The organism is Bacillota bacterium, from assembly GCA_012837335.1.
Classification (GTDB): domain Bacteria; phylum Bacillota; class Limnochordia; order Darwinibacteriales; family DTU012; genus DTU012.
This window is the reverse complement of the sequence record DURM01000015.1, coordinates 1-55900: the sequence shown is the minus strand read 5'-3', so window position 1 is coordinate 55900 and position 55900 is coordinate 1. Positions and strand designations below refer to the sequence as shown.

The window sequence follows — 55900 nt, the reverse complement described above, 5'->3', positions numbered from 1 at the left end:
TTTTGATAAATATAATTATGTAGTATTAATAAAATGAAAATCTAAAACCCAGGCAGACACTTGATTTGGCTAGCTGCCTGGGTTTTTTTGGATTTGCACCATTACAGAGCTTGCTGTTATAATATATTTGTTATAAATAGTAATCATTATAAATTGGGAGGGTTACCAGTGTTGAAGCAAAAAGGTTATCTTGGTGGCTTAGTCACCCTTGTTGCTATCGCACTTTTAGTTGTCTTTGTTTGGGTAAGCACTGTTAAAGGACAGGCGGACACTCAGATTGGTATCGTTAATACTCAAGCGGTGTTCACTCAGTATTTGGCAGGACCTTTATTCGAAGCTCGCGATCAACTTCAAGCAGAGTATGATGATAAAGCTGCTGATTTAGCTGATGAAGAAGCAGCTAAGCTGTTTATGGAGTATCAGGCAAAGCTGGAGACATTGGAGCTGGAATACAGCAACAAAGTAGATGAAGCGGTTGAGAAAACTGCAAAGGCCAAGGGTTTAAAAGTGGTCTTGGATGCATCAGCGGTGCTTCACGGCGGTATTGACATTACCGAAGATGTTTTAGCAGCTTTAAAATAATTAAGGAGCATGCGCAGTGAGAAAAACATGGCTGTTAATTGGTCTCGCATGCGTGTTGAGTATAAGTTCTGCTGTAGTTTGGATTTACAATTTATCAAAACAGTCCGGTGAGGGAGCCAAGGAGCAAACTGCTTATACAGAGCAGGTTTATGAGGCCTATACTGTGGAACTGCAGAAGCTGATTGAAGATTATGAGCTGCAGCTGGAGCAGTACCATCTCATCTTGAGGCAGCAGGCTGAAAGTGATTTTGAAGAGCAGCTTGCTGCCTCGGAAGCAGAGTTTGCAGTTAATGTGGAAGCCTACCTGGCACAGCTAGAATCCGAGTCTGCGGAACTTGCTGATAAACTGCGCCAAAGATATGAGCTGCCCATTCTCAATGCTCAGCTGCGGTTAGCAATTGTCAATTTGAGTGAGTCTGAGCGCGTTCAGCTTGAAGAACAGCTGAGCGAAATGCGGGCAGAGTACGCGGTCATGCGTTCTGAATATGAGCAGGAACTGAATCAAAAGCTGGAAGTCTTTAAGGAGTCTGAAGAAAAACGACAGAAGGAAAAACTACTTGCTTTTGAAGAAAGTAATGCAGAAAAGCTGGGCAGGATGTTTGAGCAGTACAAACAGAGATTGGATGCCGAACTGGCAGCCAAAAAGCAGAAGCTAGAAGCGGATATGCGTAGAGCAGCTGCGGTCAGGGAATAATAGTCACTGAAAACATAAGGCGGTGACTGCGATGAGAAGATATATTCCCTGGCTGTTGGCTGCTCTCTGCGCATTGGCACTGATTTGGGTTTTGTACGGCCAGAACGCTTCCCTTGAACAGATTGGACTGATTGACATGGGTAAGATCTTAAGCGAAAGTGAATATGCCCAGAGGTTAAATGAGCAGTTAGCTGAAAAATACGATCAGTTGATTACTCAGCTGCAGAGCAGTGATACGGAAGGAATTGATGAGGAAACAAGGGCTGATCAGGAGCGAGCGGTTTATGCCGAGTACCTGCGGTTTAGACAGGAGCTGGAAACGGAATTCCAGGCAGCCTTAGCTAAGGCCATATCGGAAGCTGCTGAAGAAGCAGATCTGCAGCTGGTTCTGGATGTGGATTTAGTGAGGTATGGCGGGAAAGATATCAGCAGTGAAGTCATAAAACGCCTGCGCTGAGAGAACTAGTATAGATGGGACAGTACCGGTTCCATCTATTTTTTGATCCAGCAAATACCGATCTGGTAAAGGAGGTAAAAACTTTTATAAAATAGAATACTTATCCTAATTAGGAAAAGGGAAGGAATGAGTTTATGCACGCTAAATCACACAAATTACTGCTTGTATTGATCTGTGTACTTATAATCGGGCTCAGCAGTATCACTGCTTCAGCTCACAATATCTATGGTTCGACCGGCCTAATCAACATACCTACTGCTTCAATCATGCCCAGTGGTTCGGTAGGTGCTGCTTTTCATCAGCTGCGCGGCGGCGGCCATTTCTCAGTTGTCCTAGGCGCTTTTCCAGGTGTTGAAGTTGGCTTAGCTTCACATTTTAAGCAGCACTCCCAAACCTTTTCTGGCAGCGTGAAAGTGCAGATCCTGCAGGAGCAGGATTATCCTGCTGTGGCGGTAGGATTAACCACGGATGGCAGCCAAGCCAGTTACTATCTTGTGGGAAGCATGCAGCTTGGTATTCCGGGAGTGAGGGGACATTTAGGCTTCGGTTCTGGTCGCTACAGCCGAGGTTTTGCCGGAATCAGCAGTGTCTTAAATCCAGTCTCTATTGTCAGCAGCGATCGTAAGTTCACAGTTCCAGTTACGTCCCTGCTGGTCGAGCTGGATGGCACGGGCTTAAACGCAGGTGTTTCCTTGAAGTTTAATCAAACATTGGATGCAAGGCTGATGCTGATGAATTTTGATAGTCTCGGACTGGGTATCAGTTATTCTCACCGCTTCTAAGAAGGTATTTCACTAGCTATGGAGGGGTTTCAGTGAAATCAAAGATCGGTTTGTTAGCACTTATGGTCGGGATGCTGATAGTAGTGGGAAGCAGCTGCATGGTAGTTGAGGCAGGAATCGCTGTCAGTGGTGACTTAACCTACAGCGTACAGAATCCGGCTGGTTTGTCCGGATTGGTTACCCCAGAATTTGCCATGAAATTGCGAATAATGTCAGAGAACTCTCAGCAGTACTTGTTCAGCTACGCAGAACCTGATTACGGAACCGGCGCTGGACTGATTCATTTCATCTGGCAGGATGCTGAGCGGCAGTTCACATATGCAGTGGCAAAGGAATTGGTAGAATCAGCTGATATAGGCATCGCCTTACACTATATCAGTTATCCTGAAGTTGAAGATAAGTATATCAGCACCGATCTGGGTCTGCAGCTGAATTTTGATGAGCTCAGCTGGCTGCGCTTTGGTCTCTTGGCAGAAAACTTTGTCCATCTCAAGCTGGGAGAAACTGAAGCTGATCTGCCGACCAACATTACGGTAGGAGTGGCTGTTGATCTTGCCGGCTGGGGAGTTGTGACTGCGGATCTGTATGACGCTTGGGATACTAATTCTGCTCGCAATCTGAAGGTGGGAGCCGAGTTTTATCCCATTGACAGCTTGACTCTGCGTGCCCGCTGGAGCGGTGATCTAGGTTTGGGTATCGGGTACAAGCATCAGCAGCTGCGTATTGATTATGATTGGTCTGCCGGAGACCATCAATTGGGTTTCGGATGGCAGTTCTAAAATAGTATCAAAAGGCAGGAGAGAAAAGGGGATTAGAGGATGATTCAAACAAAGCAGTACCGAGCCTTAACGCTGCGCGGCTCAGCTATTTTGGATCGGTATACTCTGAGGGAGTTTTTCTGGCCCTTTGTATTTTGTGTAATCGGCTTTACAGTAATCCTCTTAAGCGGAGTGCTGTTTGAATTGATCGATCTGTTCTTAGTCAAGAAAGTGCCGATTCGAACTGTAACCAGAATGCTGATTTATTATCTGCCTGGGATTGTTGTGATGACTCTGCCCGTAGCCGCGCTTTTCTCAACGCTTTTAAGTCTAGGCCGCCTCAATCAGGACAGTGAGATGATTGTCATGCGCAGCAGCGGTCTGCCGTACTGGCGGATTATGATCCCGGTGGTTGCTGCCGCTTTGCTTATCAGCGGCGCGACCTATCTGCTTAATGAGGAAGTCGTACCCTGGACAAACCATGAGTTTCAGAAGCTGTTTCGGGAACTTATTTATCAGGAAGACTCACCGTTGATCGAAGAGAATGTTTTCTTTTTAGGGGGAGAAAACCGTTATTTTTATATCAATGAGGTCAACAAACAGCACCGAATCCTCAGGAATATCTTGGTTTACGAAACTGAACCCGATGGCTTTCCCCGTCTTATTACAGCAAATTCCGGAACTTATCGGGATAATTTCTGGTATCTCGAGGATGGACTGGTGCAGAACCTCGATGAGGATGGATACGTAAGCTACCAGACCCGCTTTGAAACGATGCAGATTGTTACTCCTGATTCATCCGATTTATATTTTGGCAACCAAAAAACCAGTGATGAAATGAGCCGCAAAGAGCTGAAAGAGCATATTGACAGATTCCAGCGGAGCGGCTTAAAAGTGCTGTCGTTTGTAGTGGACTATCATTTGAAGCTGGCGCTGCCGATGGCGTCGTTCATCTTTGTTCTGTTCGCTGCCCCGTTAAGTCTTTTCAGCAAGAGCAGCAAATCATTCGGTATTGCAGTCAGCCTTGTTGTTACTCTGCTGTATTACGTTGCAACACCTGTCTGCCGCTCGCTTGCGATTAATGAGGTAATTCCGCCTCTAGCGGCTGCTTGGCTGACCAACAGCATCTTTGCGCTGACTGGCATTGTTTTGTTGATTCGTGCTGATCGACTGCATTGAGATGAAGGTGGTATATTTGCGCAGAAAAATTGTACCAGTACTGCTGATTTTGTTTGCTGCGCTGATCAGCACAGCCGCAGCAGCTGAAAACCAGCCGATTACGATCGAGGGCGCTGATACAGCGCGGTGGGATATGAAACAGCAGCTGCTTTATGCATCCGGCAGTGTGGTTATTAGCGTCGATGGTCTGGTGCTGAAGGGAGAACAGCTGGTCTGGGATTTAAACAACCAAGAGCTGTATCTGGAGGGCAGCGTCCTAATGGAGCAGGGCGAAGCCTATCTTGAAGGTGAAAGCCTGGTTTATAATGTTGTTGACGCTAAAGGAGAGTTTGTCAGCCCACGGACACAGTTGGTTTCAGAAAAAGTGAAAGGTCCGATTTTTGTCTTTGGAGATCGGGTTCACATTGACTCGGAAACCTACTTTATGCATGATGGTGTGCTGTCTACCTGTGATATGAGTGAACCTCACTATCATCTGGCAGTCAGCGAGCTGGAAATCTATCCCGGTGACAAAATGGTTATCCGCGGGGTGCGCTTTTATGAAGGAAAGCTGCCGCTTTTCTATTGGCCTTATCTTGTCATTCCTCTTGATGATGAAGAATTCGATTTTACGCTGCCGGAAATTGGCTACAACAGCAGCGATGGATATTATATCAAGAACCGCTACAATTACTATATCAGTGAAAACGCCAGCGGTTCCCTGCTTTATGATTACTACACCCGCAAAGGCTTGGGTTTAGGTGTTAACCACAATTACCGCCATGATCTTCTGGGAGATGGTACCGCAGCATTTTATGCTCTGCCTTTTGCTGCCAGCAAGTATCTGATGGCGCAGGTTCAGCATAAGTATTCAGGTGATAATTTCACGCTCAGTACCAGTAATGCATATCTGCGGGAGTATCAAAACGCTGTACTGAAGCAGGACAGCTCCAGCTCCACCAGTTTTTCGTATCAAACTGAAGCTATGCGGTTAAACGGCAGTTTTAACTACCGTTTAGATCAAAAAGGAGAGGAAAAATCCTCCACCTGGACTGCTTCAGGCAGTTGGCGGTACCAGCTGAATCCCAGCTGGGATATCAATGCCAATTCTAACATAACAGCAAAAGACGATACGAAAACCCGGAATCACCTAGTGGAGACCAGCTATCGATATCAGAACCACCGCTTCAACCTGGCAGTGGAGCAGAAATACAATCCGGATCTGTTGGATGAGCTCAAAAAACCAGCGTGGAGCAGCATCAACCGCATGCCCGAGTTTACCTGGCAGTGGTACAACCCGTCTTTAGCCGGTGCAGCATGGCCGGGTCAGTTCCAGGTTTCACAGGGCAGGTTCAGCGAATATCCTGCTGATGTAACCGCTTGGCGGATTGCGCCTGCAGTGGAACTGTTCACCCAGAGCTGGCGCTCTGATTTCGGAACTACACTTACGTACGGTGGTAATCTAACAGGTTATTTTTATGATACTAATCAGAGCCAGCAGTCTGTGTATGGCCGTTTCGGTTTGACTCAGCAGCTGACGGATACCACCAGAGTAACCGCTAATTATCAGAAGCGCTTGGTATGGGGCGAAACTCCGTTTAAATTTGATAAGTTAAATGAACAGGACCAGTTGACTGGTACCTTTAGGTATTCTAAGCAGCCGATTACTCTCACTGTCAGCAGTGGCTATAATTTTCTCAACCAGCGTTTCAACAATCTGCGAACCCAATTAAATTACAGCGGTTCCGGACAGCCTGTTACAGCCAGTTTGGCAGTCAACTACGATCTAAACAACCGCCGATTCGGTGAGTTAAGCGGAAGCATCAACTATCGGCCTCAGACTGACTGGGTTTTCAATGTTGGAGCGGTGTACAATATTCACAGTCAATCGCTGAAGCGGGTTAATGGGAAAATTGTCTTTGATTTAACTGAAACCCTTAAGCTCAGCTATGATGTGGTTTATGAGCCGGAAAAAACGCAGAAATTGAGTACCGGGAAACTAGTGTTGACCCTCGATTTGCACTGCCGCGAGCTGGTGATGAGCTACGATCAGGTGAGGGAGGAATTTAAAGTTCAGTATTCTATTAAAGCCTTCCCGAAACTGCCGATTGAGATCAGTTCAAAGGAAGGAATCAGCTTCTTTGAGCTTGAGGATTTGAAAGATACGTTCGGAAGCAATTAGCCTGTCGGATAGAGGCGAGGTGAGTTCATGACCCCACGACATAAAACTGCAGTCATTGCAGTGATCGTTATTACAACTATCGTCGGAGTTATTCTTGTGGTCCGCCCGGAAAGTGATGGTCATGAGATAGAGACAGCGGATCCCGGCGTGATTTTGGAAAGAGTTTCCCTGGTGGGTAACGACAAAGGCGTTCGTCAATGGGAACTGACTGCCGAATCACTGCGGCAGGAAAACAGCTTAGTTTATTTAGATCACCTCGATCAGATGATCATCTTTGCAGCAGAGGAGCCGCGATACTACCTTTCTGCGGATCAGGGGATATGGTCCCCGAAACAGAATGAACTGCACTTGAGCAGCAATGTCACCGTTGAGGATCAGTCAGGATTCTATCTGGCTACCAACCAGCTGGTTTGGTATGGTGCCAGTGAGTATATTGAATTTATGGGGGATACGTCTGTAACCATACATCAAGGAGGAAAAGGCGATGAATAGGGTAACTGCTCTGATAGTGATATTTACAGTGGTGGCACTGGCGCTTGTCAGTGCAGGCGCGGCAGCCCAAGAAGGTTCGGGAGAAATAGAGGTCGGCATAGTCGGTGTACCCGAAGGTGTGCGAGCGGGTGGCTTTGATTTAAAAACAGAGATTTTTACAGCCGACGTATCCCAAATTGAAGGGGCGTATGTGCAGATTAAATATGAGGGTATTATTGTAATTGGTCAGATTGTTGAATTTCGCCGCAAGGACAATTACCTGGTTGTGACCGGTAATGTCCAGGTTGAGCAGGATGATCTGTTTTTAACTGGTGATAAAGTTGAATATTATACGGAGCAGGAGAAGATGATCGGCACCGGCAACCTCAAAGTAACAACTAAGGATGCGGTTGTTTGGGCTGATCAGATGGTGTTCTTGAGGAATGAGGACAAGGTAGACTTCCTCCAGAATGTAATTGTGGAAGTTACGGATGCGGAGATGTTTGGAGAGCATTTTGTTATGCTGAGAGCTGAAGAACAGATGGAGTTTATCGGACCATTCCGCGGTGAATTTCGGCGAAATCAGGCTGAATAGGTACTAGTTACCTCTGCTAGCTGTTATTACCGCTTAAAACCCCTCCAGCTGGTGTGTTATAATGAAAACACCAGGTGAGGAGGGGTTTTTTATGTTCAAGTTCTTTCGTGATGGCTTTTTTCGCGATTATATAATATTAATTTTGGTGACGATCATTGTTGGAGCCGCAGTCTCCTCAGGAGCAGCCTGGGCAGTGGATTCGTATTTTGGTGATACAATCCAGGATGTGATTGGCGACAATGGAGAATATGATCTGATCCTCCATGTCCGTGAAGCGTCTAAGGAAGCGGCACTGCGCGAATTGGAAAGGATAGCAGACCAGCAGTTTAAGGGAGCGGTAATCAATCAAACGATCTCTGTTGCAGGTCAGGCTAATTTTCTGTTCGGATTTCCACAGGAAGCAAAAACTGAAGACACCTTCTCCCGTCTGCCGTCGATTTTCAACGGTGTGCCTGGATTAAGCAGTTATACAGTTATTGTAGAACCAAGTGTATTGGTTCGCGGTGTGCATCCTAGTGTGGCCCAAACACTGCAGCAGCGCTTTAATCAGCTGGATGGTGTTGATTTTGCCTTTAAAGATGGAAAGAATATGCTAGTTGTATTAGAGTCCGCTGAACATTCGAAAGCGGTAATGAATGAAATAAAAAAAATACTCAAAGAGTATCAAGTATTAGAAGTCCGATTTCCGATTGGATTTGAAGTCGATGTGCAGAAAACCGCTGATCAAATAGTCAAGGTGCTGAAGGAACAGTATCAGTCCGCCGATTTAGCTAATGTCTCATCAGCAGAATATGGGGAAGAACTAGATGCCCTGATGAAGACTTTGGTTGAGATGCGCCACTTTTTGTTGAGCTATGCTTCGAAAGTCAGGATTGATCTTAAGCCTAATTCAAATCTGGTTGTCGGTGAGCAGATTATCGTGCAGGGCATGAGTGCAGATGCGCCTGAGGTTGGTAAACCGATTGAACCAGATCATGTGTTAATTGAAGTGCTGGAGGTTCAGGGCAGTCAAGCCCAGGGAATGATTGTATCCGGATCTATTGCTGATGCTGGAGAAGCACTCACTCAAAACGGGTACAAATACCGCAGTGATAATATCGTTGGTGAACAGATTGGTGAGGTACGCCTGGAAAACGAGCGCTATCGGTTGAATTATGCTATCGATGAAAGTCTGCGGCTGTTGGAAGAGCTGGATGAGCTTTCAGTAGAGGCAGCAGTGGCAGTTGATAGGGCTGATGCTGTTTTGACTACATTTCAAGAAGCGCTGATGCAGCTTGAAGTGCTTCAGGTGCAGATGCGGCAGTTGAATGAAGGTTTAGCCGAAAACGGTGTGCAGTCTACAAGCGAGCAGTTGATTATCTCGCTGTTTTTAAATGGCCTGCTGAAGAATATTGCTAAAAGCGGTTCTGAAAGCGCAGAAGAATATGGTCTGGATACGCTGGAAAATCTGGATGTGGCTTCGATGCGCTCCAGCCTCAGCAGTATCGCTGATCAAATCAGCAATGTACAGGACATCGATGTGCAGGCGATTATCGATCAAATAGCTGACATCCGCGATAGTCTGCCGGAGCTTGATGATGAGGAGATCGGAAAATCAGTGCGCCTAGTTGACAACTATATCGGCGGGCAGGTAATACCCGGTGAGCGCATTCAGATTCTGGTCGAAAATGCTCAAATCGATGAGGAAAAGGTTGAGCCTGTGATCCGCGATCATCTAGACAATCAATATCTCAACACTTACTCCATCTCGGTTGGTACTGTAAATCCAGATACGCGAACAGAAGTATTCCGCATCCTCAAAGAGGTGCGTGCTACTATTGCTGGTATGCTGTCAATTGTGTTCGTTGGGATCTTTTTGATGCTGGATCACGCAGCAGTTTTCAGTACTCTCAAGTGGTTCAGAGTAAACAAGAAAGCTTCCCAGAGCCGCTTGGGCCGCTGTTTTAACCCGATTGTAATTCTTGGAGCAGCAGTGGGAATGATGATGCTGGCAGCCACATACACTTTGGCCCGCGGGGATATTCCTTATGTTTCTGGGAGTGCAGTCGTCATTACTGGGGCAGTGCTGGGCGGTTTGATTGGCGTGTTTTCGGAGAAATTCAGTCCGGTTCACAAAGATGAAATCATGGCAGGATTGTCCTTAGGCTTAAGCAATGTTCAGATCATGCATGAAATTGTGATTCCTGCCGGTAGACCGGGGCTGCTGAACTTGCTGAACCGCACAAAACAAAGATTTTAGGAGGGATCCAAATGCTGAAGATTAAAGGTTTGAAAAAACAGTATGGTAAACAAGTTGCTGTTGACGGCGTAGACTTGGAAGTCCAGCGCGGTGAAACAGTCGTGATCATGGGTCCCAGCGGGTGCGGTAAATCAACAACAATCCGCTGCATCAATCGTTTGACAGAACCGGATGAGGGTGAGATTTTGTTTGACAGCAGATCCGTACTGAATTTAGACGGCGAGGAACTGCGCAGCTTCCGCAGATCAGTTGGTTTTGTGTTTCAGCAGTTCAATCTAATTGCCAGACTAACTGTGCTGGAAAACGTCATGTTTCACCTGGTTTTAGCCGGTGTTCCCCGGGTGCAGGCCGAAGCTAGAGCGCAGCAGGCCCTAGCTAAAGTAGGCTTGAACGGGATGGAAGCTAAACGTCCAGCCGCGCTCAGCGGTGGTGAACAGCAGCGGGTGGGTATAGCCAGAGCCTTGGCTTCAAACCCGCAGCTGATGCTCTGGGATGAACCGACGGCTTCCCTTGATCCGATTTTAGTTGGTGAGGTATTAGAGGTGATGGAGGAGTTGGTGCGGACAACCAATACAACATCAATCATAGTCACTCATGAAGTCAGCTTCGCTTTAAAAGTTGCGGATCGCATTGTCTTAATGGATCGAGGTAAAATAGTTGAGACGGGTGCACCTCAGGATATCTTCACTTCTCCCCAGTCTGAAATCGGCCGAAAATACCAGCGGTTGATTGCCGGCTGAGCCCTGGCAGGAAAAAACTTTTTAGTGCCGAACTATTAAAACAAGCCGAGGGAATCTCGGCTTATTTTCTAAATTTGTTAAGCAAGAAGGTGGATACCTGGTGAATATTGATCAGATCCTACATCAGCTCCCTCACCGCTATCCGTTTCTGATGGTGGACAGGGTGCTGGAATGGGAAAGAGGAAAAAGGTTAGTCGCAGTTAAAAATGTAACTATAAACGAGCCCTTTTTTCAGGGACATTATCCCCATTTTCCTGTCATGCCGGGCGTATTGATCATTGAAGCCATGGCTCAAGCAGGAGGGCTGGCGGTAGCAGCCGATCCTGATTCAGATGATCCAGATGAAACTTTGGTTCCGCTTTTAGCCGCTGTCAATCAGGCGAAGTTTCGAAAAATGGTGCGGCCCGGAGATCAGCTGGTGATTGAGATTGAGGTGCTGCGGGCCAGAAGCCGGATTGTAAAGGTCGCCGCAAAAGCTGAAGTTGACGGTGAAACTGCAGCGGAAAGCGAGCTGACTTTTGTGCTTACAAAGAGAGGAGCCAATCAATAACAATGGCACAGAAACGCATCATGATCATTGGCAGTGATAACTCTAGTGATCTTTATGGAGCTCAATTAGCACAAGCATTAAAGGGGGTTATACCGGATCTGGCGCTGCTGGGAGTTGGCGGAGCGCTGATGGATGAAAATGGTGTGGAACTCATCTATAACATTTCGGAATTAGAGAACCTGGGTGGATTCGAGGCGCTCAGGGCTTCTCATGTTGTTAAACGCTTGGTTCAGCGAATCTCAGAAGCGATGGATAAATTCCAGCCCGGCTTAGTAATTCAAATCGGGCTGCCGGTATTCAGCTTAAAATTAGTTGAATTGGCAAAGACCAAGGAAATTCCGGTTGTATATTATAATTCCCCTTTAAATTGGGACACTGAAGATGTTAAGATATCCCGTCTCGCAGAGGTGGTGGATAAGGTAATTGCGGTTTCGCGCTATGAGTCTGAGCTGTGTCAAAAGCACGGCATCGATGTAGAATTTGCGGGCCATCCATTAGTCGATATCGCTGCTGTAAAGCCCAGGCCTGAAATGATTGACGAACTGAACTTAAGCAGTGATAAGCCAATTGTGGCACTTGTACCGGGACTGCGGGAAACTGAGGTAAAAGTCTATCTCCCCACATTATTCAAAGCAGTTAACCGAATCAATGTTGAGGAGCGCGCAGTGCAGACCGTAGTAGCTGTTCCCCAGTCAATCAATCAGGGATGCTGCGACAAACTGATTGAAAAATGGGATGTAGATGCGGTGACATTCACTGATGATGTATATGGGATTCTTAACTATGCGGATGTGGCTGTCGTTACCAGTGGATCAGCAAGCATACTAGCAGCTTTAACCCATGTGCCTGCAGTAGCAGTACATAAAGTAGCTACTACAACTTACTTTTTAAATAAAATGCTGCTGCGCAAATCTCCATTTGCAATGATCAATTTTTTGATGCAGGACAGTGTAGTTCCGGAATTAGTCCAGAATGATTTTACTGAAGCTAAGGTTGCTGAGACAGTAGTTGCTTTATTGGAAGACCAGGATGGCAAAGCTGAATATCTTAAAAAACTGAAGCGTCTGCCGGCTGAATTTGGAACCAGCGGAGCTGTGGCACGAGCTGCGCAGATCATTGCAAAAATGCTGAACATCGGTTAGAAGGAGCGGTCGAGCCCGTGAGTATTGTCGCCACAGATTTAGTTAAGCGCTATGGGAAGCGGACAGTAGTAAACGAAGTAAGCATCCAGGTTAAACGCGGTGAAATCGTTGGCCTGCTCGGTTCTAATGGCGCAGGCAAGACCACAACTTTTGCGATGATTGTCGGTTTAGAGCGGGCAGATGCCGGTGCAATTATTCTTGATAACCATAATATTACCCGCATGCCAATGTACCGACGCGGACGGATGGGAATTGCCTATCTGCCGCAGGAGCCGTCAGTGTTCAGGAAGTTAACGGTTGCTGAGAATATAATGGCAGTGCTATCTTTGAACCAATTAACCCATGAAGAGCGCCTGGATAGACTGGAGAGTCTGCTCAAGGAATTCCGCTTAGAACATGTGCGGGATCAGAAGGGGTACCAGCTGTCCGGGGGTGAGCGCAGAAGAACAGAGATTGCTAGGGCTTTAGCAGGCAATCCTTCGTTTTTGCTTCTGGATGAGCCTTTTGCGGGAGTGGATCCCATCGCTGTTAGTGATATTCAGCAGATTATTGCTTCCCTAAGAGCGAGAAATCTGGGTATATTGGTCACCGATCACAATGTTCGGGAAACCCTAAGAATTACTGATCGGGCTTACATTATGCACGAAGGCAGGATTCTGGTTTCAGGCGGGGTGGCCGATGTGGCAGAAGATCAGTTGGCGCGGCAGTACTACTTGGGCAGTGAATTTCGATTGTAGTGCAGAAGCTGGAAAGTAACTAAAAGGGGTGAGCTGCGGATGTATGGATTTACATTAATATTAATCCTTGCCTTCATCGGGGGAGTAATCGCTTACATCGGTGATAAAATCGGCATGAAAGTCGGTCGGAAGCGGCTCACTTTGTTTGGTCTGCGTCCAAAATACACCGGAATTATTATTACGATTTTTACCGGTATTTTTATTTCTGTGGCTTCGATTGTTATCCTAACAATCGCATCTGATGATGTGCGGACTGCGCTTTTTGAGATGAAGGAGATTCAGGAAACTCTCGCCCGCAACCAGCAGCAGTTGGAGCAGAGTGTGGAGACAATGGCGCAGATGGAGCAAGATCTGCAGACACTTATTAAGCAGCGAGATGCTGCTGCGGCAGATTTGGCGCTGGCACAATTGCACTTGGAGGAAACACGCGCTCAGTACAATGAGCTGGAGCAGATGCGTGCTCGACTGCAGAAGGAATATGATGAGCTGGAAGCGGAATATGATGAACTAAAAGTCGTGCAGTCCTTTATTCGGTTAGGTAACGTAGCTTTTCGCTCAGATGAGATTATTTACGCGCAGGTAATCGAGGCCAGTTCAGATCTTGAGGAGAACTACACCCGCCTTTATGATGTTTTAAAAACTGCCGACCGAGTTGCTTATCAATTAGGAGCCAGGGTTGACGGTGATTCCGAGTCTGCGATCATCATTCCTCAAGATGCTGTGGATTTTGCTGCTTTGTACATTCAACAGGAGCAGGGCTTGTTTGTGGTGCGTGTGCTGTCAGAAACAAACACGGTTGTGGGAGAGCCGGTCAAAGCTTATCTAGGCATCATCAAAAATGAATTGGTTTTTCCAGAAGGCATGGTACTTGAAGAGACGGTACTCGATCCTGATATTGAGATCGATTTAGACAGGGTGATTCTGGAGCTTCTAAACAAGGTCAATGCTGTGGCGGTCCGGGAGGGCATGATCACTTCGATTGGCGGAGGAGCAGTCGAGGTTGACGGCAATGAATTCATGAAAGCAATAGCACAGGCTAAGGAAGAAACCGGCAGAGTGAGAATACGGGCTGTTGTCCTAGCAGATACGTACGCTGCCGAAGGCCCTGTTAAACTTAAGCTGGAAGTTACTTCGGATTAGTGACAGACGCGCGGATATTTAGTATAATAATGATGAAATGAAAAAGTAGTTATGGTACCGTGCTGTAACTACTTTTTCACCATATCTACCCTCAAAAAAATTATTTTTCATAGAAGGAATATACTTGAGAAGTGTAGAAAGAGAGAAAAAGATAGTCTTGTGAAGTAGGTCTTTTTCCTTTTTTCTAACTATGTAATAATGATTTGGAAAGGAGGAGTTCGTCTCATACATAAAGTATTATATCTACTAAGGCCAAGTCGCAGAGGAAGTTGAAATCAGCGGCGGAGCTGCTATGGCGAGGAAACAGGGAAACTCGTTGTGCGGCTATGCTGAACTGATCGAGCAGAGGTTTGGCAAAATATTAATTTTAGGAGGTTATCGCTGATGAACTTGAAAAGAGTTTCAGTAGTATTAGCAGCAGTATTAGTTCTCGCTATGACTACATCTGTTTTCGCAAGCAATCCGTTTTCAGATGTACCGGCGCACCACTGGGCTTATGATTCAGTAACTAAACTTGCTGCGGTAGGTTTGGTTGAAGGTTACCCTGATGGTACATTCGGTGGGACCAGAACAATGACTCGTTATGAAGCTGCTATGGTATTCGCGCGTGCCTTAGCAAGATTGGAAGCTTTAGTTGAAAGCCAGGTTATCTCGAATACCGCTGGCGTTCAAGAGCGCATCACTGCAGATATTTTAGCTGAGTTAGAAACTATTACAAATGAACTGGCTGAATTAATCGAGGCTAAACTGGCTGAGCTGGACATTGCAGTTCAAGAAGCAGTTTCTGCTAAAGATGTTGTTGAAATTCAACCGGTTGAGCGTCCGTTTGTAATGACTGAAGAAGCTGAAGCTGTTATCGCTGCATTAGTTGGCGAGTTAACTAAAGAATACTTAGCTGAAGCTAAAGAATTAGCTACCGAAACAATCGTCGAAACTGGCGTAATTGAAAGAGTAGTTGTAGAAGACGTTGATGAAGATGTTGTTAGAGCTATCGCTGAGGAAGTTTTAGCTTCCAGCTTATGGGCAATCGAAGAAGATATCTTCAATAATGCTCAGTATACTAAAATGGTTACCAACAGACTTTCTGACCGTTTAGACCGGGTAACCAGAGAAGTTGACTTGATTTCTGCTGACTATGTAACTGGTGAAGAAGTAGATGCAAGATTCTACGACCTGGAATACGTAGTTGAAAGCAATGCTGATTACGTTCAGATGGTCACAAGCCGCATTAACGACCGTCTCGGCCGCGTAACCAGAGAGGTTGATGTTCTGAAAGCTGCGCACGCTGAAGATATCAACACTGTTAACGGCTTAATCGCAGCTCTTGAAGGCGATGTAACTGCACTTCAAAGCGCTTTGGATGCAGAAGTACTGGCATTAGCCAACACATTTACTGCTGTTAACAATGAATTTGCTGAAGAGCTTGCTCTGCTTGGAGTGCGCATTGATGATTTAGAAAAACTGTATGCTGGCCTTGACAGCCGCGTAGCTGATGTTGAAGCTGCTGTAACAGGCGTAGAAGCAGCTGTAACAGGCGTAGAAGCAGCTGTAGCTGAGCTCGATGCTAAAGTTGACGAAGCTACTAAAGTTAAATTATCCGGCTCCATCAATTATGAAACTGGAACAACCAAGGTTTCCACTGTTGTAGGCGACAACAAAGTTGATCTGGACAGTGCTCAAGGTATTCTTAAAGAGTATGAAAAAGATCTGTGGTCCGAAACCAAACTTGAAACCAAGTTAACTGCTCGCCTCAGCGAAGGTACAACTGCCAGCTTAACATTAGGCGGCAAAACTGATCTCCCGGCAAATGTTGCCACCTTTGATAACTATGTACTTGAAGTTGTAAGCGATACTCCGATTAACCGCTTTGCTTTAGGTACTATTGGCGGAGATGTTCCAAAGAGATTCGATACCAACGCATTGAGTGTTAAACCAAATAGAGCGGTTCTTGCTGACATCGCTTTAGGCGATATGGATGTTTATGCCCTTGCAGGTCAAAGAACTAGCGACGGTATGTTAGCATTAGGTGCTAAGTATTCACTGGTACCAGCATTTGGCTTCAAACTGACCGGTGCTGCTTACACAGATAAGAGCTTAACCTATGCTGATGAAACAGCTGTTGCAGCTGGCCTGTTTGGTACTGTGCTTGGCTTAGACTATGATGTTAAAGCGGTATTAGACCGTTTTGATACCGAAGACGAGATCAGTCTCACAGATGCTATGCTGTTTGACGTTAATCTCGGCGCTGAAATCGGCGTATTGAGCCTTGATGCAAGATGGACCAAAGCTGGTGCAAGATTTGGTGAAGGCAACCTGACCAGCAGAGGCTTCACCGACAGCGATGCTCAAACCAGACTGGCGCTTGACGCTGGCGCAAACCTGTTCGGCATTGACCTGGCTGCAAGCACATACAATGAAAAGAACGCAGCTGGTGACAACCTCATCAACTCCACAATGCTGAACGCTGGATACGAATTGAATATCTTCCTGCCAATCAATCTCTCTGCTGCATATGGCTGGAAGCTCAACGACGATCCTGCAGTTGAAGAAAACGATGTCCACACTCAATTTAAAGTGGGCACAGGCCTAGAGCTGTTCGGTCTCGATGTTGATGGTAGCTTCACATATGCTAACAACTACATCGATGGCGATTGGCGTAATCCAGGCAAGTGGACTGGTAAAGACCTGAGCTTTGTAAATGCTAGTGTCGGTTACGGTAAAGACCTTGGTGGCGCAGCCTTAGATTTAGGCTATAACTTCGAGTTAATTCTGCCAAGGGATGATGAAACCGCTGATGAGTTTGCTAACCAAATGACTCATCACGTAACAGCCGGTTATGGATTTGCTGAAGGTATGAAGCTGAACATGTCAGCTAAGAGAGTTAACATCAACCTCGCTGACGAAACAGCAGAAAACGTTGATGAAATCAAAGCTGGCTTAGGATTCTCCTTCTAGGCTGAAGTTAAAATGCAATAAAAATACCCACACGGCTTCGTGTGGGTATTTTTTACGATCAGAAACAATTAATGCTTTGCGAATAGGATACATTAAGGGGATAATTATGGACTCCAGAGAAACAATTATGGCTGTTGATCCCGGTAGTGAAAAGTGCGGCTTGGCGATGGTGCGGGGGGAAGAAATCCTGGTCAAGGAGATAGTGCCTCGAAAGCATCTTGTCGAGAGGATAAAAACTCTCATGACAGAAGCCGGTCCCATTGTTATTGGGGATAGAACCGGCAGCAGAGCATTTATCCAAGAACTAGTAGATAAAATTCCGGAAGCAGCTGAACGAATTGTGACAATTGATGAGCACCTATCAAGCGTTGAAGCCCGTTCCCTTTATTGGAAGTATAATCCACCGCGGCGGTGGCGGAGACTTCTGCCTGTTTCGCTTCAGACACCACCGGTACCCATCGACGACTATGTCGCAGTGATTTTGGCTCACCGTTACCTATCTGGTAAATAAAGGAATTTAGACAAAAATCTTGAATTGGGGAGGTTTCTGGACACCTTTGGCGAAATTTAAATCAGGATAAATATCAGAATGGGGGGGTTGTTGTGAACAAACGAATTGTCATCATTTTTATGTTGGCAATGGTGATAATGCTTTTGCTGCCGGCAACAACCTGTTATGCCCAGGCCCAGAACACTGAGCAGTGGATTTATGATGCTGTCAACTATTTGGTAGATCAGCCGTTTGGTGATTTATATAGAGATATAAATCCTGAAAACCGCTATCAGGTGTCTTTAGCTGTAGCAAACACAATTCAGAGTATTGATCTGAGCAACAGCTCGCGCATCCAGCGCTTTGGAGTCAGCCGGAAAATCAACCTTCAGGAAATCATTGCTGATTACAATCAAAGGGCTGCGGGAAATATGCGGTTATCAGATCAGCAGATCTTGGTTTTAGCAGCATTGGCTTATGAGTACCGCAGTGAGCTGAATGTGCTCGGCTATTGGATCGAAGATCTGCATCCGATTGAATCCTTAGTTATCGCTTCGGAAGAAACCGCAGCTAAGGAGACTGATTCGCTGATCAATTTCAGCGGAAGCGTGTCAGCACAGAATCTTGCCGTGCAGTCTAATCACAGTCAAGGCGCAGCTTTTAACCGCGAGCGTGTTTTAAGCAAATACTTCGGTGATGAAGAGGAAGACACCCAGATCTTGATTAATAGTTTGGTACCACTCTGGTCGTCAGATTGGTACTTCGGTGCCGGATACTCTTTGTCAGAGGGAGATGCGGAAGATGAGACTACCGGTTATGCCGGGATTATCGGCGAATACTCGATATTTAAAGACATTGTGCTTGAGGGTCAATACCTCCATAATCTGTCCCAGCCACTGGAACCGGGAATTTTCCAATTAGGTGCTCGAGGCCGGTTTGGCAATATGGAGCTTAGGGGATTAGTGCAGACCGAGGACAATGTTGAAGAAGGAACAAAGGCTAGTTTAGATTTAACCTATGGTGGTCCCAATACTCTCTCAATTAGAGCGGGATATAATGCTAACTTAAAGACAATTTCTCAGCTCAGTACCAGTATCGATGTTGACATCCCGATCTCTCAAGGCCGCCTTACACTTGGTGTCTCGCAGGAATGGAATCAAGAACGCGATCCGAGTGAGGATGACTCAGTTAAGGGGTCTGATCAGACTAAGGCCTCGATTGGGTTTAATTATGATTTTTCGCAGGAAATGTCATTTAAGTTAGATTACCGCTTGATTGATTTCAGCGATGTTGATCGGGCGTTTGCTGGTTTTTCCATCAGATTCTAACAAGGAGGAACATTATGAAGTTTAAATTGATTAGCTGTCTAGTAATTGTAGGCATTCTGGCTGCACCTTTTACAGTTGCGGCTCAGTCCACCACCTCTCCTCTAGCAATTCTCAATGACTTAGAAAGAGTGCTGTATGGTGAAGCCCAGAGCGGAGCCCTTCTCAGTCGGGTCGAAGAGATCGAGCTGGAAATTTTTGGTTCAGTTCAGTCCGGTCCAGTGATGACCCGCATCGACCGCATTGATGAGTATTTATCCGGTGATATTCAAGGAACAGGCCTTAAACTGCAGTTAAACTTGGTTGAATGGGGTTTTTTAGAACAGCTAACTGCCAATGAACCACTGATGAGACGGCTGGAGAGAATTGAGTTAGAATTTATTGGTGAACCACAGCCGGGTCCTATTGTAGAACGTCTTGAGCAGCTGATGCTGTTTATCTGGGGGACAACTAAGCTGGATATGGAGCCAGTAAAGATTCCCGCTTCTACTTTGGTTGAAATTCAGCTGCTGACTACAGTCGATTCAGCGGTAAACAAGGTAGGAGACCAGGTAAAATATAAGGTTGCATCTGATGTGATTATCGACGGCCGGATTGTTATTCCTAAAGGTGCCCAGGGAATCGGTCGGGTAACAGAAGTTGTAAGTGCCGGGAATCTCGGTAAGAATGGAAGAATTGTCATTGATTTTGGATCAATCCAATCCTTTGATGGGCGCAATATTAGATTGGCAATTTCTGAAAAAGCACTGGAGCAGAATACTCGCTTAGAACTGGCTGCCGGTGCGAGCATGGCAGGAGTTCTGCTGCTTGGTCCAATTGGATTAGTAGGCGGCTACTTCGTTAAAGGCCAAGATGTCAAAATTCAAGCAGGTTCGAAGTTCTTTGTTGAAACTGAACTTGATTATCAGGCATTGGGATTTAGATTAGTTCCAGCGCGGTAAAAACATTTAATTTGCCTAAAATTACGAAAAACCGCTGGCAAAGCGGTTTTTCATTTTGGAAATGCGATTCATGCAGGATAATGGATCGTTGAGGACGAAGAAAAGCTGAAGAAAAGCTATAATTTGGTACGAATTATTAGTTTGTGGGGGTTGTCCAATGAACGGTTTAGAAACAGCAAAGTTACGACTATCACTAATTATCGCCTTGTTGATGTTCTTGACATGCTCAATCGCAACAGCTGCTGCAGTTAACTACCAGCTGGACACAGGAGATGTGCTGGAAATTACAGTTTGGGGACACCCAGAATTACGAACAGTTGTTCAGGTTAGACCTGATGGCTATATTACATTCCCACTAGTGGGTGATCATCTAGCCACGGGTAAGACAACGACCCAAGTTGCGCAGGAGATTCAATCAAAACTGCAGACTTATGTGGTCGAGCCAAGCGTGACTGTTATTATTACCGAATTTAGAACAATTCGGGTTCAGGTGCTTGGAGAAGTCCGTACCCCTGGGTACTATCGATTGAAAGCAGATGACCGGCTGATTGATGCGATTGGACAAGCCGGAGGGCCTAATCAGGACGCCCTGCTTTCTGAAGTAACTGTTACGCGGATGACAGGTGAGGCTGCTTCGAAGGAGACCTATGATGTAAGTAAGTACATAAATGACGGCGCAGCTGACCACAACCCAGCTTTAAAGGATGGAGATGTGATTTATATTCCGAAGTCCGGTCACGCGCTGGTGTTAGGTGCGGTAGCGAAGCCCGGCAGTTATCCGATTCAAACAGACATGGATTTGCTTGATTTGATTGCCGTCAGTGGCGGCGCTTTAACCGGAGCCGATCTTTCCCAAGCTGTGCTCACCCGTAAGAAAGATGGCGCTCATGTGGATTATACTGTTGATCTGACCAGTGTCATGCAGTCAGGCAAAGGGACATGGTCGGTTCAGGCTGATGACGTGCTGTTTATTCCGGAAAAGAAGGAAGTCATCCTTTTCGGGGAGGTTAGAACTCCGGGCAGCTACTCAATTGAAACAGGTACTACGCTGGTTCAGCTGATTAGCGAGGCTGGCGGGGTAACTGCCATGGGTGATGCAGCTCGGGTCAGCATAGTGCGCATCATCGGTGAACAAGAGGAATCTTTAACCGTTGATATCAGTGATACTTTGTCTGGAAAACCGGGAGCCAATCCCCGCCTGTATCCCGGTGATATTATTTATGTTCCAGAAATATTGAATACAGTTTTAGTGCTTGGCGAAGTGCGTCAGCCTGGGGCATTTGTTTTAAAAGAACAGATGGGTATTTTTGACGTGCTTGCCCTAGCAGGTGGTACCAATGATTCCGCCGCTTTAGAGCGGATAACAATTACACGCCAGTCTGAAGCTGAAGTATTAGTTCAGGAAATTGATCTTACTAAGCTGCAGGGTACCGGAACCGGCAGAGAGATTGAACTGCTGCCAGGCGATGTTATTTTTGTACCGGAGGGAGCTCCTCAGGCTCTTGTCCTTGGACGAGTTGCAAGACCAGGGAGCTACCGCCTTACCGATCGGACAAAACTGCTGGATCTTTTGGCTGCAGCTGGAGGTCCGCTGGACAGCGCGGGAGACCGCATTCTCTTAACTCGCAATGAATCAACTGTAGAAATAGATTTAGGTGCCCTTACTAGATTGGGAATCGGCAACCAGACCATACTCCCGGGTGACGTTGTTTATATTACTGAGGGCAAGCATCAAGTTCTGGTTCTTGGAGAAGTGGCTAACCCCGGCTACCACCGCCTGGATTTCGGTGATCGGGTGCTTGACGGCATTGCCAAAGCTGGCGGTCTGCTTGATACTGCTGCCGCTGATCAGGTTAGTGTTACTCGGCAGGTAGAAGAGCAAGCAGAAGTTTATACCGTTAATTTAGAAGACTTAATGCGCAACCGCTTCTTGGACACTAATTTTATGCTTGAAGGCGGCGATGTGATTATAGTTCCTGAGGCAAGACGCTATGTAATGGTCTTAGGAGAAGTGGCCAAACCGGGCTACTATACTTTTGGACCGGATCAGCGCCTGCTGGATGTCATTGCGCTCGCTGGAGGTGTGACCAGCAGCGCTGCAGCTGACAGTGTCCAGGTCAGTAGAGTTGATGCCGATGATAATTCCAGCGCAGCGGTATATGATCTTGACGCAGTAATGAAGGGTTTAAGCAGCGATAATCCGCTGGTGCAAGCAGGAGATGTTGTCTATGTGCCCGAGCGCAAAACCTCTGTGCTGGTATTTGGCGAAGTTGCTTCACCGGGTTATTATCCTGTAACTGCCACTACCAATCTCTTGGATGCGATTGCCAGGGCAGGTGGTCTGACAGATCGAGCAGCAGCAGATCAGGTGAGCCTGACTCGAATTGTCGATGGGACAACCATGATCGAAACGATCGATCTGCAGTCAATTATGGAATCCGGGCATGGCAATATTCCACTGTCCGGTGGCGAGATGATTTTAGTGCCAGAGCTGGATTTAGAAGTGTCAATCTTAGGAGAGGTCAGAGCTCCGGGTCGATATACTATTCGGCGCGGGGAAAAACTCCTGGATGTTCTGGCTAAGGCAGGCGGACTGACTGATCGAGCTGCAGTTGCTGCCGTGAGTCTAACTCGGATAGTTGATGGAGCAGCTTCGATCGAAGTAATAGATTTGGAGCCGGTGATGGAAACCGGACAGGGAAATGTTCCCTTAACCGGTGGCGAGATGATTTTGGTTCCGGAGCTGGATCTAGAAGTATCTATCTTAGGTGAAGTTAGGACACCAGGTCGTTACACTATTCGCAGCGGCGAGCGGCTCCTCGATGTTTTGGCTAAAGCGGGCGGATTGACAGATGATGCCGATCCAGTGCTGACAATTACCCGCAGCAGAGGCAGCGAGCAGACAATCTATACCGTTGATTATCAACAGCTGGTGCGGTCCGATGGAGCGGAGCTGAATATGGCTGTGTTGGGTGGCGATATCATTCATGTTCCCCGCTTAAACCGCAGGGTACTGATTTTTGGGGAAGTAGCCCGACCAGGTGCTTATACTATTGATGAGTACACAACTCTGCTGGACCTAGTTGGATTAGCAGGAGGGCCCACTGAGCGGGCTAAGCTTGATGAGGTGATGATCGCAGCAGCCGCTGGAGGAACAGAAGTGAATTATTTAGATTTAGGAGCGGTGATTGCGAATCAGCAGCCGAACCCGTTATTATCCGGAGGAGAGGTAGTGCACATTCCGCAGGCGCGCCAGGTGCTGGTGATGGGAGAAGTGGCTCGGCCAGGAGCGTTCACTCTGCCGGAGGGAAGCCGTATTCTCGATCTGCTGGCATTGGCAGGAGGCCTAAAAACAAATATCAGTCAGCAGGAAATCGTCATAACTCGCCAGGAAACCGAAGGTGAGCAGGTGTGGATTACCACCTATCAAGCGTTGATGAGCAATCAGAGCGAACACAACCTTCTCCTTGCTGGCGGAGATGTAGTATTTGTTCCGGAGTTAAGCAGACAGGTCCTGGTTCTCGGAGAAGTGACCAGACCAGGAGTATATACAATTTATGAGGGAGCTCGTGTGCTAGATGCGATTGCGATGGCTGATGGACCGACAGAGCGGGCCAATCTCGGTGCGGTTGGCATTTATCGTGGAGAGGATTTGACTGTGCCGTCAACCCTGGCAGTGGGACAAGAACGGGTTCTGTTCCAGGGTGATGCCAGGGAAAACCCGGAAATTATGGGTGGAGATATCATTTATGTTCCTGAAACTGCAAAACCTGATTGGAATAAGATTCTTGGGTTAATGAGCGGGGTAAGGACATTCCAGCAAATTATAATAGATTGGTTTAAACCAGGTCGTTAGCCAGTGGGAGGTGGGTTGCAAATGGAAATGGAAGAAATGGATTTACTAGAGCTGTGGAACATATTGATGAAGCGCAAGCTCCAAATTATCCTCTGTTTCATCGTTGCAGTTGTGGCCGCTGGGGTGATCAGCATGTATATGGAGCCGATATATCAAGCAACTGCAACCCTAATGCTGAAAAATGAGAAGGCCAGCACATTAGCGGCTTTGGATCCATTGGGAGCATTAACTGGTTCTTCACAGGCAAATGTAATGCTGCAGAACTATATCTATATGCTGACCAGCCGCACAATGCTCACTGATGTTCTTGAAACCATGGGCATAAACCCGGTTACAGGTGATGATTTGCGAGCGGTCAACAATGCTCTGACTGTTCAGCAGGTTACCGGAACCGAAATTCTCGAAATTAAGCTTGAATCACCCGATCGGGAGTTTGCCGCTGATTTCGTAAACACACTGAGCCAAAAGTTTATCGATACAACACGCGATGACAACCGCTCAGATTTAAGGACTGCCAGGGAATACTTGGCTGAGCAGATTGAAATCGTGGCTGCTCAGCTGAAAGAGGCAGAGGAAAAGCTGCGGTCCTTCCGGGAGACCGAACGGGTTATTCAGCCGATGCAGGATTCGTCCCTGCTGGTGCAGCAGTACGTGCAGTGGGATACCGAGCTTACTCAAACCCAAATCGCTCGCATAGAAGTTGAGCAGCGCTTAACTCAGATTCAGGAGAAACTGCTGGCGCAGGATGAGATCATTATTTCTTCAACAACCATCCAAAACAACCCACTGGTCCAGAGCTATCAGCAGCGGTTGGCTGATCTGGAAATTGCTCTGTCCGGTGCCCGTGAACTGTATACGGAGCGCCATCCGGAGGTTTTAAGTCTGCAGGCAGAGATCCAAGAGGTCCGCACTAAGCTGGCTAATGAAGTGGAGCGGGTGATTGCCACTGAAACCCAGACAATTAACCCGATTCACAGTCAGCTGTACAGCCAGCTGATTTCTACTCAGGTAGAATTAGTGGCGATCAATGCTAGAGAACAGGCGATTTTGGAGCAGAGAAATGCGCTTGAAGGCCAGTACACCAATATTCCAGAAAAAGAGCTGGAGCTGGTGCGGTTGATGCGCGAAGTGAGCGTTCATGAAGATATCTATCTAATGCTCATGACTCGTTATGAGGAGATCAGGATTAACGAGCAGATGCATTCCGGAAATCTGCAGATAGTGGATCCCGCTGTTGTACCTCACAATCCAATTAAACCGCGGGTGAAGTTGAACATTGCCATTGGCGGCGTGCTTGGCCTGTTTGTCGGAGTGGGTCTCGCATTCTTACTGGAATTTGTAGACAACACTATTAAGACCAAAGAAGACGTAGAAAGAGTTTTAGGTCTTCCGGTGATCGGTCAGATACCGGAATTCGAGTCCAATGGTAAGAGTAAGATCAGATTCAAGCAGAGTGTAAGGATGTGATATGTTATGCCTAGACCCGATGAGCGCAGATTAGTTGTGCAGGAAGACCCGAAAGCTGTTAGTTCCGAGGCGTTTCGAACTCTGAGAACTAATCTGCAGTTTGCTTCGCCTGATGTTGAGTTGAGAGCAGTATTATTCACCAGCCCCGGGCCAGCAGAAGGCAAATCAACGGTGAGCTCAAATTTAGCTGTTTCTGTTGCCCAGACAGGTACTGAGATTGTCTTGGTCGACAGCGACCTGCGCAAACCGACAGTCCATAAAATATTTGGTCTGAATAATTCTGTTGGTTTAACCAGCGTTTTAACAGGTCAGATTAAACTAGAAGACGCTGTACAGAAAACCAAAATAGATGGTTTATCTGTGTTAACCTCTGGACCGATCCCGCCTAATCCGGCGGAACTGCTTCAATCCAAGTCGATGAGAGGCATTGTTGAGAGGTTAAAACAGGAGCATGAGCGAGTACTGTTTGACGCACCGCCGGTGCTCCCGGTTGCCGATGCCATGATTCTGTCTGCCTATGTTGATGGAGTTATCATGGTGATTCCAGCTAATCATGTGCCCCGTGAAATGGCTGTGCGAGCTAAAGAACTGCTGGAGAACACCAATGCCAGACTCCTGGGCGTCGTTCTGAATCAGGTGAAATACTCGCGGGATGGCGAGCAGTATTACTATAACTACTATACATCAGAAAGTAAATAGGTGTACTAAATGATCGATCTGCATTCGCATATCTTACCGGGCATTGATGATGGAGCAAAAGATCTTGAGATGGCTTTAGAAATGGCCCAACAGGCAGTTGCGCGGGGCATTAAAGCTGTTGCCGCTACGCCCCACTATCTTAAGGTAACCTGGTCAGAGGTAAAGAACAAAACGAACGAACTGCGGCTCCTACTTACGGATCATGGAATTGAGCTTGAAGTAATAGCCGGAGCGGAATTATATATAGATCCAATGTTTATTGACCTTCCGGCGGGCGAAATACCTACTTATAACGATACTGGACGCTACTGTTTAGTTGAGTTTCCCATGATGGAATTTCCGGCGTATATTGATCAGGTTCTGTTCTCACTCCAGGTTAAAGGTATTACTCCGATTATTGCGCATCCGGAGCGCTACCAGCGGGTAATTCGTGAGCCAAATTTGGTTGCTGAATGGATTGAAGCGGGTTCTTTAATCCAAATGAATGCCAACAGCGTGCTGGGGTTATTTGGTGAAAAGGTTATTAAGACAAGCAGGATCATGCTGGAGCACAACATGGTACACTTTATAGCTAGCGACGCCCACTCAACCGGGCGCCGTGGTTTTTGTTTAGACAGCGCTGCTGAAGCGGCAGCCAAGATAATTGCACCAGACGATGTGGAAAAACTAGTATCTTCAAATCCAGCCCTCGTTATTGCAGGGGAACCAATAGATATACCGGAGGTAAGATATTACCAGCCGCGCAAGCGATTTTGGTTTTTTAGGAAATAGGGGGGTCTAAAATTGAATATGGTGGAACTGCCACTGGAGCAGATTACTGTACCAGCTGATCATGTGCGCTCAAATCTGGATCAAGTTAAACTTGAAGATTTGAAAAACTCAATCGCAGAGGTAGGTCTGCTTCAACCCATCATTGTGATTGAAGATGGTGAGCACTACCGACTAGTTGCCGGTGCTCGCAGATTAGCTTCCTGCATTCGCTTGGGTTATGAGACTATTCCTGCGCTGGTGTTGAGTGAGGATGCATCTGTACGTCAGGTTCAGATTATCGAAAATATCCAGAGGGAAGATCTGAATCCTGTGGATCGAGCTGTAGCAGTTCAGCTGTTTATTCAGGAGAATAAGCTTTCAGTTCTGAAAGCCAGCCAGAAATTGGGAGTGCCGCGGACAACAATCAATGATTGGTTGGCTGTACTTGATTTGGACGAGAAGTATCAAAATGCAGTAATCAACAACTATTATGGCGGGAGTTCACCATTAACGCTTTCTCATGTAAGTTTGGCAAAGCGTTTTGCCAACAAAGTGGGCAGCGAAAACATGCTTAACGTGGTTTTGGATGCCATTCTGTATTATGGTTTAAACCGCGCTGAAACAAGGCGAGTACTCAAATTAGTAGAAAGTGCTAAGGATCTCAGTATAGATCAAGCAGTGCGGATGGTCCGATTGATTCCGCGGAAACGCGATTCGAATGAGGAGCCTCCCAGTTGGAGTGTGGAAAAACTGGTTGACTCTCTATCTAAGTCCGGTGATTATTTAGTCAAGACAAAACCGGATGATCTTAGGCAGTTGGACGATGAGCAGCGGAAGGAATTAGCCCGGAGGGCTAGGGCACTGCAGAGACTGCTGGACGAGGTTTTAGAGGCAGTAGAGGAAGATACACATATAAAGCGCTCAATCCTGATATAATACTGAGAAAAGGCAAACCGGCTTAAGAGGAGCCGGTTTGATGGGAATGGGGAAATGGTTTGGTTGTAATTAGATGGTTGTTAGTAACAGCTTATGTCGCCTTTATCTTCATCTTTTCGCAAAGTCCTGCTTCCAGTGCCGGATCGATGGCTGATTGGCTGCTTAATATGTTTCCTTTTCTTGATAACTACGATCTTGGTATGGTTGTGCTCTATCTGCGCAAACTGATTCACATCGGCGGATATTTTCTTGCTGCAGTTTTATTCTATGCAGCTGCAAAAGTATCGCCTCGCTTGGAAAGATTTCCGGCACACACAGCTTTCATTTTGGCAGTGCTGCTCGCTGTCTGCGATGAGAGCTACCAGACCAGGCTCACTCACCGCTCGGGCACTGTCAGTGACATTTTTATTGACTTAGTCGGAATTAGCTTGGGAATTATCAGTGTCAAGGTCTACCAGAACTTCAAAGGCAGACCAAAAAAAGCTTCCAGCAGTTAATGCGCTGGAAGCTTTTTTGATAACAGCACACTCCGCTCGGGCAGTGTGAGTGATACATCTTCAAGCTGTCTGATGTAGTTTTGCTGTTTATTTAACTCTTTTCGAAGCTGAGCGTTTTCTTCTTTAAGCCGGGCAATCTGATCTTTCAGCGATATTATTTCACTTTTAGATACGGATGACATCGCGGTACCTCCCGAAAACTAGCATTTTAAAAAATGCTTCGCTGTTATCTGTCAGAATCCTGCTTTTTTACACAAAATATTAAAATAAGGTAACTGCTTTGGTGATTGTCAGACACTCCGTTTTTTCTACTGCTTCATCGATGAGCGCGTCAATGTCAAATTGACTTTCTGCCTCCAGAACCTGATCGATGCGAGGTTTGGTAGCAGGATTTTTGGGCACAAAAACAGTGCAGCAGTCTTCATAGGGAAGGATTGAGGTCTCGTATGTGCCGATTTTCTTGGCTAAATCAACTATCTCCTGTTTGTCAAGGCCGATCAATGGCCTGAATATCGGCATATTGGTTACAGCATTGATGGTATGAATGCTTTCCATAGTTTGGCTCGCCACTTGTCCCAAACTGTCTCCAGTGATTAACGCCAGTGCTTTCTCTCTTTTAGCCAGTCTTTCTGCAATCCTGAGCATAAATCTGCGCATCAGGGTTATGTTCAAATCAGGATAGCGGCTCTTCTGGAGTACTTTTTGAATTTCTGTAAAGTAAACTATCCACAACTTAATCTCACCGTTACCGGCGTACTTTGCTAAGATTTGAGCTAAGTCAAGCACCTTTTGCTTAGATCTTTCGCTGGTAAAGGGGTAGGAATGAAAGTGGACTGCCTCCAGCGTTACACCCCGCTTCAAGGTCAGATAGCCGGCAGCTGGGCTGTCGATTCCACCTGAGAGCAGAAGCATTCCCTTGCTGGCGCTGCCCACTGGCATACCCCCAAGACCCGGGATTTCCTTGTGATAAAGATAAGCTCCTTCATTGCGGAGTTCGATATTCAGCAGAACATCTGGCTGATGCACGTCGACCTTGAACTCAGGGAAGTTCTGTAAAACATATCCGCCAAGTTCCCGATTCACTTCCATGCTGGTCAGGGGGAAATGTTTATTCGGTCTGCGGGCATTTATTTTGAAGGTACTGCCCTGCGCTTCTGCCATCAGCTTATTAGCTGCCTGTTTAATAGCATCTAAGTCCAGCTCAGTCTTGAGCACAGGCGAAAAAGAAACAATGCCAAACACTGTTTTTAAGGAGTCAACAACTGCCTGCCAATTTTCGCCGCAGTCGATGTAGACTCGGCCGTATGCCTTTCTAATGCCCCCATAATCCAGATCCTTTAATGCATATTTGATATTTCTAATCAAGATGTCTTCAAATTTGGATCTATTTTTGCCTTTGAGGCTGATCTCTCCGTATTTGAGTAGAATTGTATGATACATCATGTTCCTCCTATCCATAAATGCTGCGGACTTCTGCAACTGATTCAGCGATCATTTCCGCAGCGTAATCAATCTGGTCCAGACTTAGTTTAGGTGAAAGTCCGATCCGAATTGTAGCAGCCGCTTCATCTGGAGTTAAGCCGATGGCTTGAAGCACATGAGATACGCTGCTGTGGCGAGAACTGCAGGCAGCTCCCATGGAGACGTAAACTCCACGCTGCTCTAAAAAGTGGACCAGCACTTCACCCTTAATCCCCGTAAATCGCACGCTGACAATATGATCAGCGCCATCTTCGGGACTGTTAAGATGGCTTTCAGGAATTTCCATTAATTTGGAAACCAGCCGAGTATTTAGGCTGGATAAAGCTGCTCTATTCGTTGCGAACTCCGTGAAAGCGAGTTCGCAAGCTTTAGCAAAACCTACGATTCCGGGAAGGTTTTCTGTACCGGAGCGCAGGCCTCCTTCCTGGCCGCCGCCAAACAGAAGCGGCCGCAGGTGCAGACCGTTTTTAATGTATACTAATCCGGTTCCTTTTGGTCCGAAAATTTTGTGTCCGCTGATGGTGAGAAGATCAATTCCGCAGTCTCTAATATCGATTGGCACTGATCCTAAAGCCTGGCAGGCATCGACGTGGAAAACAATCTTGCGGCGCCGATTTTGATTGGCAGCGGCAATGATTGCTCCGATTTGCTTAACCGCTTGAATTGATCCAATTTCATTATTGACCAGCATGATGCTGACCAGCGCGGTATCGGGACGAATCGCCTCAGCAGCAAGTTCAGGTTCAACTTTTCCGTTCGCGTTGACAGGGAGCTCGCTGACCTGCCAGCCGTGATTAGCTTGTAAATGTAAAATTGGATTCAATACCGAAGGATGTTCGATACTAGATGTTATTATATGTCCGGGTTGGTACTGGGCGTAAGTATAGCCTAGAATTGCTAGGTTGTTTGCCTCAGTTCCACCGCTGGTAAAGTAGAGTTCATCAGGGTTTACCTTAAACGCCTGCGCTATATATTTGCGGCACTGCTCCAGTACAGATTCCGCTTCGATTCCCAGGCGGTGAGGTGACGATGGATTGCCGAATTGATGCTGCCAGTAAGGTTCCATGGCAGCAATAACTCGGGGGTCTACCGGTGTGGTAGCGCTGTTATCGAGATAGACTTGCAACAAAATCCCCTCTTATTTCTTAAGATATTCTCGCATTTCTTCGCCATTAAATAGGTCGAATCCTTCAATAAAAAGGAGTCTGACATCCGCGCTGTGTCAGACTCTTTGAGCCAGCTTTATTCAAAATCCGGGGCATGAGAGCTGGTTTTACAAAACAGCCAAGCTGCAGCCGCAAACCAGGCTGTAAAGATAATCCACGCTGGAAGAGGATAAAACCAACTTTGAAAATCAAAGAGCCCAATGTTGTTAACTATGTAGGCAAAACCGAGAGCCATTAAGCCCCAGCTGATCACATAGAGGAAAAGAAATAACCGCCGCCGGGGAATGAAATATAAAAACAGCATAACTGCCAGAGTCCAGCCCAGTGGTGAAAGAGCATGATGCCCCAAGACATAAAAGATGCCTTGGTTTTTAAAGCTTATAATTCCCAAAATGTTTTGCAGTAAGGTTACATTAAAAACATCGCCGAGACCACCTATTAAAAAACCGTACATCAAGTATTCCCTAAACAGTTCCCGGGGGATCATAATCAGCGCAAGAATCAGCGTGGAAAATACGAAGATTGGATAAGCAAGCTCAACAGCGGTCACTGCTATCCCTCCTTAATGGTTAGATACCATTATTGTTGCCAGTATTTGCTTGACCTATGTGATCTTGTGGTATGTCTTGGCTGGAAAATATCGTTCAGCTATAATGAAAGATGGAAACAGAGGTGGATATAATGCTGGAAGTTAAAGCTGAGTTTGCAGATCTAAATTTATTGATTGAGTACGGAAAGATTTCGATTGCTTTTTATGTTGAAAGGGAATATGAAGTTGTTCCCGTGGAAAACGGCTTGGGTGGTCTGCTGCTGCAAGAGATCCAGCCGGATCTTCCTTACTGGGTAGATCATGACGCAGGTGAATCACCTGAAGTTTGGTGGAGTACATGGGATATGAGTAAATGGGGAGTTATCTCGGCGTTTTGGAACGGCGAGCTTGTTGGCGGTGGGATCGTTGCCCGAGACACATCTGGGATCGGGATTCCGGAAGGGCGCCGTGATTTAGGCCTGCTCTGGGATCTGCGGGTGGCAGACGAGTTCCGGCAGCGGGGAATTGGAACGGCTGTTTTTAATGCTTGCGCTGATTGGTCGCGCAAACAGGGATTAAAACAGCTGAAGATAGAAACGCAGACCTACAATATTGGCGCTTGTAGGTTTTATGCTGGGTTAGGCGCAGTGCTGGGAGCAGTTGACTGTTACGCATATCCTCAGCATCCCAGAATCAAACAGCTGATTTGGTATTATGATTTATAGGTTGAAAAAGGGGACCGAACTGCGGCTCGGATCCCCATAACTATATACTTCCTATCTTCCTGAAATGGTAATACCGGAAAATCCGATCCACGGATAAATTCCGGCGCCATAATCTACTCGCTCTCGGGAGATATCAATGATATTCTGCATCATGTCGATCAGGTTGCCGGAAATCATGGTTTCGCTGATTGGATATTGAATCTTGCCGCCCTCGATATAATAGCTGTTTTTAGCTACGCCGGAGAAATCTCCGTTTTGGCTGGGATTGCCCCCGGAGAAGCGGGCCAGCAGGATTCCCCGGTCAATTTGACTGACCATTTCGTCCAGGGTCTTATCGCCTGGTTCAATAATGTAGCAGCCGCCGCTGTTGGGACCCCGCTTCAAGCCGGTTTTGTTGGCTCCATAAAGGCTGAGCAGGAAAGTCTGCAGAACTCCCTGGTCAATAATGGTGCAGTTTTCAGCCAGGTATCCGTCGCCGGTAACAAAGTACCCATCGGCAATTTCATCGGATGTTGGACGGGAATGGATAGTTAGGCGCGGATCAGCTACTTTTTCTCCCAGTTTGTCTTTGTATACACTTGTTCCAGAAATCAAGGCACCATCGAAAATCGTGATTCCAAACAGATAGCTGAGGAAATCTGCCAGGCAGTCCGGCGTGATGATCACATCACCCACAAATTTACCGGATAAAGGCTTGGTTTCAAGCTGCTCGCAGGACTGGGCAAGAAGAGCAGCTAGACTTCCGCACTCCAGCAGTTCCAGATTAAGATTGTGGGCAGAGAAGCCGGTATAGTTAAAAGATGAGCTTTTCTCGCCATCATTGCCTGAGAACATGGTTGCAAAGCGATAAATCCCTTTGTTTGTGCTGAAATCAACGCCATTAGTATTTGTAAAAAGACTGCTGCTGTGGGTGAAGTCTAGATAGACATTTTCCAGCATAATATTGGGGTACTGCGCTTTGACTTCGCTAATGAACTGCTCCAACCGCCGATACATTAATTCTTGGTCCGGTTCACTTGGACCGGTTGTAAACTCTTGGGCCGGTTGAAATTCTGCGATAGCATGAGCCGGATCCGGTTCACTTGATTCCGCTATTTCTATTACCGTCTCGATCGCTTTATCAATAGTTTCTCGATCGAGTTTATTAACACTGTAGGCTCCATTTTGATTATTCTTGATTACATTGATGCCGAGTCCGTTGTTGAAGACAGTGCGAATTAACGAGATATTTCCGGCTTCAACATTCATCTCGTACTTAGTGCTCTTAGAAAGCTGGCAGTCAGCATGATCGATTCCTCTTGCTTTCAGCTTCTCAAGGGTATAATTTAGAATATCTCGCTCGGTCATTTTTACCGCCCTCCTATATTTACTCGACATTTGATAGCCGGGCCGCCCATTCCTACCGGCATCGGCTGCTTCTTGCCGCACATACCTGATACCAGCCATTTCATTTCATCAGAAACCATGGTTACCGTTTTAAGCATCTCAAAGGCAACTCCGGATATGGTTGTATCAAAGATAGCCCGACCCAGCTTGCCGTTTTTAATCTCATAGCCTAAAACAACTCCAAACATAAACTCACTGGTTGTATCAGCCTGCCCGTTGCTGGGGCGAATTAAGTAATATCCATCTTCAATAGAGCTGATCATATCATCTAAGCTGTCTTTTCCTGGCATAATCGCAGTGTTCCGCATCCGAATCAGAGGCTCATCAGAAAATGACCAGGCCCGAGCATTTCCGGTCGGCGCCACATTAAAATGCTGCGCGCTTTCTTTGCTGTGTAAATATGATTTGAGGATTCCTTCTTCAATAATTACTGCATCGCGAGCGTTTGTACCCTCATCGTCAACAAATATCGGCATAGGACAGATTTCACCGAGTGCATGATGGGCAAAATCAACTAAGGTGACCAGTGGACTGGCAACCTGCTGGTTCATAGCCTTGGCTGCAACAGAACCGCCCAGAACCAAATCGGCCTCAGTTGTATGGCCAATGGCTTCATGGGCCAAAATGCCGCCTAATTCTGCGTCAAGGATGCATTCTTTCAAGCCCGGTTCCGCATAAACTCCCTCAAGTTTGTGGCGGAGATGCTCATAAAGCGCATCGATTTGCGGAAACAAATCAGCCGGGTCCTCAAACACGTCTTCAAACTGTCCGCGGGAACCAAACACATCATACAGTTCGATTGGTCTGCCGTCTTTCTCTGAAGTCAGGCTCACTGAAATCAGTGTGCGGGGATTGAGAGAATAGGAGTAAGATCCATCGGCAGTAATCAGCTGTTTTTCCATGTCCAGACAGTTTAATCCTACATATCTGCTGACAAGATCGGGATATTTCGCAGCAATATAATCGTCGATCTGTTTAACAAAATCAATCAGCTGCTTTTGCGATAAGCGCTGTTTGTTAGTGGAAAAATCGTGCTCAGCGGTTACCGGAGCTGTCGGCAGAGGTGGCTTCTGCTTGTTTTGTTTACTGTCTAAGAAAGCTGCGTTATCAGAGGCTGCTTTCAGTACTTGGCGGATGTTATCATCATTTAAGTCCGGACTGGAAGCGAAGCCCCAGGAACCATGCTGATATACTCGGGCGGAAATACCGCTAGATGCCGATTTCACATTCCGCGTATTGCTGCCCTTTAAAAATCCAATTGATAGACTGCGGTTCTCCTGTGCTCTTAATTCTGTATAGCCTGAGAACAAAGAACTGTACTGCTTCAAGTCAAGTAAGTGCAAATCTGACCCTCCTCATGTCGTAACGATACTTCTACATTAGCCATTAATTGGCAGCATTCCTTTTAATCAGCGGTTGATGATGAAAATATGTTGTTTATTAAGCTTAATGTAGTATATAATCAGGACAAAGCACGCAGAGGTGATGGGAGTGGAAGTATTAAGAATCGGTTCGACTGACTGTCTGCAGGGAGACGTAAAAGTTCCGGGCGATAAATCGATTTCGCACCGAGCAGTGATGCTGGGAGCACTTGCTGATGGGAAAACCACAGTCACCAATTTTTTAGCAAGTGATGATTGCCTTGGGACTGCTGCCTGCATGCGGCAGCTCGGCATTGACATAGAAATGCATGGCGATGAGCTGATTATCTCTGGGCAGGGATTAGATGGACTGACTGAGCCAGATAATCTGCTTGATGTTGGCAATTCCGGTACCACAATTCGCCTGTTGAGCGGAATTTTAGCAGGCCAGAACTTCACTTCGTTTATTACCGGAGATGCTTCTATCAGAAGGCGCCCCATGGATCGGATTGTCAAACCATTAAAGCTGATGGGCGCAGAGATCATCGGCCGCAGTGGGGACCAGCGGGCTCCCCTGGCTATCCGCGGTGGAAATCTGCAGCCGATTACGTACCGCACCGAAACCGCCAGCGCTCAGGTAAAGTCAGCAGTTTTATTGGCGGGGCTTTTCTGCGATGGCTGGGTTGAGGTGATTGAGCCAGCAAAATCTCGAGATCATACCGAGATTATGCTCGAGGCTTTTGGTGTCCCGGTGGAGGTTGATGGTTTAAGTGTCAGGGTGAAGGGCAGACAGCCGTTAACAGGCTGTGAGATTGCGGTTCCGGGCGACCTTTCTTCAGCCGCATTTTTCATTACCGCAGCCTGCATTGTGCCCAATGCTCAGCTGCGTATATCCAATGTAGGGCTGAATCCCAGCCGCACCGGGATTATCGATATCTTGAAAATGATGGGCGCAGAAATTACGATTATCAACGAAAGAAAGAGCATGGGAGAAGCTGTCGGTGATTTGATTGTGGAAACCAGCAGGTTGAAGGGGATCACCATTGGTGGGGAACTGGTTGTGCGGGCAATTGACGAAATCCCTGTGCTGGCAGTAGCTGCAGCCAGCGCCGAAGGAGTAACGGAGATTCGCGATGCTGCAGAGCTTAAAGTCAAGGAGAGCAATCGACTTGCCGCGGTGGCGGCTGAGCTGTCTAAATTAGGCGCTGAAATTAGCGAGCTGCCCGATGGGCTGCGGATAAAGGGCGGCAAGCGCTTAATCGGTGCACCTGTCAGCAGCCATCATGATCACCGGATTGCTTTAGCCCTAGCTGTGGCAGCTTTAGCAGCTGAAGGCGAAACTTACATTGCCGGTGCGGAATGCATGGCAGTGTCTTATCCTCATTTTCCTGAAGTACTGGCGAAGATCGGAGGGAAGATAATCAATGGGTGATTACAGGCAGAATGCTGAAGTATATAGGTTGGAAGTAACAACTCCCACCGCAGCCTATCCAATCATTATTGGAACCGGATTGCTGACCCATGCCGACAAATATCTGGAGCAAACGCCTAAGATCAGGAACCTTGCTGATGTGCTGATCATCAGCAATGATACAGTATATCCTCTTTATGGAGAGGCTTTAAAAGCTCAGCTGGTAAACAGCGGCAGAAATGTATATGAATACATAATTCCCGATGGTGAAGTTTACAAAACCTGGGATACGGCAGAGAAGATCCTAAGCTTTGCCCTTAAGCACCAGCTTTCCAGAAAAACCTTGATAATAGCTCTTGGCGGTGGAGTGGTGGGGGATCTGGCAGGCTTTGCTGCATCAATCTATTTACGGGGAGTACCGCTGGTACAGATTCCTACTACCCTGCTGGCCCAAGTTGACAGCAGTATTGGCGGTAAAACAGCGGTGAATCATCCGTTAGGAAAGAACTTAATCGGCGCGTTTTACCATCCGGAGCTGGTATTAATTGATCTGAGCACCTTAAATACACTGCCGCGCCGAGAGTTTTTGGCCGGGTTGGCGGAAGTGATCAAGTATGGGATTATCTGGGATGCTGACCTATTCGAAACATTAGCAGCTGAACGGGAGCAGATTCTAGCCTGCAATCCAGCTTGCCTTGCACCGGTAATCAACCGCTGCTGTGAGATCAAAGCAGAGATTGTTGGGCAGGATGAGCGGGAGCAAAGCCTGAGAGCGATTCTCAACTATGGTCACACTATCGGCCATGCCCTGGAGCGGATTACCAAGTACTCAGAATACCGCCATGGAGAAGCGGTTGCGATTGGAATGGCGGCAGCGGCGAAGATCAGTGAACTAATTGGCATGATCAGTCAGACAGAGAGCAGCCGGATTATTGACTTAATTGCCCAGTATCAGCTGCCGACGCGGCTGCCTAGAATTTCTCATGACAGTATTCTAGAAGCAGTGAAATATGATAAAAAAGCAGTCAGGGATCAAATCTTTTTTGTCCTGTCTCGGTCTATTGGGGAAGCAGCTGTTGTAAACGTTTTCGAGAAATACGGCACAACTGCTGTTAGAAAAGCCCTTACTTTGATCGAATAAGAAAAATTGGTTCCTGTCAAGCAAGTTAAGACACTACCTCCCAGCTAGAGGTAGTGTTTTTTCATACAGAGACAATATAAATGTAAAAGAACGCATTTGTTTGTTATGAAAAAATAAATTAATGAAGGAAAAACGACTTTTGTATTGAAAAGGTAAAATAAAGGTTATTGATAACGTTACCAATCCAGTGGACAGCTTTGGGGTGAAAACATTGACAACATTAAAAGAGGTTGCACGGAAGGCGGGAGTATCCGTATCAACCGTTTCCCGGGTGGTTAATGGATATGAACATGTATCAGATGAAGTGCGGCGGAGGGTTAATCAGGCCATCCATGAACTAAACTACCAGCCAAATTTATTGGCCAAAGCTCTGGTTAGCGGAAAAGACACAAGACAGATTGGTCTATTAATCTACGATGTGTCTAATGCGTATTATGCGGAAATAGCGGGGGCAGTAGAAAATGTTGCATATCAAAGTGGTTATTCCGTTATTCTCTGCAATTCCTCTAAGGGCAGAAATACCACCACCTATCTGCAGACTTTCATTCAGCGCCAGGTTGATTGTGTTGCAATTGCTACCGGCCAACTAGAAGAGAGCGATGTCCGCTGTTTAGAAAGATTGATTGAGCGCAATATTCCCATTGTAATCAGTCGGGAAAGGCACTGGAGCTGCAACCACCTCCTTGAACCATTTAATGGCAAGATCAGTTTTATCGATCTGGATTATTATTCGGGAGCCAGGCTGGCCGCTGAATATTTGATTTCCCTCGGTCATGAGCAGATCGCCCTTTTATGCGGGCTGCCCGAAGAAGAGTTTAGCGAGGATCCCCGCATTAAAGGGATAAGAGAGGTTTTACAAGCTTACAATTTAAGTTTAGATCCAGACTTAGTTGTAAAAAACCTTGGCTTTAATCAAACTGCCGGTGCCCGTGGGATGCTGGAGCTCTTGTCACGCAAAAAGCCTTTTTCAGCAGTAATTGCTTACAATGATCTCCTGGCAATCGGCGCTTTAGCAATTCTGCGTGAGGAGGGTTTTAGGGTTCCGCAGGATATCTCAGTAATGGGATTTGATAATGTTGAAGCCAGCCAGTACTGCTACCCGGAGTTAACAACAGTGGACGTTTTAATAAGTGAGCAGGGTGTGTTTATGACTAACGATCTGCTGGCACAGATCAAAAATAAGCGTCCGCCAATGCAGAGACGGATACCAGCGGAGCTGGTTGTCCGGCAGAGCACCGGTGTAAATAAGGGAAAAAAGATCTGGAGTTAAACGGGAAAGGTTAATAGTAGTGTGGGGTACAAATCCGACTGAAGCGTGAGGTGTATACATATGGCTAGCATTAAGAATGGTCTGCATTGGTACGACACTGCAGGCAATACAATTAGTGCCCATGGCGGTGGGTTTCTGCAGAAGGGTGAGTATTTCTACTGGTTTGGAGAAAACCGTCACGGTGATAAGCTTATTTCCTGCTATCGCTCTGTAGACTTAGTTAACTGGGAATTCTGCAGTGATGTTGTTACACAACACACTCATCCGGAATTAAATCCCTCAAACTGTGAGCGGCCAAAAGTTATCTATAATGAGCAAACCGGAAAATACGTGATGTGGCTGCACTGGGAAAATGGCTATCATTATGGTGAAGCCCGCTGTGCAGTGCTGGTTTCAGATACTGTAGACGGAGCCTATTCTTATCTTCGCAGTTTTCGCCCGGAAGGCCATATGTCGCGGGATTGTACTTTGTTTCAAGATGATGACGGCACAGCCTACTTTATTTCCGCCGCTAACGAGAATGCCGATCTGCATGTATATCGCTTGACTGATGATTATTTGGATATAGCCTGCTTAGAACAGATTTTGTGGCCGGGTCAAAAGCGGGAAGCACCCTGTGTGTTCAAAAGAGGAGATTACTATTTCTTGATCACATCGGGATGCACCGGATGGCATCCTAATCAGAGTAAATATGCCTATGCTGAAAGCATAACCGGCCAATGGTCACCCCTGTTCGATCTTGGATCTCCTACTACATTTGATACCCAGCCGACTTACATTCTGCCCATCCGCGGCAGTAAGGAAACGGTGTATTTATACATCAGTGACCGCTGGGACCCGGTTGATTACCATAATTCCACTTATGTGTTTCTGCCTTTGGAATTTAGAGATGCAACAACTGTGGAGCTAAAGTGGGCAAGTGAGTTAGAGATCGATGTTAAAACCGGAGAATATGCAGCGATAGTAAACAAGCTTGATCCGCCGCGGTATCGAATTTGTTCAGCTGTGCGCTACTTGACCAGCGGCGAGTCTCAATCACTGAAATCAAAAGTGACCGGCAGGAATCTTTCTTACAAGGATGAGAACCAACTTTGGTTGGTTGAAAATATAGACGGGGACATTATCAGACTGCAACACTATGTGAGCGGTAGATATTTAGAACCAGAAAACGGCAGTCTGGACGCGGGAGCAGCGGTGGTTTTAGCAGATAGAGAAGACCATCTTAAGCAGGAATGGATTAAACTTGACGAAGGAAAGGGCTTTGTTAAGCTCCAGAACAGACACAGCGGTCTGGTGTTGGCCTTACATCAAAACGGCAGAGAACACGTTTTGATTCAAGCAGATCTAAATCCGCGCGGAGGCGGGCAGTGGAATCCTCAATCCTTTTTGTTGGCTGAAGTGTATGCCTAGGTCGAGTAGATAGCGAAGAGGGTGATGATATGAATAGGCTGCAAAAACTGATCTTGATTCTAATGCTAACTCTTATGGGCAGTCAGTTTGCTTTGTTAGGCGTTCAAGCCCAAATCCCCGCTTACAATCACTATATTTCCCAGTTTCAGGACACGGAGCAGCCTGAGTTTGAGTACATCATTCCCGGGGGCAGTTATACGGTAGGAGAGAATGCCCAGAGAATTAGCGAGTATGGCGGTGTTCAGGGAGATTTTGTTCTCACTGGCGAGACTGGCTTTGTGGAATGGGAGGTTGACATTGCAGAGCCAGGTCTTTACAATATTGAAGTTTTATATCATCCGTATCCCGGAAAAAGTATAGCCGCTGAGCGTGAGTTAGTTTTAAACGGCAGGCGGCCATTTGTCGATGCAGAGTTTTTATCATTTCCTCGAGTTTGGACTGATGGTGGGCCGATAATTGTTGATAAGAACGGCAATGAAATTCGGCCTAGACAGGTGGAAGCCCCAATGTGGCAGCGGATTCCGCTGCGGGACTCATTAGGTTATACACCTGAACCGTTCAAGTTTTATTTCGACTCAGGTATAAATACAATTCGTTTTAATTCACAAGCAGAACCGCTGGTGATTGGTGAAATCAGGATTTATCAGGTGCCACAGTTGAAACCTTATGCGGAAGTCTATCAAAGCTATCAAGAACTAGGTTATCTCCCAACCAAGAATATTGTGATCGAAATTCAAGGAGAAGAAGCAGTTTACAAGTCTGATCCTACTTTGTTTGGTGTCTTTGATCAGGGTGATCCCACGATGAAGCCGTATCACCCGGTGCAGATCCGCATCAATTCCATCGGAGGACACCGCTGGGCATTGGCTAATCAGTGGATTACCTGGAAATTTGAAGTACCTGAATCAGGTTTGTATAAGATTGCAATTAAAGGCAAGCAGAATCAACTTCGGGGTTTTTATGCCAACCGCCGTATTTATATTGACGGTGAGGTCCCTTTTCAAGAACTGAATGCGGTTGCTTTTCCCCATTCTACCAGCTATTACATGAAAACGCTTGGAGTTGACGAGACTGGCAGCGAGTATCTGTTTTATTTAGAAGCCGGTGAACATGAACTAAAATTGGAAGTTGTGATTGGAAATTTAGTGGATTACATCCAACAGGCTAAGGATAACCTGTATGAACTAACCTCTTTATATCGTCAGATTATGATGATTACCTCACCAAATCCGGATCCGCTGCGGGCTTATCAGCTGGAGAACAAAATACCGGATTTAATCGAAAATATGGAGATTCTGCGGGATAGTTTTATCGACATCCAAACTCACTTTGAGGAGTATACCGGTGAGGCCGGGGGACATGGGGTGATTCTCACTACAATCATCTTTATGCTGGATCGCATGATTGATCGCCCAGACCGAATTCCCAGTTTGCTGGGGGAATTCAGGGATAATATCGGTTCATTGGGTCAGTGGATCACCGATACCGAATCTCAACCACTGCAGATAGATTATATTCTGGTCGCATCGCCCGATTACAAACTGCCGCGGGCTGAAGCTACGTTTTCTCAGCGTGTTAAACATGAAGTGTTGGCCTACATTGGTTCGTATACTCATGACTATTCTGAGATTGGCGACATTACCGGGCCGGACAGTCCGGATTACGAGAGCAGTGATGTGCTGCAGGTCTGGATTGGATTAGGAAGGGATCAGGCCCAGATCCTCAAGCAGCTGATCCAAGAAACATTTACACCCGCTACCGGTATTGCTGTCAAACTGCAGCTGGTTAACGATATGCAGGGTCTGCTGATTCCTGCCATTATTGCCGGTACAGCGCCTGATGCTGCCTTGGGAGCAGCCAACATGGATCTGGCTTTTCGGGGTGCCCTCATGGATTTAACGCAATTTCCGGATTTTGAAGAGGTGGCCAAGCGCTTTAATAAAAGTGCATTTGTCCCTTACCGTTTTCGTGATTCGATCTATGGATTGCCGGAATCCCAGAGCTTTTCGGTGATGTTTTACCGGAGGGATGTTCTCGAAGATTTAGATTTAACACTGCCGCAAACTTGGGATGATGTGCTTAGTTTAATTCCGGTCCTCCGGCGGCACAACATGGAATTTGGAATAACCGGTTTAGGCGGAGGATCGATGCCGAGTATTAATACCTTTATGATGTTTTTATATCAAAAAGGTGTCGCCTTGTATAAGGAAGACTGTATAGCTACTAATCTAGATTCTCGGGCAGTGGCCTTTACTTTTAAGCAGCTGACTGACTTCTTTACGCTCTACAATATCCCTCTGCAGTATGATATTGCTACTCGTTTCCGGCTGGGAGAAATGCCTCTGGTAGTAACTGATTATGGGTTATACAACACCCTGCAGGTGTATGCGCCTGAGCTGCGGGGAAAATGGGGTTTTACCTTAGTTCCAGGTACCGTTCAGCCTGATGGATCAATCAACCGGGCAGTGCCGGTAGGTTCTACCGGAGCAGTAATCTTAAACGGTTCTGATAAAAAGGATCAGGCTTGGGAGTTTCTAAAATGGTGGACCAGCAAAGATGTTCAGGTCGCTTTTGGGCGCGAGCTTGAAAGCTTAATGGGCAGCGCAGCTCGCTATGCAAGTGCCAATATTGAAGCAGTTATGGAACTGCCGTGGCGTCCGTATGAGATTGAAGTTCTGCTGAAACAGTGGGAATGGACCGAAGGAATTCCACCAGTACTTGGCGGCTATTACGTTACAAGGCAGTTCGATTGGCTGTTCCGAGCGGTAGTATTAGATCATGAGTCGCTGTGGGAGTCAATTCAGCATTATGATGAAGCTGCAAATAAGGAGATTGAACGCAAGCGCCGGGAGTTCGGATATGAAACAGATATTAACGAATTAGATGAGCGCTGGAAAGAATTATATTGGGAGCAGTACAGCCATGTTTACCGCTTGGATTTGAGCGATGAAGAGTTAAGTGCTTATGGTTTAATCCCCTGATGCAGAGCGAGGAGGTATAATCATGAAAGCGGCTGTCAAACCAGCGGTTGTTTCGGAAGGATTGGGGCAGCGGTTTGTGAAGCGGGTTAAGTATGAGTGGAACCGCTCGAAAACTTCATACTTGTTTATTGCTCCATTTATGATTTTGTTTACGGTATTTACAGTTGTTCCTGTCTTATTGTCGGTGGTATTAAGCTTTACGTACTTTAATACACTGCAGCCGCCTCAATGGATCGGTGTTGACAATTATATCAGGCTTTTTCTTGAAGATGATGTCTTTCTGATTGCAGTAAAGAATACCTTTATTTTTTCAGCAGTAACAGGGCCTTTAAGTTATTTTCTCTGTTTCGCTATTGCATGGCTGATTAATGAGCTGCAGCCAAAGGTTCGAGCTCTTTTAACACTGCTGTTTTATGCGCCGTCAATTTCAGGAAACGCTTATGTAGTTTGGCTGTATATTTTCAGCGGTGATATGTATGGCGTTCTCAATGGGCTGCTTTTGAATTGGGGTATCATCGACCAGCCGGAGCAGTGGTTGATTGATACTCGGTGGATGATGCCGATTGTAATCTTGGTGACACTCTGGATGAGTCTAGGCACCAGCTTCTTGGTGTTTATTGCCGGACTGCAGGGAATCGATCCGGAATTGTACGAGGCCGGTGCCATAGATGGGGTCCGCAATCGCTGGCAGGAGCTCTGGTATATTACTCTGCCGGAAATGAAGGGCTATCTGATGTTTGGAGCAATCCTGACTATTACTAATTCGTTCCAAGCAGCCGGTCAAATTACAGCTTTAGTGGGCTATCCTAGTACCGATTATGCGGTTCATACAGTAATGCAGCATCTGCAGGACTACGGCAATATCCGCTATGAGATGGGGTATGCTTCTACGATTGCAGTTGTGTTGTTTTTTGCCATGGTTGGTGCGCAGCAAATTGTTCAAAGGCTGCTGGCTAAAGTAGGTAAATAGGCTTAGATCAAGGAGGATGGCAGAATGAAATTTAAAATTTACCGAAAACGCCTTAATCGGGGAATAGGTGGAGATATCATAATCTTTGTGTTTCTATCTGCCGCAGGGATTTTTACCGCGCTGCCCCTTGTGTTTGCCATCAGCAATGCATTTAAGCCTTTAAATGAGCTGTTCTTGTTCCCGCCCCAATTCTTTGTGCGCAACCCGACGCTGCAGAATTTTTCCGATCTGTTTATACTTATGAATCAATCTTGGATTCCTTTAACCCGCTATATCTCAAATTCGCTGTTGATTGTCATCTTGGGGATGGTGGGCAACTTGTTCTTTGGCTCTTTGGCCGCCTTTGCCCTTTCGAAGCATAACTTTTTTGGCAAGCATGTGATTAATAGAATGATTGTTTTTTCTTTGATGTTTGCTCCTGCAGTTGTTCGGATTCCAAATTATTTAACTATTGCATTCTTAGGTTGGATCGATACATATTGGGCAGTGATCGTTCCTGCTTGGGCTTCAACTCTAGGATTGTATTTACTGCGCAATTTTATTGATGCTATGGTTCCAGAGTCGTTGTTAGAATCGGCACGACTTGATGGTGCCAGTGAGTTTAACATCTATTGGCGGATTGTGATGCCCATTGTTAAACCTGCGTGGCTTACCTTGATTATCCTCACCTTCCAACAGCTGTGGGGATTAACAGGCAGTGAGTATATTTATTCAGAAGCACTTAAACCTTTACCCTATGCTCTAAATCAGCTTGTACAGGGTGGTGTGGCGCGGCAGGGAGTTGGATCGGCTGCAGCCCTGCTGATGATGCTTGTGCCGATTACTGTGTTTATTATTAACCAGAGTCAGATTGTTGAGACCATGGGTCATTCAGGAATTAAGTAGAAGGAGACTTGACCGATGAAGACAAGCAGAGTTTGTTTATCACCTAACAGTCGAATCTGGTTTGGAACAGTTTCTCTTGTCCTAATTATGGCATTTATGGTTTTACCAGTGTCTGCCGCAGAAGCGCCGTATCAAAGCTACATCTATGATCAGTGGGGCAATCCAGTTCCGACACCAACACCATATGTAGTCGAACAGGTTATCAGCGGGGATGGACTTGGCATTGGGAGGCTTAACAATCCCCAGGACTTGTTTATTTGTGATGATGGAACCCTTTATGTAGTGGACTCCCGCAATAACCGGATTATTCACCTCGATCAGGAATTGTCTTTAGTTAGGATTATTGATGGCTTTGAATCGGAAACTGGATGGGAAACATTTAACAATCCCTACGGTATCTTTGCTGCTGCCAATGGGACATTATTTATCGCTGATACGGATAACCACCGGATTGTGCAGCTGGACCAAATGGGCAATCTGGAACAGATCATCACCTATGTTAAACCTGAGGGCTTGGAAATCGAGATCGTGGAATTTCTGCCGGCTAAAGTGGTTGTTGATCCGGTAGGACGGATCTTTGCGGCTGCACGCAATATCTTTGATGGACTGATGGAATTTAATGCAGATGGCACCTTTGTTGGCTTTGTCGGGGCACCTACAGTCCGGCCTAGTTTATATGATTTATTCTGGTACCGCTTTGCAACCAAAGAGCAGCGGGAGCGGAGGGCTATCTTTCTACCAATTGAGTACACCAATGTGACCTTAGACCGCTCAGGATTTATCTACGCAGTTGCTAAAGATGAAGTTCGGCGCTTAAATCCAACCGGATTGGATGTGTTAAATCGAGAAGGTCAGTGGCCGGTTGTGGGTGATGTAAATCTGCCTCCAGATACTAATTCTTCGTTTTTGACTGATATTACTGTTAATGATTATGGTATTTATCACGTGTTGGACTCAGAGCGGGGTAGAATCTTCGCCTATGATGATCGCGGCGAGCTGCTGTATGTATTTGGTGCAATTGGCCTGTATCAAGGGGCTTTCAGCCGTCCCAGAGCAATTGATACTGACGGTGAGCGTTTATTTGTCCTTGATGAGCAGCGCGGTCAAATTACAATATTTAAACCAACGGATTATGCTAAGAGCATTCATCATGCTAATCAATTGTATATGCTGGGGAAATTTGAGGAATCGACCGAGGCTTGGCAGCATGTGCTTAAATACAATAACCTCTACCCATTAGCCTACAGCGGTTTGGGCATGTCTGCTTTAAGGCAGGGTCAATACCAGGAGGCTGGACGGTATTTCCGACTCGGCAATAACCGCAATTATTATTCCAAAGCCTTTGCTTACCATCGCAAAGATGTTATTGAGGAAAATTTCCTGAAGATAATGGTTGGAGTTATTGCTGCGGTAATTGGTATTGTCATCATAGCTCGGATCCGCAGCGGTAGGGAGAAAACCATCTATGATGCCAGCAAAGTGAAGGGTTGGCGCCGCTTGGTGGATGCGCTGCGCTATGCTTTACATGTATGTGTTAATCCCATCGAAGGTTTTTGGGACCTGCGCTATGAGGGAAGAGGCAGTATGTCGGCAGCAATGATTATTCTGCTGCTAGCTTCAATCAGCTTAGTGTTTTTAAAACAGTACACGGCGTTCTTATTCAATTTTCGGGATGTAAGTCAGATTAATATCTTTGGAGATATAGGTACTTCAGCAGCAACATTTTTCTTGTGGTGTACAATTAACTGGGCTTTAACCACGCTGATGGAGGGCAAAGGCAATTTCTCGGATATTGTTATGGCTACAGCTTATGCCTTAACGCCGTTAATTTTGATTAACATTCCGATCACGATTCTCAGCAACTATCTTACCTTAGATGAGGGTTCTTACTACCATTTCTTTTATAATCTGGGGATCATCTGGACCGGAATCCTGATTTTCTGTGCCACAATGGTAACGCATCATTATACACCTACTAAGACGGTAGGTACCTGCGTGCTGAACATTGTGGGGATGGGAATCGTAGTGTTCTTAGGCCTGCTGTTCTTGAATATGGTCAGCATGTTGACTGAGTACTTTACGACTGTATATCGAGAAATCGTATATCGGCTCTAGTAAAGGGGGAGTTCACATGAAATGGCAGAGGCTGATTAAAAGTGGATTGCTGCTGTTAGGCTTGCTAGTTTTTGTGGTGCATACTGCTGCCGGTGAACCCCAGGAGTTAGCTGACATGCAGTTAGCTGCTGAAAATCAATTCCTGAGGCTGTATATCCATCCGGAAACAACAGAGATTGCGGTTTTTGAGAAAGCAAGCGGAGCGGTCTGGTACTCCAATCCGCCTAACTGGAATACTTTAGAGACTCAAGCCCGCGGTGAGGCAAAAGAGCAGCTCGGTGCCCAATTTCTGATCACGTATGACCGGTCGGACCGGCGCAACCGCCAGGCTAATAACTATACGCAGAGTATCAGCCATGGTCTTTTTGAGATTATCTCGATTCCTGATGGCGTGAGAGTGGAGTATTCATTGGGCAAGAAATGGTCTGATGATGATTATCTGCCGGTGATAATTGAACAGACAAAGATGGAAACAGAAATATATGTCCATTTATCCGCCAGCGATCTGCGCAATTTCAACAATCGCTATCACCTTGTTTATCTGCAGGAGCACAGCGAAATAGCGCCTCTGCAGCTTCAGGGCTTTGATATGGAAAAACTCCTTAATGGATATGAATTTGTGGTAGTTGATGATCGGGCAGCTGGGTTTGAATCCCAGATTGCGGAGTTAAGAGACTCACTGGCAGCCGCTTCTGAGGACGAAAGAGCAGATCTTGAAAGCAGCCTAGCAAGGGTGGAAACGCAGCTCAACAGCTATCGCGGCCAAGTTCTGCGGGATCTATTAGACCAAATTACCGGGAACCGAGCAGATTTATCCAGCCCCCTTGATATCAAGTTTGATGATCTGGCACAGATGATCGATACTCCAACCTATTTTCTGGGTCGAGTACCGGTGTTTGCCAGAACAGCTTTAATTGATGCAGTTAAGGCTTGTGGTTATACGCCGGAGCAGAACAGTGAAGAACGGGTCTTAAATAATCTCGATCCGCTGCAGCCAAATATTGAGACATTCTTTTTACCAATAGAATACCGGCTGGATGGCAAGTCTTTAATCGCTAGGCTGCCCATGGATGAGGTAATTTATCCCCTCAATGTTATTGATAACCAAGGGCAGGAGCATACTCTTCCGCTGCATACCATAGCTCTGCTGCCTTATTTTGGAGCTGCTTATCGCGGTGCGGAAGGCTACATATTTATGCCGGATGGTTCGGGTGCAATTATAGATTTTAACAGTCCTAAGTATACTTTAAGCTATGTCAGCACGCCGATTTACGGTCGGGATCTAACTGAAGACAGCCGCTCTCAGCAGCTTGTAATTACTGAGCAGAATTATATGCCGGTTTACGGTATGAAGACAGGCAATACAGCATTTTTAGCAGTTATTGAAAAGGGAGAAGCCTTGGCATCACTCAATGCTGCCAAAGCGGGTTTTGTTAACTCATTCAACTATGTTAGTCCCCAGTTTAAGGTAATGCCCTATTCAGACTTGTCATTAGGACCAATTGGCTCGGTAGGGGTCTATCAAAAGCGGATTTACCAAGGAGATATCCAGATTCGTTATCTGTTTCTCACAGATGACAGCGCTGATTATGTGGGGATGGCCCGCGCCTATCAGGACTACTTAGTAGATACTTACCAGCTTGAGCCGCTAAAATCGGAGCAGAGACTGCCGTTCTACTTAAACATCATTGGAAGCATTGTGAGGAATGAACCGATATTGGGTGTTCCCCGCGAAGTGGTTAGACCACTGACCACCTACGATCAGACTGTCAGGATTGTAGATTATTTACGATCTGCGGGACTTGAGAATATTAAAGTTAAGTACAATGGCTGGTTAAAGGGAGGACCTAAACATATTTTTGCCGACCGGGTAAGGTTTGACAGTTCGGTTGGAAATGAGGCTGAGTTTATTCAGATGGTAGCCCTATTGCGGGATCAAGGTGTGGAATTTTATCCAGAGGTAAGTTTTCTAATCGTCTACCGCGATCAGCTCTTCGACGGTTTTCGGGTCAGACGGGATGCTAGTCAGTATTTTGATAACCGGCCGCGGCTGCTCAGAACCTTTGACATTGCTTTCGGCATACCGGAAACTACCGATTACTACATTCTGTCTGCTCGCAGTTTGGAGCGGGTTGTCCAAGCATTCTTTGCTGATTATGAGAGACTTCCGCTGCAGACTATCGCTTTAGAGCATATGGGACAGAGAGTGAGTTCAGATTTTCGCAACCGGCCGGAGACAGTGGTTGATCGGCAGCAGGCTGCGGATATTATGAAGGCACAGCTGGCTTGGATAAAAGACTCAGGCTATGACATTTTGGTGACCGGGGGCAATGCTCTAACCTATCCCTATGTAAAGAACATTATTGGAGTTCCCTTTACCAGTTCACGGCATGATATTTTTGATGCGTCCGTGCCATTTTATCAAATTGCTCTGCATGGCTACATCAACTACGCCGGAGAGCCATTAAACTTAGCGGCAGATTATCGCGAGTCGCTTCTGAAGAGCATAGCGTTTGGCGGCGGTTTCCATTTTCAGTGGGCATATCAAGACACTGAGCTGGTAGCTAATACGGAGTATAACCATTTTTACTCTGTAAACTATCATGACTGGGTTTCTCACGCTGTGGAGGACTACAAAACTGCCGATGAGATCCTGACCCCGGTAATCAGTGCCAGGATTATCAGGTTTTTGGAGCTGGAACAAGGCCGTTACTTAACAGAGTATGACAATGGCTATCAGATTTTGGTAGACCTTAATCAATATACGGTTACGGTGCAGCAGCCCGACAGCGAACCGGTGAGCTATCGCTTTTAAAGGGGGATGAATATGAAGCGTTTTCGCCTCAGCCTTACTCAAAAGAAAAATGCCAGAGGATATCTTTATATTGCACCATTTATAATTGGATTCTTAGCATTTTTCCTCATACCACTATATCAAACAGTCATGTTCAGTCTCAGCGAGTTAAAAATAGTAACCACAGGTTATACCACAACATATGTAGGTTTGGACAATTATCACCGTGTTTTCTTCGTCAATCCAGATTTTGTACCGACATTAACAAACACCATTATCAACACAGCAATAGATATTCCGGCCGTCTTAATCTTCAGCTTCTTTATTGCAGTGGTGTTAAATCAAAGGTTTCCCGGAAGGGCCTTAGCCCGTTTGATCTTCTTTTTACCGGTGATTTTGACATCGGGAGTTGTGGTGCAGATGGAGCTGAATGACGTGATGAATCAAGCTTTGGTGCAGGACGCTGAGTTTATGTTTGGCGGTGAGCATTTTGTCTCCTTTCTGCTTCAGTTAAAACTGCCGGTTGGGCTGATCCAGTATATTGTCAGGATTGTTGATCGAATACCGCTTGTAATTGAGGCTAGTGCCATTCCTATTTTGATTTTCTTGGCGGGACTCCAGTCAATCCCGAACGATCTCTATGAAGTGGCAGATGTGGAAGGCATTACAGGTTGGGAAAAATTCTGGATGATTACATTCCCGCTGATCAGTCCTATGATTCTGACTAACGCTGTATTTATCGTAATTAACTCATTTACATCGCCGCGCAATGAAATGGTGAAGTTTATTGGCGATAACACCTGGAGCCAAGGTGGATATGGGGTTAGCGCAGCTATGGCTATTGTCTATTTTGCAGCGATTGCCCTGCTCTTAGGAATAATTGTGGTGATTGTTTCAAGGCGAGTCATCTACATGAAATAATTTGGAGGAGGGAAGAGAAATGGCTGTTGCTTATAAGCACCGCACGAAAGAGATAACCAGTATCAGGCGGGCAGTAATCGCTACAAAACTCGGGCGCCTAGGATGGATTATTTTACGAACTGTGCTGGTTGGTGGGCTCTGCTTTATGATCCTCTATCCTTTGATCGTAAAGCTGACCTCAGCGTTTATGCACGTGGATGATATGTATGACGCAACAGTACGGTTTGTGCCCCGCACCCTGACCTTACAGCAGTTTCAAATAGCTTGGGAATGGATGAACTATCCCAGAACATTAGCAAATACGCTGGCGTTAACAATTATAGTGAGTGCTCTGCAGTTGATCTCGTGTACACTGGTGGGCTATGGGTTTGGCCGCTTCAATTTCAGGGGGCGGAGCATCGCGTTTGCATTGGTGCTGCTGACTTTAGTCGTACCACCGGAAATGGTGATGATTCCTCTATTCTTGAATTTTAGATTCTTTACTTTCTTTGGTTTAATTCCAGAACCGGGCATTAACTTACTTGGATCCTACTGGCCGTATATTCTTACATCCAGCACGACAATGGGTTTGAAAAATGGACTTTTTATCTATATTATGTCGCACTTTTTTCACAACATGCCCGACAGCCTGGAGGAAGCTGCGGAAATAGATGGAGCTGGTTCCTTCGTTACATTTCTTAGAATAATGCTGCCGGGAGCGAAGCCAGCTTTGGTGATCGTGTTTCTCTTTGCTTTTGTCTGGCAGTGGAACGATCTATTCTATCTTAATCTGTTTATCCGCAGCGGTGATGGTTACCTAGCTTTTGCACTGCAGAATTTTGCCCTTCGCTTTGTGAGTAACAGCCCGATCTCGAACCAGTTTCCTTGGCATTACCGTTCTCTGCTGAACAATGCAGGCATGATGCTGTTTATGGCTCCTTTATTGATCCTTTACCTGTTTATGCAGCGGCACTTTGTTGAAAGTATTGAAAGAACCGGTCTGGTTGGTTAGGTTGTAGGAGGTGAATCAAAATGTAATTGAAATTCTCTGTTCGAGCCTATGTTTGTCCATTCTTAAATAAATTCAAGGGAGGAAAACATATGAAAAGAACTCTCACAGTCAGCTTATTAGTAATGTGCTTAGTGCTTTTGGGCAGCGGTTTTGTCCTTGCGGCCTATGATTTCGGCGGTAGAACTGTGCGCATGGTAACCCATGATATGACGCGAGATGGCTTGTGGGGAGATCCACTGGCCCAGGCTCATCTTGAGAATGTTGAGCGGGAGTTCAATGTTAAGTTGGACATTGTAGCCATGCACTATGACGACGGTTCAATTATTAATGACCTGCAGCAGGGGCTTCTTGCCGGCACTGCTGATGGCATTTACTGGGTCAAGGTTGGAGAGGCTTATCAGTACGCTAACGAAGGCTTTTTCTACCCATTGACCGATCTCGATATCCCCGAGAGTATCTTTGATCAGGTTGTCGATCCTGAGCTTTTGACTTTCCGCGGTGATAGATACTTCTTTATTCCATTTACCGGAACTGTAACTCAGCTGGCAACCCGGCAGATGGCTCAGCAGCCTGATTTTGAAGGTTTAGTCTGGAATAAGACCAAGTTTGAGCAGTGGGGACTGCCTAATCTCTACGAACTTGTGGAAGCAGGCGAGTGGACTTGGGATAAGTTCCGGGAGATTGCCATCGAATGTACTAGAGATCTTGATGGAGACGGTGCCATCGATGTTTGGGGCTATTCACCTTATGCTACCCCTTGGGGATTCCCGGAGGTTCATAACTGGCTGATTACTAACGGAGCTGATGTAACCACCGTTGATGAAACCGGCAGAACTGTATTTGCCCTTGATTCTCCGGCAGCATTAGAAGCCCTCAACTTCTATCAAGAACTGCATCAGCTTGGTGTGGTTTATACCGGCCAGCCGGGCTACCAGGCCATTACCAATGATTTGGTAATGATGGCGATTATCCGTCCTTGGACTCTCTTTATTATCAACGATTTTGAGGACGATCTCGGTTATGTGCCCCTTCCAAAAGGTCCAAGACGGGATGACTATGTCTATCCTGCCGTGTCCGGCGGATTGTATGCGATGGCAATTCCGGCAACCACCAAGGAAGATCCGGAAGCATTAGTAGCTCTGGCACATGCTGCAATGTTTGATACACCTGATTATCTCGACTTCTACGGCTTAGATTTCTTGTATGAGGACTCCTGGAGCATGGTAGTCAGGGATTATGAGTCGCTGGAGTACTTAATCCAAGGCGTATTTAACACAGAGTTCATTAAGTACGACAGCTCAGTGTTCTTGAGCACCAACTTCTTTAACACTTGGAATGAATACAACAGCCGTATTCTTAATGGCGAAAGCCCGGCCAGTGTAGTTGCTTCGTTCAAAGATGCTGCTCAAGCTCAATTGGATGAAATGCTTAATTTTGATCTGTAGTGATGTTTGCCGGTTAATCCGGCAAACACACCTACACAATTTAATTTTCAGCAGGGAGGGGAAGAGATGGGTAAGCGCCTGGCTTTATTAGCTGTTTTAATGATGGTGCTGACACTGATCTGCACCGGCGGATCCGTTGTGGCAGGGGATGAATGGTTGGATGTAGTTTATACTGATCCAGAGGTAGTTTACACAGGTTTTTGGCGGGTGGTTGAGAATCCGGACGCTCTCGGCGGCAGTGAGCTGATGGGAAGCCGCTCTCTCAACTCTTATGTAGAGTTTACCTTTTCCGGTACCGGTGTGAGATGGATTGGCACTAAGTCGGCAGCAATGGGTTATGCATCGGTTTATCTTGATGGAGAGTTAGTTGCGACCCAGGTTGACGGATACAGCCCGGAAGCCCTTAATCAGCAGGTAATTTTTGAGTTAGACGGATTAGCTGAAGGCAAGCATGTACTTAGGATTGTACCGGAAGAAGCAAGAGGCGAAGCTGCATCTATGAATTTTGTTGCAGTTAACGGTTTTCAATATATCCCCACACTGGATAAGGCAATTGAGTCGGCTCGAGCTGCTTTTGACAAACCGATAGGCGGTTTAGCATTAGGCGATGCTCTTGGCGCGTTTTATCCGCAGGAAGCGGCGGATCGTCTGCGGGAAGCAATTGCTGAAGCAGAAGAGTTACTTGGCTCAAGCGATCGGGCTCAAGTAACGGCTGCAGTTGCAAACCTCAATCGTCTAGCTGACGAAATGATCAATTCTGCTGTAACTGTTGTTATTCCCGATGATTCAGGACGAGGACGTGTCGGTATTATTACCGGTGGTCCAAAGTGGATAGAAGGACCCCTTGGATTAGGTCTCTCCTTTGACGGTGTTAATGATCTGGTGCGGATCAACGATATTTTCGTGTCGGAAACGAGTTCAATTGAGTTTTGGCTGAAGATGCCTGAAGCAGTTGGTTCCAGCTGGCAGACAATTATTGCCTGCCGTGGTGCTAATACGGATCGCTCACCGGGATTATGGCACCAGGGAGATGGTAATTATCAAACACTGCACTTAAGCACGCTGCCAAATTGGACCGGATTTAATCATATCGGTCCTGAAGGAGAGGGCAGTGAGTTTGATCCTGAGCAGTGGTATCATATCGCACTGGTTAAAGACGGAGAAAATTATACTTTATATGTAGATGCAAAGGAAGTTATCACTGTTTGGACGGGTACAGGCATGACACCAGGTGAATACATTGAGTTCGGCCAGCGCAATATTGACATTGATGAGCTGCGGGTTTGGGACCGGGTAAGAACTCAGGAAGAAATTGCGGCAGATTATTTACAGCCGCTGACAGGTGATGAACCTGGACTGATCGGCTACTGGCCTTTTGAGCGGGTGCGGATTCAATAATCGAAGCGGACAGGCCGCTGAAACACCACCTTGAGGTGGTGTTTTAGCGGCATCTTTTTGATAAAATAGATACTGACAACTATCGTTAAAGGAATGAAGCTGATGGATAGTAGGGAACGCAGGTATTGGTTGAGTGTGCTGGAGCGGTTGGCACTACCGGTGCTGACAGCTTTGGCAGAGGATGATTTTCATGCTCGTTTTAATTTTGAAGGACCACCTGGAAGAAGAAAGTATGCGGTTCTGGAAGCTGCTGCTCGGCTGTTGACTGGGATTGCACCCTGGTTAGAATTAGTCGGCTCTGACGGAGCGTTTGATCCGGCGGAGAAGGAGCTGGGTGTAAGAATTGCAGAGCTGAGCCGCAGAGCGCTGGCGGTTGGAGTGAACCCGAAAAGCAGTAATGCTTTTAACTTTGATGATGGTGATCAACCGCTGGTAGATGCCGGATTTTTAGCTCACGCTGTAATCAGGGCTCCGATTCAGCTGTGGAGAAAATTGGATCGAGAAACACAAACCCATCTTGTTCAGGGTTTGAAGCGGAGCCGCTCAATTGTACCGTACTACTGCAATTGGCTTCTTTTCAGTGCAGTGGTTGAAACAGCTTTGTTCGTTATGGGAGCAGAATATGACGCTGTGCGGGTGGATTATGCACTGCGCCAGCATGAACAGTGGTACCTAGGCGATGGAGTCTATGGTGATGGTCCTCAGCATTTCAATAATTACTACAACAGCTTTGTCATTCAACCGATGCTGTTAGATATCACTCGCATTTTGGCTTCCGAAATAACTGCAGCCAGAGATATGGCTCCGAGTGTTTTAGAGAGAGCCCAGATTTATGCGGGGGTTCAAGAGCGGATGATTGCTCCGGATGGCAGTTTCCCACCACTGGGGAGGTCGCTTGCGTATCGGTGCGGTGCGTTTCAGCTGCTGGCACAGATGGCCTTGCTGGGCAAACTGCCGCAGGAACTGGAACCTGCGCAGGTTAGAACCGCGCTGACAGCGGTAATTCGACGAACAATGGATGCGGAATACGTCTTTGATGAACAGGGATGGCTGACCATAGGACTGTGCGGTCATCAGCCGCAGATCGGTGAACCATATATTTCCAATGCCAGCTGCTATTTAAGCGCGGCCGTTCTGCTTCCGTTAGGTCTGCCGGAGTCTGACCCGTTCTGGTCAGGTCCAGCCAAACCTTATACCAGTCAAAAGCTGTGGAGTTAGCAGCGGGGAACCTTTTCTTCCGCTGTTGATCGTTAGTGTAAAGTTACAGTAGGACAGGAAATAGTCGATTAGAAATAGAAGAAGATCCCACCGTCCCGATCCGGACGAGTACAAAGTACTCAGAGGTGAGATCTTCTATGCAATATCTATTCGATGAC

At 46.4% G+C, this 55900-nt stretch carries 46 protein-coding genes; 40 read left to right on the top strand and 6 right to left on the bottom strand.

Annotated elements, in window-relative coordinates:
• Positions 1-168: 168 nt before the first annotated feature.
• The 25 genes from GX019_02475 to vanZ all read left to right on the top strand — a co-directional run bounded on the left by GX019_02475 (position 169) and on the right by vanZ (position 28143).
• Entirely contained in the window at positions 169-582 is a 414-nt protein-coding gene (locus GX019_02475) for a hypothetical protein (protein HHT36024.1), read from the top strand.
• 16 nt (positions 583-598) lie between these two features.
• Positions 599-1276, top strand: a complete 678-nt coding sequence (locus GX019_02470) for a hypothetical protein (protein HHT36023.1) — start codon at positions 599-601, stop codon at positions 1274-1276.
• A gap of 31 nt (positions 1277-1307) precedes the next feature.
• Positions 1308-1733: a hypothetical protein gene (locus GX019_02465; protein HHT36022.1), complete on the top strand. Its 426-nt coding sequence runs from the start codon at positions 1308-1310 to the stop codon at positions 1731-1733.
• 134 nt (positions 1734-1867) lie between these two features.
• The gene (locus tag GX019_02460; protein ID HHT36021.1) at positions 1868-2515 is read left to right on the top strand and encodes a YjbH domain-containing protein; all 648 of its coding nucleotides are present in this window, start codon (positions 1868-1870) and stop codon (positions 2513-2515) included.
• Between the two features lie 32 nt (positions 2516-2547).
• The gene (locus GX019_02455) at positions 2548-3294 is read left to right on the top strand and encodes a hypothetical protein (protein HHT36020.1); all 747 of its coding nucleotides are present in this window, start codon (positions 2548-2550) and stop codon (positions 3292-3294) included.
• 39 nt (positions 3295-3333) lie between these two features.
• Positions 3334-4452 carry a YjgP/YjgQ family permease gene (locus tag GX019_02450; GenBank protein HHT36019.1) on the top strand — a complete coding sequence of 373 codons (1119 nt, stop codon included), beginning with the start codon at positions 3334-3336 and terminating at the stop codon, positions 4450-4452.
• Positions 4453-4468: 16 nt separating this feature from the next.
• Positions 4469-6613: an LPS-assembly protein LptD gene (locus GX019_02445; GenBank protein ID HHT36018.1), complete on the top strand. Its 2145-nt coding sequence runs from the start codon at positions 4469-4471 to the stop codon at positions 6611-6613.
• Positions 6614-6640: 27 nt separating this feature from the next.
• Positions 6641-7105, top strand: a complete 465-nt coding sequence (lptC, locus tag GX019_02440) for an LPS export ABC transporter periplasmic protein LptC (GenBank protein ID HHT36017.1) — start codon at positions 6641-6643, stop codon at positions 7103-7105.
• Positions 7098-7679, top strand: a complete 582-nt coding sequence (locus GX019_02435; protein ID HHT36016.1) for a hypothetical protein — start codon at positions 7098-7100, stop codon at positions 7677-7679. The genes lptC and GX019_02435 overlap by 8 nt, the downstream gene beginning before the upstream one ends.
• Before the next feature lie 91 nt (positions 7680-7770).
• Entirely contained in the window at positions 7771-9918 is a 2148-nt protein-coding gene (locus tag GX019_02430) for an ABC transporter permease (protein HHT36015.1), read from the top strand.
• 11 nt (positions 9919-9929) lie between these two features.
• Complete coding sequence (locus GX019_02425) at positions 9930-10658, top strand: amino acid ABC transporter ATP-binding protein (GenBank protein HHT36014.1); 729 nt, start codon at positions 9930-9932, stop codon at positions 10656-10658.
• Positions 10659-10755: 97 nt separating this feature from the next.
• The gene (fabZ, locus tag GX019_02420; protein ID HHT36013.1) at positions 10756-11208 is read left to right on the top strand and encodes a 3-hydroxyacyl-ACP dehydratase FabZ; all 453 of its coding nucleotides are present in this window, start codon (positions 10756-10758) and stop codon (positions 11206-11208) included.
• A 2-nt stretch (positions 11209-11210) separates the two neighbouring features.
• Complete coding sequence (locus GX019_02415) at positions 11211-12350, top strand: hypothetical protein (protein ID HHT36012.1); 1140 nt, start codon at positions 11211-11213, stop codon at positions 12348-12350.
• Positions 12351-12367: 17 nt separating this feature from the next.
• Positions 12368-13087: an LPS export ABC transporter ATP-binding protein gene (lptB, locus tag GX019_02410; protein HHT36011.1), complete on the top strand. Its 720-nt coding sequence runs from the start codon at positions 12368-12370 to the stop codon at positions 13085-13087.
• A 39-nt stretch (positions 13088-13126) separates the two neighbouring features.
• Positions 13127-14227, top strand: coding sequence for a DUF3084 domain-containing protein (locus GX019_02405; GenBank protein HHT36010.1), 1101 nt, complete (start codon positions 13127-13129; stop codon positions 14225-14227).
• Between the two features lie 384 nt (positions 14228-14611).
• The gene (locus GX019_02400; protein ID HHT36009.1) at positions 14612-17182 is read left to right on the top strand and encodes a hypothetical protein; all 2571 of its coding nucleotides are present in this window, start codon (positions 14612-14614) and stop codon (positions 17180-17182) included.
• A 106-nt stretch (positions 17183-17288) separates the two neighbouring features.
• Positions 17289-17693, top strand: coding sequence for a hypothetical protein (locus tag GX019_02395; GenBank protein ID HHT36008.1), 405 nt, complete (start codon positions 17289-17291; stop codon positions 17691-17693).
• Between the two features lie 92 nt (positions 17694-17785).
• Positions 17786-19000 carry a hypothetical protein gene (locus tag GX019_02390; GenBank protein ID HHT36007.1) on the top strand — a complete coding sequence of 405 codons (1215 nt, stop codon included), beginning with the start codon at positions 17786-17788 and terminating at the stop codon, positions 18998-19000.
• A gap of 14 nt (positions 19001-19014) precedes the next feature.
• The gene (locus GX019_02385; protein ID HHT36006.1) at positions 19015-19938 is read left to right on the top strand and encodes a hypothetical protein; all 924 of its coding nucleotides are present in this window, start codon (positions 19015-19017) and stop codon (positions 19936-19938) included.
• Between the two features lie 157 nt (positions 19939-20095).
• Positions 20096-23794 (top strand): hypothetical protein, encoded by a 3699-nt coding sequence (locus GX019_02380; protein HHT36005.1) that lies wholly within the window; start codon positions 20096-20098, stop codon positions 23792-23794.
• Positions 23795-23815: 21 nt separating this feature from the next.
• Complete coding sequence (locus GX019_02375; protein HHT36004.1) at positions 23816-25261, top strand: hypothetical protein; 1446 nt, start codon at positions 23816-23818, stop codon at positions 25259-25261.
• A gap of 6 nt (positions 25262-25267) precedes the next feature.
• Positions 25268-25960: a CpsD/CapB family tyrosine-protein kinase gene (locus GX019_02370; GenBank protein ID HHT36003.1), complete on the top strand. Its 693-nt coding sequence runs from the start codon at positions 25268-25270 to the stop codon at positions 25958-25960.
• A gap of 9 nt (positions 25961-25969) precedes the next feature.
• Entirely contained in the window at positions 25970-26731 is a 762-nt protein-coding gene (locus GX019_02365; GenBank protein HHT36002.1) for a hypothetical protein, read from the top strand.
• A 12-nt stretch (positions 26732-26743) separates the two neighbouring features.
• The gene (locus GX019_02360; GenBank protein HHT36001.1) at positions 26744-27646 is read left to right on the top strand and encodes a ParB/RepB/Spo0J family partition protein; all 903 of its coding nucleotides are present in this window, start codon (positions 26744-26746) and stop codon (positions 27644-27646) included.
• A gap of 59 nt (positions 27647-27705) precedes the next feature.
• A complete protein-coding gene (gene vanZ / locus GX019_02355; protein ID HHT36000.1) occupies positions 27706-28143 on the top strand; it encodes a VanZ family protein in 438 nt (145 codons plus the stop codon).
• Here the strand turns inward: vanZ and GX019_02350 are convergent.
• The 4 genes from GX019_02350 to GX019_02335 form a co-directional block, all read right to left on the bottom strand.
• A complete protein-coding gene (locus GX019_02350) occupies positions 28140-28325 on the bottom strand; it encodes a hypothetical protein (protein HHT35999.1) in 186 nt (61 codons plus the stop codon). The genes vanZ and GX019_02350 overlap by 4 nt on opposite strands.
• Before the next feature lie 79 nt (positions 28326-28404).
• Positions 28405-29586: a tRNA 4-thiouridine(8) synthase ThiI gene (gene thiI, locus GX019_02345; GenBank protein ID HHT35998.1), complete on the bottom strand. Its 1182-nt coding sequence runs from the start codon at positions 29584-29586 to the stop codon at positions 28405-28407.
• A 7-nt stretch (positions 29587-29593) separates the two neighbouring features.
• A complete protein-coding gene (locus tag GX019_02340) occupies positions 29594-30751 on the bottom strand; it encodes a cysteine desulfurase (protein ID HHT35997.1) in 1158 nt (385 codons plus the stop codon).
• Between the two features lie 116 nt (positions 30752-30867).
• Positions 30868-31347, bottom strand: a complete 480-nt coding sequence (locus GX019_02335; protein ID HHT35996.1) for a hypothetical protein — start codon at positions 31345-31347, stop codon at positions 30868-30870.
• Between the two features lie 125 nt (positions 31348-31472).
• Here GX019_02335 and GX019_02330 point away from each other — a divergent pair, with 125 nt between their 5' ends.
• Positions 31473-32045, top strand: a complete 573-nt coding sequence (locus GX019_02330) for a GNAT family N-acetyltransferase (protein HHT35995.1) — start codon at positions 31473-31475, stop codon at positions 32043-32045.
• A gap of 51 nt (positions 32046-32096) precedes the next feature.
• On the opposite strand, the gene GX019_02325 is transcribed toward GX019_02330, so the two are convergent.
• Positions 32097-33392 (bottom strand): TldD/PmbA family protein, encoded by a 1296-nt coding sequence (locus GX019_02325; GenBank protein ID HHT35994.1) that lies wholly within the window; start codon positions 33390-33392, stop codon positions 32097-32099.
• Between the two features lie 2 nt (positions 33393-33394).
• Positions 33395-34774: a TldD/PmbA family protein gene (locus GX019_02320; protein ID HHT35993.1), complete on the bottom strand. Its 1380-nt coding sequence runs from the start codon at positions 34772-34774 to the stop codon at positions 33395-33397.
• Positions 34775-34916: 142 nt separating this feature from the next.
• On the opposite strand from GX019_02320, the gene aroA reads away from it, so the two are divergent.
• The 14 genes from aroA (at position 34917) to GX019_02250 (ending at position 55742) form a co-directional block, all read left to right on the top strand.
• Complete coding sequence (aroA, locus tag GX019_02315; protein HHT35992.1) at positions 34917-36224, top strand: 3-phosphoshikimate 1-carboxyvinyltransferase; 1308 nt, start codon at positions 34917-34919, stop codon at positions 36222-36224.
• Entirely contained in the window at positions 36217-37344 is a 1128-nt protein-coding gene (locus tag GX019_02310) for a 3-dehydroquinate synthase (protein HHT35991.1), read from the top strand. Before aroA ends, GX019_02310 begins: the two co-directional genes overlap by 8 nt.
• Positions 37345-37555: 211 nt before the next feature.
• On the top strand, positions 37556-38614 hold the full coding sequence (locus tag GX019_02305) for a LacI family transcriptional regulator (GenBank protein HHT35990.1): 1059 nt from the start codon (positions 37556-37558) through the stop codon (positions 38612-38614).
• Positions 38615-38674: 60 nt separating this feature from the next.
• A complete protein-coding gene (locus tag GX019_02300) occupies positions 38675-40024 on the top strand; it encodes a family 43 glycosylhydrolase (GenBank protein HHT35989.1) in 1350 nt (449 codons plus the stop codon).
• A 29-nt stretch (positions 40025-40053) separates the two neighbouring features.
• Positions 40054-43005 carry an extracellular solute-binding protein gene (locus tag GX019_02295; GenBank protein ID HHT35988.1) on the top strand — a complete coding sequence of 984 codons (2952 nt, stop codon included), beginning with the start codon at positions 40054-40056 and terminating at the stop codon, positions 43003-43005.
• Between the two features lie 22 nt (positions 43006-43027).
• Positions 43028-43975, top strand: a complete 948-nt coding sequence (locus tag GX019_02290; protein ID HHT35987.1) for a sugar ABC transporter permease — start codon at positions 43028-43030, stop codon at positions 43973-43975.
• Positions 43976-43999: 24 nt separating this feature from the next.
• Positions 44000-44860 (top strand): carbohydrate ABC transporter permease, encoded by an 861-nt coding sequence (locus GX019_02285; GenBank protein ID HHT35986.1) that lies wholly within the window; start codon positions 44000-44002, stop codon positions 44858-44860.
• Positions 44861-44875: 15 nt separating this feature from the next.
• Positions 44876-46975 carry a hypothetical protein gene (locus GX019_02280; protein ID HHT35985.1) on the top strand — a complete coding sequence of 700 codons (2100 nt, stop codon included), beginning with the start codon at positions 44876-44878 and terminating at the stop codon, positions 46973-46975.
• Positions 46976-46991: 16 nt separating this feature from the next.
• Positions 46992-49790: a hypothetical protein gene (locus GX019_02275; protein ID HHT35984.1), complete on the top strand. Its 2799-nt coding sequence runs from the start codon at positions 46992-46994 to the stop codon at positions 49788-49790.
• A 12-nt stretch (positions 49791-49802) separates the two neighbouring features.
• Positions 49803-50690 carry a sugar ABC transporter permease gene (locus tag GX019_02270; protein ID HHT35983.1) on the top strand — a complete coding sequence of 296 codons (888 nt, stop codon included), beginning with the start codon at positions 49803-49805 and terminating at the stop codon, positions 50688-50690.
• A gap of 19 nt (positions 50691-50709) precedes the next feature.
• Positions 50710-51681, top strand: coding sequence for a carbohydrate ABC transporter permease (locus tag GX019_02265; GenBank protein ID HHT35982.1), 972 nt, complete (start codon positions 50710-50712; stop codon positions 51679-51681).
• Between the two features lie 89 nt (positions 51682-51770).
• Positions 51771-53126, top strand: a complete 1356-nt coding sequence (locus GX019_02260) for an extracellular solute-binding protein (GenBank protein ID HHT35981.1) — start codon at positions 51771-51773, stop codon at positions 53124-53126.
• Positions 53127-53192: 66 nt separating this feature from the next.
• Positions 53193-54524: a hypothetical protein gene (locus GX019_02255; protein HHT35980.1), complete on the top strand. Its 1332-nt coding sequence runs from the start codon at positions 53193-53195 to the stop codon at positions 54522-54524.
• A 93-nt stretch (positions 54525-54617) separates the two neighbouring features.
• Positions 54618-55742, top strand: coding sequence for a DUF2264 domain-containing protein (locus GX019_02250; protein HHT35979.1), 1125 nt, complete (start codon positions 54618-54620; stop codon positions 55740-55742).
• Positions 55743-55900 lie beyond the last annotated feature (158 nt).

Coding starts and splice junctions, on each gene's coding strand:
- GX019_02465 (HHT36022.1), top strand. CDS start 1,308: ATGAGAAGATATATTCCCTGGCTGTTGGCTGCTCTCTGCGCATTGGCA.
- GX019_02460 (HHT36021.1), top strand. CDS start 1,868: ATGCACGCTAAATCACACAAATTACTGCTTGTATTGATCTGTGTACTT.
- GX019_02450 (HHT36019.1), top strand. CDS start 3,334: ATGATTCAAACAAAGCAGTACCGAGCCTTAACGCTGCGCGGCTCAGCT.
- lptC (HHT36017.1), top strand. CDS start 6,641: ATGACCCCACGACATAAAACTGCAGTCATTGCAGTGATCGTTATTACA.
- GX019_02435 (HHT36016.1), top strand. CDS start 7,098: ATGAATAGGGTAACTGCTCTGATAGTGATATTTACAGTGGTGGCACTG.
- GX019_02430 (HHT36015.1), top strand. CDS start 7,771: ATGTTCAAGTTCTTTCGTGATGGCTTTTTTCGCGATTATATAATATTA.
- GX019_02425 (HHT36014.1), top strand. CDS start 9,930: ATGCTGAAGATTAAAGGTTTGAAAAAACAGTATGGTAAACAAGTTGCT.
- GX019_02415 (HHT36012.1), top strand. CDS start 11,211: ATGGCACAGAAACGCATCATGATCATTGGCAGTGATAACTCTAGTGAT.
- GX019_02405 (HHT36010.1), top strand. CDS start 13,127: ATGTATGGATTTACATTAATATTAATCCTTGCCTTCATCGGGGGAGTA.
- GX019_02400 (HHT36009.1), top strand. CDS start 14,612: ATGAACTTGAAAAGAGTTTCAGTAGTATTAGCAGCAGTATTAGTTCTC.
- GX019_02395 (HHT36008.1), top strand. CDS start 17,289: ATGGACTCCAGAGAAACAATTATGGCTGTTGATCCCGGTAGTGAAAAG.
- GX019_02385 (HHT36006.1), top strand. CDS start 19,015: ATGAAGTTTAAATTGATTAGCTGTCTAGTAATTGTAGGCATTCTGGCT.
- GX019_02380 (HHT36005.1), top strand. CDS start 20,096: ATGAACGGTTTAGAAACAGCAAAGTTACGACTATCACTAATTATCGCC.
- GX019_02375 (HHT36004.1), top strand. CDS start 23,816: ATGGAAATGGAAGAAATGGATTTACTAGAGCTGTGGAACATATTGATG.
- GX019_02370 (HHT36003.1), top strand. CDS start 25,268: ATGCCTAGACCCGATGAGCGCAGATTAGTTGTGCAGGAAGACCCGAAA.
- GX019_02365 (HHT36002.1), top strand. CDS start 25,970: ATGATCGATCTGCATTCGCATATCTTACCGGGCATTGATGATGGAGCA.
- GX019_02350 (HHT35999.1), bottom strand. CDS start 28,325: ATGTCATCCGTATCTAAAAGTGAAATAATATCGCTGAAAGATCAGATT.
- thiI (HHT35998.1), bottom strand. CDS start 29,586: ATGATGTATCATACAATTCTACTCAAATACGGAGAGATCAGCCTCAAA.
- GX019_02330 (HHT35995.1), top strand. CDS start 31,473: ATGCTGGAAGTTAAAGCTGAGTTTGCAGATCTAAATTTATTGATTGAG.
- GX019_02325 (HHT35994.1), bottom strand. CDS start 33,392: ATGACCGAGCGAGATATTCTAAATTATACCCTTGAGAAGCTGAAAGCA.
- aroA (HHT35992.1), top strand. CDS start 34,917: ATGGGAGTGGAAGTATTAAGAATCGGTTCGACTGACTGTCTGCAGGGA.
- GX019_02310 (HHT35991.1), top strand. CDS start 36,217: ATGGGTGATTACAGGCAGAATGCTGAAGTATATAGGTTGGAAGTAACA.
- GX019_02300 (HHT35989.1), top strand. CDS start 38,675: ATGGCTAGCATTAAGAATGGTCTGCATTGGTACGACACTGCAGGCAAT.
- GX019_02295 (HHT35988.1), top strand. CDS start 40,054: ATGAATAGGCTGCAAAAACTGATCTTGATTCTAATGCTAACTCTTATG.
- GX019_02290 (HHT35987.1), top strand. CDS start 43,028: ATGAAAGCGGCTGTCAAACCAGCGGTTGTTTCGGAAGGATTGGGGCAG.
- GX019_02285 (HHT35986.1), top strand. CDS start 44,000: ATGAAATTTAAAATTTACCGAAAACGCCTTAATCGGGGAATAGGTGGA.
- GX019_02280 (HHT35985.1), top strand. CDS start 44,876: ATGAAGACAAGCAGAGTTTGTTTATCACCTAACAGTCGAATCTGGTTT.
- GX019_02275 (HHT35984.1), top strand. CDS start 46,992: ATGAAATGGCAGAGGCTGATTAAAAGTGGATTGCTGCTGTTAGGCTTG.
- GX019_02270 (HHT35983.1), top strand. CDS start 49,803: ATGAAGCGTTTTCGCCTCAGCCTTACTCAAAAGAAAAATGCCAGAGGA.
- GX019_02265 (HHT35982.1), top strand. CDS start 50,710: ATGGCTGTTGCTTATAAGCACCGCACGAAAGAGATAACCAGTATCAGG.
- GX019_02260 (HHT35981.1), top strand. CDS start 51,771: ATGAAAAGAACTCTCACAGTCAGCTTATTAGTAATGTGCTTAGTGCTT.
- GX019_02255 (HHT35980.1), top strand. CDS start 53,193: ATGGGTAAGCGCCTGGCTTTATTAGCTGTTTTAATGATGGTGCTGACA.
- GX019_02250 (HHT35979.1), top strand. CDS start 54,618: ATGAAGCTGATGGATAGTAGGGAACGCAGGTATTGGTTGAGTGTGCTG.